Genomic DNA, 57,671 nt, shown 5'->3' with positions numbered 1-57,671 from the left:
CGACAACGCCTTCGACGAGATAGTTCATGCTTTCGAGTTCGATTGCGTCCTCGGCGAAGCTCTTGTCCGCGGTGATGACGACATTGCCCTTGTTGTCCTTGATCGGACCTTTGAAGACCGAGAATTTTCCCGCCATCATCTCGGCAAGCGTCGCCTCGAATTTCTTGCGGGATTCATCGGACACACCAGGGCCGAGCGGGCTCATCTTGACGAAGCCGTCCTTCAGGCCGCCGCGAACGAAATTGCCGAGCTTTCCGCCGGCCTGTGCCTTCTTGACGAAGTCGGAGTACACATTCCCCCAGGCCCACTCCGCGCCAGTCAGATACTTCGCCGGAGCAAGGGGGCTCTGGTTGGCGTGATAGCCGCAGACGAAGGCGCCGCGGCCGGCGGCGGTTTCGACGACGACTTTCGGGCTGTCGACATGGCAGGTGATGACATCCGCCCCCTGGTCGATCAGCGCGTTGGTGGCCTCGGCCTCCTTGACGGCAAGTGACCATTCGCCCGTGAAGATCACCTGGCAGGTGATGGCCGGATCGACGGAACGCGCACCGAGCAGAAAGGCGTTGATGTTTTGCAGAACCTGCGGGATCGGCTTGGCTGCAACAAAGCCGATCTTCTTGCTCTTCGTGGCGTAGCCGGCCGTTACGCCATTCAGATACTGGCCCTGGAAAATGTAACCGAAATAGGAGCCGGTATTGTCCGGGTTCTTACCGGCCTGCCAGAGGCCGCCGCAATGGCGGAACTGGATGTTGGGATATTTCGCGGCCATGGCCAGCATATGCGGATCGAAATAGCCGAATGACGTCGGGAAGATCAGCGTGGCGCCGTCAAGATTGATCATCGATTCCATCGTTTTTTGAACGTCGACGGTCTCGGGGACGTTTTCCTCTTCGACTACCGTGACGCCAGGGAGCGCCTTGACGACGGCAGCGCCTTCGGCATGGGCCTGGTTGTAGCCGTAATCATCTTTTGGGCCGACATAGATGAAGCCGACGGTGAGGGCGGTCTGGGCGTAGGCGCGAGATGACAGAAGGCCCGGCGCGACACTGGCGAGTGCGCCTGCAGCCGAAGCCCGGAGAAAGTTGCGGCGATTCATGTGAAGGAGTCTGGTCATGGGAATGCTCCTTGGGGCTGGAGCCCGGTTCGTAGAAAGGATCACATCAAAGTGTATGCAATCACCATGCCAGATGTTAAGCTAATGATATTATTGCGCTAAAATCCAGTGGAGATCTTGAGCGCAAAAAGTGTATGCAGATTTTATTGAAATAATGCCTTAAAATGAGCAATGCACTTTTTTTAGTCTTTATTTTGAAAGGCACGCCGCAGCGAGTGATGTGATTGAGGTTTTTCTGTGGAAAAATATCATTGAAAAACAATAGATTAAATTGACGATTGACTTTGGTTCGTTCGTGCATACATCTGTATGCACGAACTGAGGATTCGCCTATTTCTGTGAAGCAGATCAAGCGTAAGGAAGTTGTGAGGCCAGGAACGACCGTCGAACAGATGGTGCGGGCTGTGGCCGATATGATCGTAACGGGAGCGCTCCTGCCCGGCGAGAAGCTTGACGAAATCACACTCGCGGCCCGCTTCGAGGTATCACGAACCCCGGTTCGCGAAGCGTTACGCGAACTTGGCGCGATGGGTCTTGTTGGCCGTGAACCGAACCGTAGCGCTGTTGTGACGAACGTTAGTGGTGCCTATCTGCATTCGATGTTTGAGGCAATGGCGGAGCTCGAAGCCATTTGCGCGCGCTTATCGGCGGAACGAATGACCGTCGATGAACGCCGCACCCTCGAGCGCCAACATCACGCTTCCGCCCGGCTGGTGCATGCCGGCGCCGAGGAAGATTATGCCACATACAATGTCGAATTTCACAACCAGCTCTATCGCGGCGCGCATAACGACCATATTCTCGAGCTGGTGACGCAAACGCGTGCCCGGCTTGCCCCCTTCCGTCGCGCACAATTCCGCCTTCCCGGACGTCTCGCCAAGTCCTTCGATGAGCACGACATCATCGTCACAGCAATCATGCGCGCAGACGCTCAGGCGGCCAGGCAGGCAGCCTATTCGCATGTCGCCATCGTCAGCGATGCCAGCGTTGCTTTTGTCGAACATCGTTAGCGATTTGGGTCTAGGTGGCCGCCAGCCCATAGGGGCCACAGGGCGCGTCATCGTCGATGCGGAAACGCCTCATCCATCATGGCCCAGAAGCGATCGCGAAGCCGGAAGCGATGTCGCCCGGCTTCATGTCCCGACACCATGCCCAACACAGATATCGACGGGCGCAATACAACACGCCCGCCGGCGATTACCGCAAGATGCCGTTCCTCGACTCAGCGGATTGAGCGGCTTCTGCAGCTCGATCTTTCGCACTGACCATCCTGCTTAGTCGTTCGAGGTAGAGGTAAACGACCGGTGTCGTATATAGCGTCATGATCTGGCTGATCACGAGACCGCCTACGATCGAGTATCCCAGCGGTTGACGAAGCTCGGAGCCGGTTCCATGGCCGAGCATCAGGGGAATACCGGCAAGCAAGGCGGCGCTCGTCGTCATAATGATGGGACGGAAGCGCAGAAGACAGGCTTTCCGGATCGCTTCTTCGGGTGATGAGTCGTTGTTTCTTTGGTCTTCCACCGCGAAATCGACGATCATGATGCCGTTCTTCTTGACGATACCGATCAGAAGGATAACCCCGATAAGGGCAATTACGGTAAATCCGAAACCGAAAGTCCACAGCATCAACAATGCACCCAAGCCGGCAGACGGCAACGTCGACAGGATGGTAAGAGGGTGGAAGTAGCTCTCGTACAGGACGCCAAGGATAAGATAGATTACGGCGATCGCTGCAAGCACGAGCAACGGCTCGGAGGCCAGGGACGACTGGAACGCCTGGGCGTTGCCTTGAAACGAGCCAATCAATGTGGCAGGCGTTCCCATTTGCTTCTCTGCAGCTTGGATGGCAGAGACGGCCTGGCTGAGAGCGGTCCCACTCGACAGATTGAACGACAAGGTCACGGATGGAAACTGACTTTGATGGTTGACTGCCAGGACTGCGGTCGGCTCGGTCGTTTGCTTTACAAGGGCATTCAGGGGGACCTGCTCACCAGTCAATGGCGATTTGACATATAGGTCATCAATCGATGATGGCGACCCACCAAGAGCGGGAGCAATCTCCAAGATGACATGATAGCTGTTCAAATCGGTGAAGTACTGGGTGACTTGTCGCTGTCCGAAAGCGTCATAGAGGATGTTGTCGATAAGCTGCGGAGCGATCCCATAGCGGGAGGCCTTATCGCGATCGATCGCGAGGGTAACCGTCGTGCCGGCGTTCTGCTGGTCTGTGGCGACGTCTGTGATTTCGGGTAGCGACCGGAACTTTGCGAGAAGCTTGCCGGCCCACTCATTGAGTTCGGCGGGATCACCGTCCTGCAGCGTGTATTGAAACTGTGTCGCAGAACTTCTGCCGCCAATATTGATGTCCTGCGCGGACTGCAGGAAGAGCTGAGCGCCCTCAAGTTCTTGCAGCCGGGGTCGAAGCCTGTCGATCACCTGCGACGCGGAAGCATCTCGCTGATCGAGAGGTTTCAGGGTGATGAACATCCGGCTCATGTTGACCGTGGAGCCAGAACCTCCACCGACCTGCATGCTGGTGCTCGCGACGGCAGGATCGCTTTGGACGATCTTTCCAGCCTCTACTTGGAGCGCGGACATTTTCGCGAACGAAATGTCCTGTGAGGCTTCAAGCACCCCGGTGATCAGACCCGTATCCTGGATTGGAAAGAACCCCTTTGGTATCTCCACGAAGACATAGCCTGTCGCGGCAAGGGACAGGAGGAAGAAAGCAAACGTCACACGATGATGACGCAATGCCTTGTCGAGCGTGTATTCGTAGCCGGATAGCATACGGTCGAATGCCTTTTCGAAAAGCAGATAGAGGCGTCCATGGCCGTCAGCCTTGTCTGCTTTCAGAAACCGGGAGCTCATCATTGGGGTAATTATCAATGAAACGACTGCCGAGACGGCAATGGTCATTGTTACGGTGATTGCGAATTCACGGAACAGTTCGCCGACGATACCGCCCATCAATAGAAGCGGGATAAACACGGCAACCAGAGAAAGGCTGATGGAAATAATTGTGAAACCAATCTCGGCCGAGCCGTCTAGTGCCGCCTGAAAAGGGTTTTTTCCCATCTCCATGTGTCGGTGAATATTCTCGACCATGACGATTGCGTCGTCGACGACAAAACCGACGGCAATACTCAGTCCCATAAGCGACAGATTGTCGAGACTGAACCCGGCGACGTACATCAGGGCGAGCGTTGCCATCAGCGCGAGGGGAACGGTAACACTGGGTATGACTGTTCCCCAGAAGTTGCGAAGAAAAACAAAGATGACGACAACAACCAGGACAATCGTAATCAGAAGTGTTTTTTCGACATCCAAGACAGACGCGCGAATGGTAACAGTCCGGTCGCTGAGGATCGCCACATTCAGCGCCGCCGGAGCGATCGCCTGCAACTGGGGTAGGATTTCCTTGATATGATCGACAGTGTCGATAACGTTCGCGCCGGGAAGTTTGAAAATCGGCAGGATGATCGCCGGTTTTCCGTTGGCCCATGCCGCAAGCTGATTGTTCTCAGCGCCATCGACCGCTTCGCCGATGTCGCGAACTCGTATCGGTCCGCCATTCTTGTAGGCGATGATCGCGTCATTCCAGGGCGCTGCGTCCAATAACTGGTCGTTGTCGTAGATGGTGTAAGTCCGGTCCGCACCTTGGATGCTACCTTTCGGAGCGTCGGTTGTGATAGTGCTCACCGCGCTTCGGACATCTTCCATGGAGATCCCCAAAGAAGCGATCTTTCCTGGGTCGACCTGTATTCGCACCGCCGGCTTCTGCTGACCGAAGACAAGGACTTGCGAGACCCCATTTAGTTGGCTGATGTGCTGGGCAAGCACGTTCTCGGCGAAATCGTCGACCTCGGTGAGCGGAAGCGTGTCTGAGGTAATGGCCAGAATCATGATCGGCGGATCAGCCGGGTTTACCTTGCGGTAGGTCGGCGGGGAGGGGAGTCCGGATGGGAGTTGTCCCGATGCGGCATTGATCGCTGTCTGAACATCCTGGGCGGCGCTATCGATGTTTCTCGATAGGTCGAACTGAAGCGTTATCGCGCTGCTGCCCAGCGTGCTGCTGGACGTCATCTGGGCGACACCAGGTATCTGCCCGAACTGGCGTTCGAGCGGCTGTGTCACGGACGACGCGATGGTTTTGGGGTCGGCTCCCGGAAGCTGGGTCGATACCTGGATCGTCGGGAAGTCGACTTGCGGAAGCGGGGCGATCGGCAGCAATGGATATGCCACGACCCCCAGGGTGAACAGGCCAACCATCAGCAATGAGGTTGCAATCGGTTTCTTTATGAACCAGGAAGAAATCGACATCGATCAGTTCCCCTTGCCGACGTTGTTTGATAGCTGCGTTGTCACGGCTGCCGAGACAAGAGAGCCGTCCTTCACCCTGTACTGGCCGTCGCTGATGACCCGCTCGGTGCCTGCGAGGCCAGAGACGATGACCGCGCGCCCACCGTTGATGGGCCCCGGTTGCACCTTGCGTTCCTCAGCCTTGTTATCCGCGCCGACAGCGTAAACGTAAAAGCCATCAGGGCCGCGTTGCAGCGCAGATGATGGGATGGTAGTTGCGTTCTTGAGGGTATTCTGAAGAACGCGCAGGATGACAAACTGGCCGGGCCACAGCGTTCCGTTGATGTTGGGGAACGTCGACTTGAGCTTCACCGTGCCGTTGTCAGCATCAATCTGATTGTCGATGAGGGATAGCACTCCGTTATCGAGCACCGTCGAGCTGTCGCTCGGGAGTGCGGATACCTGAACGGCGCGCTGGCTCATTGCCGTCAGAACTCCAGGCAAGTCCTGCTCTCGGAGCGTCGAGACAACGGAAATGGGCTGGGTCTGGGTTACCGTGACAATCCCAGTCGCGTCCGAGGCGTGAACCTGATTGCCTGCGTCGATGAGCCGGATCCCCGTTCTCCCCGTGATGGGCGAGCGAATTTCCGTGTAGGAAAGGGAGACGTCAGCAGCCTCCTTTGCCGCCTTGTCCTGGGCGAGCTGCGCAAGAAGCTGGTTTACTTGGCTTTGTTGGGTCTCGACCGTTTCGTCGGTTGATACGCCTTGCTTGATGAGCTTTTGGTCTTTGGCGAGCAGATACTGAGCGTTCTCGATATCAGCTTCATCCTGTTGGATTTTTGCGGCGGCTTGGTCCACGGCCGCTTGGAAAGGTCTGGGATCGATCAGAGCGAGCAGATCGCCCTCTTTGACGGTCTGGCCTTCCGTGAAAAAGACCTTCTGCAATTGGCCGTCGATGCGGGTCTTCACCGCGACGGTGTTGAAGGGCTGGACCGTTCCCAGCCCGCTGAGATAAACGGGAAAGTCTTCGATCGTGACCTTCGCAAGTTCGACCGGGACCGCTGAGGTGGAAGACGACGGTTGGTCCGCGGCGTCCGAGATACTGGTGAAAAGCGTGTCCGCGAGAAATGCCCCGGCGACGATGAATGCTGCCAACGCCGCCCCGGCTCTTGTTTGCCGGACCAACCCTGTGAATGCGCCGCGCTGGTCGTGTCTTTCGTTTTCCATATTCCTCGTTCTCCGGCTTGATGAGACGCAGCCGTGGGTCTCCCGACATTGGTGCCGGAAGGCCGATCGGCGTTGGTCGACAATCGAAGGCTCAGCTAGTTCATTCGGCCTGGATCGATGCGTCAGCTGGTTCCATATTTGCTCCGGTCCACTGAAACGGGAGCGATGCGACTTGGTAGGCAAACGGTAATGTGAAAGATGTCGTCACGCATCTATACAGTTTGGTAGGTTGGTGTTGATTGCCGCTAAGAACGCATGAGCGCGCAAGGACGGGCTCGCGACAGGAATCAGACTTACCCTGAGCTGAATCCGCAAATGTGCCGGCTTAGGCAGGGATTAGAAGGTTACGTCGCCGCCCCGCGCATGATGCAAAATGCGAACCGGGTTCAAGATGGGTGACGCCGAGCTCAGTCGAAGTCCTTTCGACCGCTATCAATAACGAGGCGCCGACAGGTATTTCAGCGTAAACGCGCAGTTCCAGCGGATTGCCCCAAGCGCGCGGTTCATCACGGAACAGCTTGGATCAAGGTTTTGGCTGACAATCGCGGGAAGGCTCGCATAAGCGAACCTGGCCGCTTTGTCGTCTGGTTCTGTTGCTGTGCTGAAAAATTATTCCCAGACTGCGCTCTCTGTCGGTAAAATCTGCTTTGTCTACTGCTTTCATGGACAATAGCTTCGGGCCAAATCAACTGGGGACATCCATGAGAAAGTATATTGCAGGAATCGTCGCGCTCGCGGCATTGACTTTGGCGGGCAGCGTCAGCGCCGAAACGATCAAGGTGGGCGTCGTCCCAGGGGTTTATGCCGACTCCATCGAGGCACTGGTTCCCGAAGCGAAGGCGAAGGGGCTCGACATCCAGGTCGTCGAATTCACCGACTGGACCACACCGAACATCGCCCTGCAGTCGGGTGACATCGACGTGAACTATTTCCAGCATCAGCCATTCCTGAACAATGCCATCAAGGAACGAGGATATGATTTCAAGAGCGCCGGCATCGGCGTGCTTGCAAATATCGGCCTCTATTCCCTCAAGCATAAGAGCTTCGACGAGATTCCGGACAAAGGCACCGTCGCGGTCGCCAACGATCCCGTGAACCAGGGACGTGGCCTTCTTCTCCTGCAGAAGGCGGGCCTCCTGAAGCTCAAGGATGGCGTTGGATTCAAGGGGACGCTTGACGACATCACCGACAATCCGAAGCACCTCACGTTCAAAGAGGTCGAAGGGCCGCAGCTCTCCCGCGTGACCGCAGACGTCGATCTCGCGCAGGGCTATCCGCACTTCATCGTCGCGTCGAAGGCGTTCAATCCGAGCTCGGGATTGCTCTATTCCGGCGTTGACGACAAGCAGTTCGCAATCGTCTTCGCAGTGCAGTCGGCGAAGGTCGACGATGCCGGCATCAAGGAACTGGTTGATCTCTATCAGAAATCGGACGCCGTGAAGGGCGCCATCGACAAGGCGTTCGCCTCGGACCCCAAGCTCTATACGCTGCCATGGGTACATTGAACGCAACGGCACGACGCTTGTCAGAGGCGGAAGGCGACAAGCCGGAGGCTCCGGCAATCGCACCAGTCCCGGTGGAGCGAGCTCTTCCGGGACAAAATGTCGGCACCGTCTCGTTTGCTGATGTCGAGAAGCGCTACAAGTCGTCGGCAGGCGAGGTGCACGCGCTTCGCGGCATTTCCATCGACGTGCCTGCCGGATCTATCTACGGCATCATCGGTCGGAGCGGCGCAGGCAAATCGAGCCTTCTTCGCACGATCAACCGTCTGGAACGGCCGACCGGCGGACGCGTGACGGTGGATGGCGTCGATGTCTCGTCGCTCGACGAAAACGGGCTTGTTGGGCTTCGCCGCAGGATCGGAATGATCTTCCAGCACTTCAATCTCTTGTCGTCGAAGTCCGTCTGGGGCAATGTCGCGTTCCCGCTGGTCGTTGCGGGCGTTCCGAAACGCCAAATCGAGGAGAGGGTCGCGGAGGTTCTGTCGCTCGTCGGGCTTGAGGGCAAGGAAAAGACCTACCCGTCACGGCTGTCTGGCGGACAGAAGCAGCGCGTTGGCATCGCGAGGGCACTGGTTCACCGACCGGAGATCCTGCTCTGCGACGAGGCCACGTCCGCACTTGATCCGGAAACGACTCTTTCGATACTTGCGCTTCTCAAGGACATCAACCGCCGGCTCGATCTGACGATCATTCTCATCACGCATGAGATGAGCGTCATCCGTGAGATCTGTGACCAGGTTCTGGTTCTCGACGAGGGAAGCGTTGCCGAAGCCGGCCCTGTCTGGCAAGTCTTCGGAAATCCGACCCATCCGGCAACGCGGGCATTGCTTCAACCATTGAACCGCGACATCCCCGAAGATGTCCAAAGTCGACTCCGCGCTCAGCCGGATCGGGAGGCGCGGCGGACGATCATGGAACTGTCTTATACTGGACAGGGCGGCTTGGAGCCAGATGTCGCAGCGATCGCCGATGCTCTTGGTGCGTCGACGCGGGTCCTGCAGAGTGCGCTCGACCGCATTCAGGGACATGTGAATGGTCGCTTGCTCATTTCCGTCAAGGGGGCGACAACGACGGTGCCGAAGGGTCTGGAAAATCTCGCTCATCAAGTCAGGATATTAGGTTATGTCGGCGATGATGTATGAACGCCTGTGGCAGGCGTTGCTCGACACGATTGTGATGGTCGGTGTCTCCTCGCTGATCGCCTTTGCGGCAGGCATTCCGCTTGCCGTATTTCTGGTGCTTGCCCAGCCCGGCGGGCTGATCGAGGCTCCGAAAACGCAGCGCGTGCTGGCAGCGATCATCAACGGCTTTCGCGCCACGCCGTTCATCGTGCTGCTCGTCGCGCTGCTGCCGCTCACCCGGCTGATCACGGGGACGACCATCGGGGTCTGGGCGGCTGCGGTGCCCTTGTCCATCAGTGCCACCCCATTCTTCGCCAGAATTGCCGAGGTCAGTCTTCGCGAAGTCGATCCCGGCCTCATCGAAGCGGCGCAGGCGATCGGGTGTCGGCGGTGGCACATCGTCCGGCATGTGCTGATTCCCGAAGCGCTGCCCAGCATCATCGGCGGTTTTACGATCACGCTCGTCAGCGTCATTGGCGCCTCTGCCATGGCGGGCGCGGTCGGTGCGGGTGGTTTGGGGGACATGGCCATCCGCTATGGCTACCAACGCTTCGATACGACCGTCATGGCGGCCGTGATCGTCGTGCTGATCGCGTTGGTCTGCCTGGTGCAATTTGCCGGTGACAGCGCTGTCCGCTATCTGCGCGCCCGATGATGTGGAAGTTCGATACGATATGACTGACCAGCGTTCGCATGCTCCCGACATGGTCGGACGTCGTCCATCGCCGCCCGCGCGGCCGCATCTCATCAGGGACGATCAGGAGGCCTTGGACGTCGCCGCGCGTTTGGCGGAGCGCTTCGTGGTCGGCGCCTCCGAGCGTGATGCCAAGAGGCTTCTGCCTTGGGCCGAGATCGGCGAGTACACGGCGAGCGGCTTGGGTGGGATCACCATCCCGAAGGCGTTCGGCGGGGCAGACGTGTCGAACGTCACACTGGCGAAGGTGTTCGAGATCCTCTGTAGCGCTGATCCTGCCCTCGGCCAGATCCCGCAGAACCAGTTTGGCGTGCTCGCACTGCTGAAGGACGTGGGCTCCGACGCACAGAAGGCTCGTATCTTTGGCGACGTCCTCAATAAAGGATTCCGCATAGGAAACGCGGGGCCGGAGAAGAAGACGAAGTCGGTCGCCGTCAGCACGACATTGTTGCGGTCGACGCCAGACGGCCTTCGACTGACCGGCCGTCGCTTTTATTCGACAGGGGCGATCTTCGCTCACTGGATACCCACCAGGGCGGTCGATGAAGAAGGACGAGCCGTCCAGGTTTGGGCCGCCTACGATGCGCCAGGAGTGACCGTCATCGACGACTGGTCGTCGTTCGGGCAGCGCACGACGGCCAGCGGCTCCGTCGAATTCGCCGACGTCCCGATCGACCCGGAACTCGTCTTCCCCGTCTGGTCCTATGCCGATTGTCCTGGGCTTGCCGGACCGATCTCGCAGCTCGTGCAGGCTTCCATCGATTCGGGAATCGCAGCGGCGGCCATCGGCGATGCCATTGCCTTCGTGCGTGATCGCGCAAGACCATGGGTCGACTCCGGCGTCTCCTCGGCGATCGACGATCCGACCATCATTCACTCAGTCGGCAGTCTCTACACGGATCTCCACGCGGCGCAGGCGGTGCTTTACGAGGCTGCTGAGACGATCGACCGTATTGCAAGAGACAAAGTCACGGACGCCTCGAGCGCTATGGCGTCCGTCGCGGTCGCCGAGGCGAAGATACTCACAACAGAGATCGCGCTCGCCGCGACCGAGCAGGTTTTCGACCTCGCGGGTTCGTCCGCGACGCGGGAGGCGCATAATCTTGGTCGTCACTGGCGAAACGCGCGTGTCCATACGCTCCACGATCCCGTCCGATGGAAATACCACCTTATCGGCAAGTACGAACTGACCGGCGCTTACCCCGCCAGACACCAGTGGAATTGAGGCGCCGATGACGAACGCAGCATCTGTATCTTCCGTAGCGCCCAGCCCACGACGCCCTGCGTCCATTGCCGGCGATGAAGAGGCGATCGAAGTGGCAACCCTGCTTGCTGACGAGTTCGCGGTCGGCGCGTCGGATCGCGACCGCGACCGGTTGCTGCCATGGAACGAGCTGGAGGCGTTCACCGCCAGCGGCCTCTGGGGTATCACCGTGCCCCGGGCTTATGGCGGGCCGGGTGTCAGCAACCGAACCCTCGCACAGGTCATCGCCATCATCGGCGCGGCCGACGGTTCGCTCTCGCAGATCCCGCAGAATCATTACTACGCGCTCGAGGTGCTTCGGGTCGGCGGCAGCGAGGAGCAGAAGCGCTTCTTCTATGACCGTGTTCTTGAAGGAGACCGGTTCGGCAACGCTCTTGCGGAAGTCGGACAGCGTGACTTCACGCGCCGTACAAGGCTGGTAGGTGACGGCAGCGGCGCCTTCGTCGAGGGACGCAAGTTCTACTGCACAGGTGCGCTCTATGCGCACTGGATTCCGACTCTGGCCGTTGCGGATGAAGACGGAAAGCGGACGAGTTATCTGGTCTTCATTCCTCGGAACGCCCCCGGCGTCACCATCACCGACGACTGGGACGGCTTCGGCCAGCGCGTCACCGGCAGCGGTTCGGTGGAATTCGAGCATGTGCAGGTCGAACCTGAGTGGATCGTCCCGTTCCAGGCGTCGTTCGACCGACCGACGACGATCGGTCCGCAGGCACAGCTCATGCATGCCGCGATCGATCTCGGGATCGGGCAAGGCGCCTATCGCGAGATGCTCCGGTTCATCAAGGAGCGGTCGCGCCCGTGGATCGACGCCAAGGTCGAGCGGGCCGTCGACGACCCTCTGACGCTCTACGGCGTCGGCGAAGTCAAGTTGCGGCTTCGTGCTGCTGAGGCCCTGCTCGGGCGGGCTGCGGCACTCGTCGACGCCGCACAACGCGATATGACGGAAGAGACTGTCGCAGCAGCATCGATCGCGGTCGCGGAGGCGAAGATCCTGTCGACGAAGGCGGGACTGCTGGCCGGGACCAAGCTGTTCGAACTCTCGGGAACGTCATCTACCCTCTCGGAAGACAACCTCGATCGCTACTGGCGCAACGTGCGAACCCACACCCTGCACGACCCGGTTCGCTGGAAGTATCAGGCGATCGGAAGCTACTATCTGGGCGGAAAGCTACCGCCGCGCCACGGCGCAATCTGAAAACAGACTGAGGCGGAGAGACACCTTGCCTGGAAAAAAGCAGATCCTGCTGAATGCATTCAACATGAACTCCGTCGGCCACATCAATCACGGCCTGTGGGCTCATCCACGCGATCAGTCGCACCGCTACAAGACGCTCGACTACTGGACGTCGCTTGCCCAGACACTGGAACGCGGCCTGTTCGACGGCGTTTTTCTCGCCGATATCATCGGCGTCTACGACATATACCAGGATTCGACCGATCTGACGGTAAGGGAGTCGATCCAGCTACCGGTGAACGATCCTCTCTTGCTGGTCTCGGCCATGGCCGCCGCGACGAAGGACTTGGGCTTTGGCGTCACCGTAAACGTCAACTCCGACGCGCCCTATCTCTTCGCCAGGCGCATGTCGACGCTCGACCACCTGACGGACGGCAGGGTTGGATGGAACATCGTGACCGGCTATCTCGACAGTGCGGCAAGAGCGCTCGGCCAAGACGCACAGGCCGAGCACGACAGTCGCTACGACAGAGCCGACGAGTATCTGGAGGTGCTCTACAAGCTTTGGGAGGGCAGCTGGGACGACAATGCGGTGTTACTCGACAAAGACAACCGCATATTCGCGGATCCCGGCAAGATCCGGCCGATAACGCATGACGGCGCATTTTATCGATCGCATGGCTACCACCTGAGTGAGCCGTCTCGGCAGAGGACGCCGGTTCTCTACCAGGCAGGCACATCGGGCAGGGGACGCCAGTTCGCAGCCCGACACGCCGAGTGCGTCTTCATCACGGCAACGGACAAGGCTGCCGCCCGAACCGCCGCCAGGGCACTTCGTCAAGAAGCCGTCGACGTCGGGCGACGCCCCGACGATATCAAGATCTTCGTCGGGGCGACTGTCGTTACGGGTGCGACACAGAGGGAAGCCGAAGACAGGCACGCCGAATATCTTCGGTATGCGAATCCGGAGGCTGGCCTTGCCCATTTCTCGGCGAGCACAGGGATCGACTTTTCCAAATACGATCTCGACGAGCAGATCGTCTACGGGACGTCCAACGCCATTCAGTCGGCGACCCAGCTTGCCAAGCAGCGCGGCTGGACGAAACGTCAGCTTCTCGCCGAACTCGCCATCGGTGGCCGCTATCCGGCGATCGTCGGCGACGGCTCGAAAATCGCTGACGAGCTGGGAGCATGGATCGAGGAAGGGGAGATCGATGGGTTCAATCTGACCCGGACAGTCGTTCCTGAGAGTTATGAAGACTTTGTCGAACATGTGGTGCCTGCCTTGCAGGATCGAGGCCTCTATAAGACCCATTATGCTGACGGCTCTTTACGACAAAAAATCTTCGGCGAAGGCGACAGGCTACCAAGCCGCCATCCCGCCAACATCTATCGCGCATAACGGTAGCGACCGATCGGCTTCCTGATGGTGAGACGAAGAAGCCGTCGATCCAGCGAATCGATGGCCGCCGAACGGACTGAGCACGAAAATATCTCGGCTGCGCGGCCGGTCTCTATGCGGAGAACGTTGCCGTCAGCGATTGCGCACGGGCATTGGAAGACCGCAACCTTCACCGGCTCGCTCAGGCTTTCCGGTATAGCTGTTCCACCGGCCAACCAAGGCGTTTGCCGTCAGCGAACGGATGTCGTCAGACGCTCAGTGACAACACGGACGACCTCTGCCGCCGGCTCCATATCATCCGGAGACCCCGAAAATCATCCATGCGGAATCGCCCGGCCGATCAGCCAAGTCATGTTGGGCTCGATGTGGGTTCCGGCTGCTGCCAATGAGGATATGTCACATAGGCGGTTACGGCACCGCTCTCATGCGAGCGAATGGTCACCTTGTCGCCTTTCTGCATTGCAATGATCTCGCCTGGCCCAGCTGTCAGCGATCGATGCGTGTCTGACACAGTTATACTTCCTTTCAGGACAATCATCGTGTCGTGTACGGCCATGGTTTCTTCGAGAACTTGATTTGGCCCGTAGCGCCCGAACCCGATGGTGACTGGCCCGCCGTGGCGCTGGTCGAGCAGGTTGCCGGTGAAAATGTCACCTTCCTGTCCCGGCGAGCGTTCAAACACCGCATCGGCAATGGCGAATTTGTAAATGGTCATGGATTGTCTCCTGAAGATTGGAACCGGGCGCGAGATGGGTCGATAGAGATTCTTCGAGCTTTGCACATAGGCGTCAAAACGAACTCAGCCGTTATTTGTTCGCTATCGCGCGGTCGCGAAGGGCGCGGGGGGTGATGCCGTGAACAGCGCGCTCCGCTTGCCGCGACACAGCGTGTCAGACTGCTGAACAAGCAAGACTCGTCGCCGACGCCTCGTCATCGACAAACTGCGCTCATACGGAGCGGCAAGGCGGGACTTGATGCCTACCGTCGAACATCGATCACACATGGGCCCGAACAATCGTGCGGAAAATCCCCATCTGCCGCCGAGAAAACGAGAGCGGGTGATGCAGGGATTCCGATCGGTCGGCAGCCTGCAACGTTGCATCTCTGTTTTTCCGCTATCCGAAATCTCTTGGTCCGGAGCTTACCGATCCGATCATCCTTTTGGAGTAGTGCCGGAAGCGGAAGGCGTATATGCGGGAGGGTGCCGCGTTTCATCTACCTCTTTATGATGAGTTTCGAAGCCGCAGATCATACGATGGTAGCATTCAGCGAAATAAATGATCGCATAACTTGCGAGTGGCCGGTTTCGCCGAGGTCCGAGAAGCCGAAGATGCACAAATAATGCCACATATTTCACGTGTATGCGACGGGCTTCGATTCTTGCCGCAGTAGGTATAACGGCTGCTATTATAGTGGGATGGAGGCAGAGGCTGATCCCAATTCGGAGATGGCTCCTTCGGATTGCTGGTCAATTATTGGGCACCTGCGGACCACCCGTAGCACAATCTTAGCGATATTGCGACGCACAAAAAACCGTGCAACGATCCATGCATTCTTTCGGGAGGAAGAATATAGCGCATTCATCAAAGGATCTATGGCTATGTTTTCCTTTCGAAAAAGCAAAGATGGCGGAAATAATGATACATCGGTAAGATTGGCTTCTTACGCTGTACTTGGTGTCATGGGGACAGTATTTGCCTCATCCGCATTCCCTCCACTCTTCACGTCGACTTCTACTCGCGCTGTGATCAACGCACCGCTCGTGCCGCTGACAACGCCGATCAGTGGCAAGGTGACCTCGCTCGGCGCGGCCGGCGAAATAACGGTCGAGAACGATCGCGTCGACAATTCGACCTTGATCGGCCTGAAGGTTCAGCTGGCAGCGCTGCGCAACGAAATGGAACAGAAGAATTCGATCGTCGGCGACTATGCCCAGCGTATCGGCGATCTTGAAAGCGACCTTTCAGGCCAGCAGGCGGCACTCCTCGTCAGGATTACTGCGGATCTCAAGGCCGCCGAGGCGGCTCTGGAGATGGTGACCTACTCTTCCCGCATCGCGAAAGCCGAGGCGGCGCGCAAGCTCAGGCTCATGGCTCGGGGGATTGCCGCCGGCAGCGAAGCCGAGGTCGCCGATATGGTTCGTCTGGAGGACACCAAGCTCGAAGCCGCCAAGCTCGCCGTCGCCAAGCTTGCCTCGGAACTCGATTTTGCCCGCCAGGGTGTCTATGTCGGCGCCGACCTGCAGTCGCTGCAAAATCTGCAGCAGGAAATCCGCACGCGCAAGGCCGACCTCCTGCAGCTCAAGTTGCAGATTGCGACGATGCGCACGAAGGAGACCGAGCTCGGCTCGCTGGTGGCGACGGAGGCGTTGCGGGTCGACAGACTGGCGCGGGCCGATTTGCACGTTCCCTCGACGAGCCAGCTTTACAAGCCGGTGGCTGCTTCCGGACGCGAGGTCACGGCCGGCGACACGCTCGCGGAAACGCTCGATTGCCGCGACGCCTTTGTCGTCGCAATCTTTTCCGAGCGGCAGGCGCAAGCCCTCGCCGTGGGATCGAGGGTTGATGTCAATGCCGAAGGCTGGGCGCAAGCGGCAAGCGGCGTCGTAGAGCGGCTGGTTCCTCGCACGACCGACAGGGTGGATCTCGATTATGCCGTTCCTTTCCCGCCGACGGAGCGTCGCGAACTCTATGCATACATCCGGCTGACAGAGACCGGCACGGCAGACTTGCGAGATGGCCGGTTCTGCTCCGTGGGCACGTGGGTCGACGTGACGATGCCCCAGGAATGGCTTCAGAAAACGCAGCATTATATACGCGAGGCATCGACCTCGCTCATCGGCATAGCCCAGGCATCCGCCGCGCAATGGCCCTCCGCCGCCGAAACGGAACTGACCGGGCTCGTCCGGCGATCGGCCGAACGCTTCGGTGCGCTGAATCCGGAGGGGCGCGTTACAAAGGGGCCTCGGGACGTGCGCGTCAGCTGGGGAATCCTCTATCCCCAGCCCCGGCGCGCCGATGTGCATGCCGTCGAGCTCCTCAATGAGCGAATGAGAGCTGCGCCGGTGAAAAGCTGACGCAAGCCGCCGCAGTGCCCGGTAGCCCGTGACGGATCGCATCCAGGCTGAGGTCAGGGAGAAACGGATCGTGTTCTTTAGTTCCGACGACGATTTATTCAGCGTTCTGATCTTCGATCTCGTCATCGCCGCTTGCGCGATGCTGTTCGCAATGCTCGCGAACCCGAAGAGGCCGTTCGAGCGGGCGGCATTCAGTCTGCTCATGCTCTTGTCGCTCGGGCTCTACCTTTCGTGGCGCGCCCTGGACACGCTTCCGCCTTTCGAGCTTTCTGCCGAAGTGCTCTGGAACTATGTTTACTTCCTCTTCGAGGCGGTGTCGGTGCTTTACGCCATCGGTTCGATCCTGATCCTTCTGAGAACGACCGACTGGACGAAGGAGGCCGATCGCGGTGAAAAGGAACTGGCGGTCATGGCGGACATCCCTTCCGTCGACGTGTTCATCTGCACCTATAACGAGCCGCTGAATGTCCTGGAAAAATCGGTCATATCCGCCCAGGCGATGAGCTACCGCAGGCTTCGGGTTTTCGTCTGCGACGACACCCGTCGCCCGGAAGTGCGCGACTATTGCGCACGCGTCGGTGTGAATTACCTGACGCGCCCGGATAACAAGCATGCCAAGGCCGGCAATCTGAACAATGCCTTGAACCATACGAACGCACTCGCCGAGATTTCCGATTTCATCATGGTTCTCGATGCGGATTTCGCCCCTCAGGCAAATTTCCTGAATCGCGTCATCGGTCTTTTCAGGGACGGGAAGGTCGCCGTTGTGCAGACGCCGCAATTTTATTTCAACAGCGATCCGATCCAGCACAATCTCGGCATCCGGCGCTCCTTCGTCGATGACCAGCGCGTCTTCTTCGACACGTTCCAGCCGGCCAAGGATGCCGTGGGATGCGCGTTCTGCGTCGGCACCAGCTTCGTAGTGCGCCGTGCCGCCGTCAACGAGATCGGCGGCTTTCCGCATGATGCGCTGTCCGAGGACATGCTGCTCACCTACCGGCTGATGGAGCGGGGCTATGTGACGCGCTGGCTGAACGAGAAGTTGAGCGTCGGCCTGTCGGCCGAAGGCATTCCCGAATATATTACGCAAAGGACCCGCTGGTGCCTCGGCACAATCCAGATCGGCCTGCTGCGCAACGGGCCGCTCTGGCGCGGCAATTTCACGCTCGTGCAGCGTCTGCATTATGTGCACGGGCTGTTCTGCTGGCTGTCGAAGCCTTTCATCCTCTGCCTTTTGCTGGCGCCGTCCGTCTATTGGCTGACGGGAGTTTCTGCGCTGCAAGCCGATGAACTGCTTTTCATGAAATACGGCCTCAGCTCGCTCTTCCTGTTCTGGACCTATTCGACGTGGATCTCCGAAAGGCGCACGCTGCCGCTCTTCACCGAGGTCACCCATGCCCTGACGGCCGTGCCGATCACGATCACCTTGTTCCAGGCGATCCGCAAACCGTTTGGCCGCCCTTTCAAAGTGACGGAGAAGGGAGGGGACAGGTCCACGATCCGCGTCCACCGCCCGACGGCGCTGTTTTTCGGCTTCGTAGCGGCCATGTCGGCGCTGTCTGTCGTCAGGGTCGTCTATGGTTGGGATGCGCCCGCCGAATTTTCCGCACGCGAGTGCCTCAATCTCGTCTGGTCGTCAGTGGCGATGATCATTGCGTTCACGAGCCTGCTTTGCTGCATCGAGCTGCCGCGTTTCGGCCAGGAGGAGCCGATCGAAGTCAGGATTGGCGGGAGGCACCGGGCCAACGGACAGATCGGTGACGTGACGATAATGGCCCTGTCCACAGAAGGCGCGACGCTGGCTGAGCATGGCCCGGCTGGTGCAAAGGACGAGGCGGTGTTCATCCCGGAAATCGGCTGGATTCCCTCCGCAGCCAGAGCGACGCCATCGTCGACGGCCTTCTGCCTTATGCCGACGCCGGAGCAGCACAATGCCATCCTGCGACTGCTTTTCAGGAGCGCGCCTGACAACGTCGCGGAACGGGGCGACTTGCGCAAATCGATGCAGATGCTCTTGTCGCGCGCCTTCTCTTGAGGGTGCGCACGGCAATTCGAGGGACCCGGGGTGATATATGCGAAGCTCTATCAGGGCCTTTCTGACCGCCGCCGTCCTCGCATACTGGATACACGCGGCCTGGGCCGGCAAGGAACGGCATGTTCAACTCGCCGCCAGGCTTTGCGCCGGTCTCGTTGCGCATATGAGCGGCGAGCCGGCGCAACCTTTCGTCTTCCGCAGCTACGAACCGCCGGACAATGCTTCGCCGCTCCATCCTGCGCTTGAAAATGCCGGCTTCACCTATGACAACGCACTGGCGGTGATGGCGCTATATGCCTGCGGCCGAAAACCGGAAGCGGGCCGCGTCGCCGATGCCCTGGTGCTCGCTCTGAAGGCGGATCGATTTTATCACGACGGACGGCTGCGAAACGCCTATCGCGCCGGCCCGGTTCAAGATAACGGCAGCATGCTGCTTCCGGGCTATTGGAGCTCCGTCAGCAAGTCCTGGATTGAAGACGATTACCAGGTCGGCAGCGCGACGGGCAGCACGGCCTGGGGCGCGCTGGCACTGCTGACCGCCTACGAGCAGACCGGCCGAGCGCCCTATCTGGATGCCGCCCGAACGATCATGAACTGGATCCATCGCAGCACCGCAGATCCGCAGGCGCCTGGCTATTTCGGGGGCTTCTTCGGCCAGGAGCCCTCAGAACGCATAGGCTGGAAATCCACGGAACATAATCTCGATGTCTATGCGGCGGATCGCTGGCTTGCCGCGCTCGATCCCATGGGCGGCTGGACGCATCACGCCGAGAAAGCGCACGCGTTTCTGGAGGCCATGTGGGATTTCGACGACGGCCGCTTTTTCGTCGGCAGTCTGCCCGACAGCGACGCGCCGAATACGTCAATGTCGGGTCTCGACGCAGAACTGTGGCCGCTCATCGCCGTGCCGGCCTATGCGTTCAGGCGCGCGCGGGTCCTGGAATGGACGAAACGCAATCATGGCGTTGATGGTGGTTTCGACTTCAACAATGACCGCGATGGCATCTGGCTTGAGGGCACTGCCCAGGCCGCCCTCGTGTTTCGTCTGAGCGGCAGGGCGGAAGAGGCCGAACCTTTGTTCGAAACGATTTCCAGGCAAATTGCCCCCGACGGGCTGCTCTATGCCACTGTCAACGCTGAGCTGTCGACCGGCTTGAAGGTTGGGCCGGACTCCGCGTCCGTTGATTTCAAGTATTTCCGCCTTCCCCATGTCGGAGCGACGGCATGGGCCGTGCTTGCCGCGCTGAAGCGCAATCCTTTCATAAGTGCGGCCGGTCAGTCGGCAAGCCCTTAGAGTTTCCCGGAAACACAGCCAGCAAATTGATTGCCGATGGCGCAAACCGCGCCGCCGTCGACATGTTGATAGCGGCTAGCCTTCGAGGAAACCGCCGGCAACAGCTTTGGTGCTGCTCACGCCGACTGCGAGATTGACATTCTTCACGATCACTGCGCCGCCGGCGCGGAGATCGTCTGCTTCCTTGAGCGCGCCAGAGACAGGTGTCTGCAACGGGGTAATCGTTCCCGCATCGATGTCAGCCACCCATAAACCCTTTTCGTCTGGAAGTCCGATAACAACAATTCGCGCCATAAGTCTGTCTTCCTTTTTGCTTTGGTGTTTCAAAATCCTGCCTTGCGTAGCCCTTCGCGGTACAGGTCTTTCTGCCACTGTTCCTTCAGCACGATCATGGACAGCCATTTGTCCACATCGAAATCGGGAATGGTCGCTCTTACATTGCGAACGAAGGATCGTGCTTTTTTCATATCGCCGAGCATTGCCCAGCAGGCGGCCGACAGCCGATCGGCCAGGCCGCTGTCATGCATCATGGCGATATAGGACAATGCCGTCTCGAATTGGTAGAGACAATAGTTGGCGCCGGCGGCCGTCCAGAGATAGGTATCGGGAGCCAATGGATTGAGATCAATTGCATTGGCGATCTTTTTCAGCGCATCGGCCGGCCGTGAGGCATGCACCAGCGTATCGGCGTAATCCGCGATGATGTCAGCGTAATGAGGGCTAAGGGTTTCGGCAAGATTCAGCGCGTTGACACTCTCGTCGATATCGCCCTGCGCCAGCTTTACGATTCCCAGTTCGCGGTACCCGCCCGCAAGATCCTCACCAGCGGAAATCGCCTTGGTGGAAAACTCCGCAGCCGAGGCCAACAGCTGCTCGTCACCTCGCATCGTCAGCAGCCATTCCTTGGTATAGGTGCGCGCTAGGCCGCTGAGCGCCGGCGCGAAGTGTGGGTTCTTCTGTAACGCGGCGCGGAATTCCCGCCGCGCCCTGCGCAAATTGGGCAGGGTCAGTTCCTTCAGATGGCGCTGTCCCACGAGATAGCTGTGATAGGCATCGGGGCTTGCTTCGTAATAGGCGCGCGACAGACTATCGCGCTCGATGTGAGAGGCAACGATCACCGCAATTCGCTTCGAGAGTTCGCGCCTATGTAGCGTAAGATTCGACGAATCGAGGCTGAAGCGTTCGGCCCAGATGATCTCGTCATTGGCAAAGAAGATCAGCTGCGCGAAGAGCGATACCTCCTGGCCGTAGCTGATACGGGTATCCAGTATGTAGGAGATACCATGCCGCTCGAAGACCGCCGCCTTGTTTGGATCGCGGGAAAACTGTCCGGCGGTGTGCGGGGCAACCACCCGAACGCTCTTCAGGCTGCAAAAGCCGATGGTGATATCCTCGATCAATGAAGCGGCGACAAGCGTTGCGACGATACTCTCGCTGTCGTTCTGCGGCGGCAGCAATGCCAACCGCGGCGCATCCAGTTTTCGCTCGCCATAGGGCGGGACGACGGGCAGAGGACGTGCCAGAAGCGAATCGCGGGCTTGCGCAAACTGCTTGTTGAACATGCGACTGGCGAGTTGCAGGGAGAGCGGTTCCGTCTCGGTATCCGAACGGACAGCACGTGCGTTGGCGGCAAAGGGCAGAGCCGATCCATCCTGTGGGCCATCGTGAACACCCGACTCGAGAAGAAACGCCTGCACCTCCTCGTCGTGCGGATGCAGCCGGAAGACCTGAAGGGCCAGCTTGCGGATCGTCATGTCCGCCTCCGCCGCGGATATCGTCGCCAATGCCCGCTTGAAGACGCGCAAAAACTGATGGGAAATGGCTTCGCGCTTCTGTTCCACCCAGACATCGAGCAGCGTATTGACCGGCTCGAAACCTTCTAAAAAGTCGCCCTTCACGGCCTCGGCCAAGCGATACAGTGTCTGCACGGGCTCATTGTTCTCCGCGATGTCGAACAATGACAGATCTGAGGTCAGGGTTTCGACCTCAACGCGGACGGTTGTTGGCGTAAAGGTCAGAAAGTCGACGCCAAGTTCGCGCTGACGGCTTTTGATGCGGGCGATGGTTTGGCGCATATTGGCCAGCAGTCCGGCGCGGTCTTCACCGCTCCATAGCAAGGTCGCAATATCGGTTCGGCTGGCCTCGAACTGTTTGGTATCGAGCAGATAGCATATCGCCAACAAGCCTTTGTCTGGAAACGACAGATCGCCAAGATCGTTCGTGAGGTGAAGGCGACCAAATGTGTGAAGATTGAACAAGGGTTCCCGTTCCGCCTGTGCATGATGAAAAATGACCCAGGGTCCCACATTGCAACCTGCGCGATCCCAAGTCTGCACAGATTGATATCATGGATGAATCTCATCAAGAGCAAATCGTTCGCTGCCGTCGCAGAAAATTCGTCCATTCACCGGGATGATGAGCGGCCAGGGGATGATTTGCTCGAAACGATCAGCGGTCAGGAAACACGGCTTGCAGATAGCCCGCCGAGATCATCGCCCACATCGTGCGGCTCTGTTTCCGTTCTTCTTTGAGCCTGCGGAAATCGAAGACTTGCTGGCGGTCTTTCAGCTGCCGAGCGCGTGTTGATCGGTCATGTACCTTGCCCGCTTCGCCATGCCAGCCCGTAATCGCTCCGTGGTTTTATGACGATCGGCGGCGCGACCGAACAAATACCCTTGTGCAAATGAACATCCCAAACGCGCGAGATTGCGTGCTTGTTTGGTAGTCTCCACACCTTCCGCCACTATCCGTACGCCGAGCCCGGTCGCCATATCAAGCAGAGCCTTGATTATGGTTTCGCCACGGTCATCCGATATTCGGTCTACAAAACTTTTATCGATCTTGATCACATCCACGGGGAACTCGAGGAGGTGGGTCAGAGACGCGTAGCCCGTTCCGAAGTCATCCAAAGCTGCCAGTAATCCTGCAGTGCGCAGTTCCTCGATTGCCTGAGCGACGTAGCGGTTCCTTTCATCCATGTAGACCGATTCAGTAACCTCGATCACGATGGATTTAAGCGGGACGTTGTGAGGAGAAAATATGCCTTTGACGCGCGCGCATAGATTTCTTTGGTCGAAATCCGCCATGGAGACATTCACGCTGACAAATTGAGGCAGAATTGCCTCATCGAGCCAATATCTCACGTCACTGGCAACCTGCTCCAGCATCCGCTCCGTCAACAGATATCCCATGGAAATATCCTGCAGCGCGTCCATGAACATACCACCCGAGATAATGTCTCCCTCTCTTGTGCGAACGCGGCAAAGAGCTTCCAGGCCTACGATTTCTCGCGTATCCAGTCTGACGATCGGCTGATAGTGCGCCTCAATCCGATCTTCAGCCAATGCGCTTCTCACGGATTGCAGGGTCCGAAACCGCTGCATAAGGGCCGCGGCGAGGTCCTCTGTGTAAAGGCTGAAGCTTCCGCGCGCCGTCTGCTTGGCATGTTGCAGCGCCAGATTTGCCTGCTGCAGAAAAGTTGGCACATCAGGCAGCCGGGACGCGTCCGATACCGCACCACCACAGCTCACGGAAATTGGAGTGTCATGCTCCCCGGCCCAGTCTGATCGCTGCTCCATCGAGCGCAAAATCTCCCCGGAAATCCTCGAGAGCTCTGCATCCGGGTTTTCTTTAATGACGATCGCGAACTCATCCGCATCCACTCTGAAGACGGCCTCGGGCCCACAGATCGCTGCGATCATACGGGCGACTTGAATGATCAACTTATCTCCAGCCGCATGGCCAAAGGCGTCGTTCAGCCGACCGAGATGATCGATGTCCACCAACAGGATTGCCATGGGTCCGGCGGCACGATCCGCTACAGTCTCAAGCGTTCTCAGGAAGTTGGCGCGATTGCCAAGTCCGGTGAGCGGATCGAAATAGGCCAGACGTTGATTTTCGGCCTTTATATGCTCGCGCTCCAATACCAGCGAACAAAGATCGACGCATTCAGCGACAATCATTTGTTCCTCCTGGCTGGGCCCTCGATTCTGCTTGTAGTAAAATCCAAAGGCTCCGAGCACGCGGCCATCGCTTTGGAGGATGGGGCTTGACCAACAAGCTTTGACGCCGTGCTCGCTTGCAAGAATATCGGCAAGCGCTCGATAGGGAGCCCAAAGCGGATCGGAAAAGATATCCTTGACTGCAATCGGACGGCGCACAAAAGCAGCCGTACCGCACGAGCCGACGCCTGGTCCGATTTTTATTCCATCGAGAGCGTCGCAGTAGTTTTTGGATATGCTGTTCCCGGCAAGCGGATGCAAAAAGCCGTGGTGGTCAACGGTGACAATCGAACAGAGCACACCGGGAGCGAGTCGTTCAGCATGAGCGCAGATGTAGTTCCCGGCCTCCACGACCGAGGCTCCACGCGCCAACATATCCAAAATCTCCCTCTGAAGCTTTTCCGGCATCGTGGTTCCCGTCGATTTATCACTCTTTCCAAAAATCAGCTTTGTGAATGAAATTCAAATAGATCGATGCCTTTGGGATCTCTTTCGAGAACTACGGTTTACCAATGCTTCCCAAAGCAGACCGCTCTGCAGGCCGATTCTGTGCTATGCCATTGTGGTGTGACAGGGCACGCTTCCGCGCGACTTTTGTTGGATTCATGAGCCGGTCGGGGTTGTCCCATAAACGTGGCGTCAGTGAATTGGAGATCCGTCAGCGCGTCGCGCTCGCCTACAGTCGTTTCGTCATGATCGGCGATGCCTCGGTTTCCAGCTCGTGCCCTGGACGCCGTCCATCTTTCGGCTGACGCTTCAGCTTGTCGGCAACAGCACTCAGAATCATCGGTACGCTCCAGAACATCGGGAGCGGCAATTTCCTCGCTGACGGTCAACAGCTCGTTCACCAGGGAATTTGCGACAGGCCAGCAAATACATATCCCGTCTTAATTTGCCATGATTCCTCAATCGGCGACATGGTGTTGGTTGGCGCCTCAACGGACCGTGTGAGTTAACCCGTGTCCATTCCGCCTCAGCGTTATCGAGCGGAACGGCACTATGCCGGTCAGGCTCTCTACTCGTATTAGTTGCTGCGGCAGTAAAGTAACATTCTGGCAACGATACGTTGCAGTATTTTACAAAAATCGCAATATTTTGATAGATACAGAAACATTCTAAAATACAATCCTGCCGTTTTCTGCAATCTTCATAGAGCTCGATTCGTCGAGAAAAGCATTATTTACCAATAATTTATGTGGGGCACGGCGTGACAATTCGAACAGGCGGCGATGTTTCTGATCATTATAAGCTGTATCGCGGGAAACGGGATCCTTTAACACGCGCCGATAACACCGCATTGACCATCCATCCCGCTCGAATCCCCGCATCCGAGGGCCGCCGAAATGGCGGAAGCCGAGCCCTTTTTGACGGTACTCGCACCTTTGGGAGCGGCGAGAAGCACCGGTCCCATGCACTGTTGGCTGGCGTCAGCGTGGGTGCGATGGTTATGTGCGGCTGGCCGGCCCCGGCCGGCGCGCAGGTCTGGAAGGGCACGACGAGTGCCGATTGGACTGTTGGCAGCAACTGGTCGACGGGCACGGCTCCGAGCGGCACCGGCACGGTCACGATCAACACGAACTCGCCCAATCCTGCGGTGCTGGGTGTGTCCGGTGCGGCGAGTTCGACGATCGGCAACCTCCAGATGGGCACGACGACAGGCACGAGCGCGCTCACGATTCAGAACGGGAGCACGCTGTCGTCCAGTGTGACGACCGGCACGAACTACATTGGCCAGTTCGGAAATGGAACAGTGACGGTCACAGGCGCGGGATCGTCCTGGTCTACGGCGACAAGCGTCATCCTCGGTGGAGCCACTGGCAGTTCGGGCACACTGAACATTGCCAATGGGGCCACCGTCAGCACAGGGGGGGCGAACCTGAGTCTTGGCCAAGGTGGCGTCTCGGGTACGGGAGTGATTAACCTTACGGGTGGCAGTACGCTCACCTCTGGAGTCTCAACGCTATATGCAATTAGCGGCGCAAGCAGCATCGCCAACATTTCCGGCGCCGGATCCAAGTGGAATGTAAATGGAGTCCTGACTGTCGGCAGAGGTCAGGGCGGCAGCGGCGGCGGCAGTGGCACGCTGAATGTGACAAACGGGGCTGTGGTGACAGCGACCGGCCAGATCTCGATTGGGGGACCCACCCTCAGCGCCACCGGAACTGGAATAGCCACCATCACCGGCGCGGGCTCCCAGTTGAACACCAGCGCGGCACTCAACATCGGTGCCTTTGGCCAGGGTACGCTGACGGTTGCCAACGGAGCGGCGGCGACCGCCAATACGGTAACGATGACTGCCGTCGCAGCCTCAACGGCCGCGCTCAACCTATCTGGCGGCAGCACCCTTTCCACAGGGGCGCTGACAGCCGGACCAGGAACGGCACAGGCCAACTTCGACGGTGCCACGCTGCGCGCCACCGCCAGCAACACGGCCTTTATTAGCGGGTTTACCGGCACCAGGCTCAACATCGGCGCAGGTGGGCTCACGCTCGATACCGGCGCCTTCAATGTCACCGCTACGTCGCCGTTCAGCGGCACGGGCGCGCTCACCAAGATCGGCACCGGCACGGCGGTGTTTACCGGCAACAACACCTACACGGGCGGCACGACGATTTCGGCCGGCACACTGCAATTTGGCAATGGCGGCGCGTCGGGTTCGATCAGCGGCGATGTGACGAACAACGGCACGCTCGCCTTCGACCGATCCGACACCTACACTTTCGCGGGATTGATTTCGGGCAGCGGCGCGGTCAGCCAGATCGGCTCCGGCACGACTGTGCTGACGGCCAACAACGGCTATACCGGCGGCACGACGATCTCGGCCGGCACGCTACAACTTGGCAATGGCGGCACGTCGGGTTCGATCAGCGGCGATGTGACGAACAACGGCACGCTCGCCTTTGACCGATCCGACACCTACACTTTCGCGGGATTGATTTCGGGCAGCGGCGCTGTCGGCCAGATCGGCTCCGGCACGACCATCCTGACGGCCGACGACGGTTATACCGGTGGCACGACGATCTCGGCCGGTACGTTGCAGCTCGGCAATGGCGGCACCTCGGGTTCGATCAGCGGCGATGTGACGAACAACGGCACGCTCGCCTTCGACCGCTCGGACACCTACACTTTCGCCGGACTGATCTCTGGCAGCGGCGCGGTCGGCCAGATCGGCTCCGGCACGACCATCCTGACGGCCAATAACAGCTATACCGGTGGCACGACGATCTCGGCGGGCACCCTGCAGCTCGGCAATGGCGGTACCTCGGGGTCGATCAGCGGCGATGTGACGAACAACGGCATACTCGTATTTGACCGATCGGATGCCTATTCTTTTGCCGGGGCGATCTCTGGCACGGGTGGGGTGAACAATCTCGGCAGCGGCATCACGACGCTCACCGGCACCAACAGCTACACTGGCGCGACCAATGTCAGTGCGGGCACCCTGCTGGTCAGCGGCGATCAGTCGGCTGCAACGGGGCTTACCACGGTTTCGAGCGGTGCGACCCTCGGCGGGACAGGAACCATCGGCGGTGACGTCACGGTGACCAATGGCGGCACGCTTGCTCCAGGGGCCGCCGGGAATGCGCCAGGTACACTGACCATCAACGGCGCGCTGACGCTCAACAATACCTCGAACGTCAACGTCGACTTCGGTCAGGCCAACGTCTCCGGCGGTTCGCTCAACGACCTGATCAGCGTCGGCGGCAATCTGACGCTCGACGGTACGCTCAACGTGACGCAGACGGCAGGCGGCACCTTCGGCCCCGGCGTCTATCGCATCTTCAACTATGGCGGAACGCTGACCAACAACGGCCTTGATGTCATGGATCCGAACTATTTCGTGCAGACGGCGGTTGCAAACCAGGTGAACCTCGTCAACTCGGCCGGTCTGACGCTCAGCTATTGGGACGGCGATGCCGGGCCGCATTCCAACAGCATCATCGATGGCGGCAACGGGACCTGGCGGGCAGCGGGCGATCAGAACTGGACGGATAGTACCGGCCTCTTCGCCGCCCCCTTCGCCAATGGCAGTTTCGCCATCTTCCAGGGGGCGGCCGGCACGGTTGCGGTCGACAACGGCAATGGCCAAGTGCAGGCGGGCGGCATGCAGTTCGCTACCGGCGGTTATACGGTCCAGGGTGGCGATATCGAGCTGGTCGGACCGCAGTCGCTCATCCGCGTCGGCGACGGCTCGGCCGCCGGCGCTTCTTTTGTCGCGACCATCGCCTCCGATCTCACAGGCAGCAGCGAACTCGTGAAGAGCGATCTCGGTACATTGGTGCTGTCGGGAAGCAACAGCTACACCGGCGGCACCGCGATCAACGGCGGCACGCTGCAAATATCAGCCGATGCCAACCTCGGCAACGCGGCCGGTGGACTGAGCTTTGCCGGCGGCATCCTGCGCAACACAGCGGCAATTACCACGGCACGCAGCGTAACGCTGGACGTTGCCGGCGGTACATTTAACACAGACGCAGACCTCACCCTCAATGGCGCGATCGGCGGGGCAGGTACGCTGACCAAGACAGGTAGCGGCACGCTGGTTCTGAACGGTGCCAATACCTACCAGGGTGGGACCGTCATCAATGGCGGCACAGTCCAGGTCGCGTCGGACGCCAATCTCGGCGATACGACCGGAACGCTTGCTCTCAACGGCGCCGCCCTACAAACGACTGCATCGTTCACCTCAGCGCGCACGGCGACGCTCAATGCCGGCGGCGGCATCTTCGATACCGACAATCTGACAACGCTGACGCTCAACGGCGCCATTGGCGGGACGGGGGCCTTGACCAAGGGCGGCGCTGGCACGCTCGCGCTTGCTGCCGACAACAGCTATGCCGGCGGCACGACGATCGCGGGCGGCACTTTGCAGCTTGGCAATGGCGGCGCCGTCGGCTCGATCACCGGCAATATCGTCGATAACGGCACGCTCGCCTTCAACCGGAACAATAGTTACAATTTCGGTGGGCTGATCTCCGGCACCGGCGGCCTCGACCAGAGCGGAAGCGGCGTCACGATCCTGACAGCGAACAACAGCTACGCAGGCACCACGACGGTGCAGGCGGGCACGCTCATCGTCGATGGCGATCAATCGGCCGCGACCGGTGCGACGGTTGTCGAGGCCGGCGGCGCGCTCGGCGGCACAGGTACGATCGGCGGCAATGTGAATGTGCTCGATAACGGCGCGCTCAATCCGGGCAATGTCGGTTCCACGCCCGGCACCTTGACGATCAACGGCAATTTGACCCTCGCTGCCAACGCGACACTGAACTACAATTTAGGGCAGGCAGGCGTCGTTGGCGGCCCCTACAACGACCTGACCGTCGTGCACGGCAATCTGACCCTCGCAGGCCTCTTGAACGTATCTGAGACGCCAGGAGGCAATTTCGGGCCGGGCATCTACCGCATCATCAGCTATGACGGGACGCTGACCGATCTCGGGTTGGCCGACACGTCACCCGACTATATCGTGCAGACCTCGGTCGCAAACCAGGTCAATCTGGTCAACATCGCCGGCCAGACGCTCAATTACTGGGACGGCGGTGCCGGTCCCAAGTTCAACGATCTTGTCAACGGTGGCAGCGGCACATGGCGGGCGAGTGGCGACGATAACTGGACCGATACCACGGGGCACCTCAATGCACGGTTCTCCAATGGCAGCTTTGCGATCTTCGGCGGCACGGCCGGCACAGTTCAGGTCGACGATAGTAACGGTCAGGTGCAAGCCGCCGGCATGCAGTTCGCAACCGATGGCTACACTGTACAGGGCGACAGCGTCACCCTTGTCGGCCCGCAGTCGATTATCCGTGTCGGCGACGGGACATCGGCAGGAGGTGCCTATACCGCGACCATCGCATCGGCGCTGCAGGGCAATTCGCAGCTCGTCAAGGCCGATCTCGGCACACTGGTGCTCACCGGGAACAATACCTATACCGGCGGCACGCGGATCAACCAGGGAACGCTGCAGTTTACGACCGATGCCAATCTCGGCAGTGCGTCCGGCAACCTGACGCTCGACGGCGGCTCACTGCGCAATACGAATGCCATTGTTCTGGCGCGGGGCGTCACGTTGGGGGCCGGCAGCGGCACCTTCGATACACTTGGCGATCTGACCGTCAATGGTGTGGTCGATGGCGCCGGCGGCTTCACCAAGACGGGGGCCGCGGCGCTGACGCTGACCGGCACCAACAGCTATGCCGGCAGTTCGATCGTGTCAGCGGGCAGCCTCTACATCGACGGCAATCAGAGCGGAGCGACAGGCCTGACTTCGGTGTCGAACGGCGCGACACTCGGCGGGGCCGGCACGATCGGCGGCAATGTCACAATTGCGAACGGCGCGACGCTGTCTCCAGGTTCGGCAAATGGCGCGCCGGGCACTTTGACGATCGCGGGGAACCTGACACTCTCGGGCGGTTCGACGTTGAACTACAGCTTAGGGCAGGCGAACGTTCCGGCGGGAGTACTCAACGACCTGACCATCGTCGGCGGCAATCTCGTGCTCGACGGAACGCTGAATGTGGCGGTCCCGCCTACCGGAACGTTCAGTCCCGGTGTCTACCGTCTGTTCAACTATGCCGGCGCGCTGACCGATAACGGCCTGGCGCTCGGCACGATACCGTCTTCGGATTATTTCCTGCAGACCGCCATCTCCCATCAGGTGAACCTCGTCAACACGGACGGATTGACCCTGAATTATTGGGACGGCGGCTCCGGTACGCGGTTCGATGGCGTCATCAATGGCGGTGACGGGGTGTGGCAGAGTTCGGCCGGCAATGGCGATTGGGCTAACAGCACGGGTTCGATCAATGCGTCCTATAGCGATGCTGGCTTTGCGGTGTTTGCCGGCACGGCCGGCACCGTGACGGTCGACAACAGTCATGGCCAGGTGACGACTTCGGGCATGCAGTTCATGACCAGCGGCTATGTCGTCCGGGGCGACGCCATTGATCTGGTCGGCCCGGTAGCGACGATCCGCGTCGGCGATGGCACCAGCGCCAGTGCGGGTATCACCGCCACCATCGCATCGGAACTTGCCGGCACCAGCCAGCTTGTCAAGACCGACGTCGGTACGCTCGTGCTCACCGGAGCCAACACCTACACCGGCGGAACGGCGATCCAGGCGGGAACCTTGCAGCTTGGAAATGGAGGCATCGCCGGATCGATTGTCGGCGATATCGCCAACAACGGTACTCTCGCTTTTGACCGCGCCGACAAGTACATCTTCAACGGCGTGATATCCGGTTCTGGCACCATTCGCCAGATCGGCTCCGGCCTGACGCGACTTACCGCCGACAGTTCGGCCTTCAGCGGCACGACGTCGATCGAGGCCGGTACCCTTTCGGTCAACGGCAGCCTTTGCGGCGATGTCAATGTGCTCTCCGGCGGCCGCCTGCAAGGCATAGGGACTGTCTGTGACACCGACAATTTTGCCGGCGGCACGGTGGCGCCAGGCAATTCGATCGGAACATTGACCGTCGCGGGCAACTATACGGGTGACGGCGGCAGGCTGGAAATCGAGTCCCAGCTTGGCGGCGATGCCTCGCCGACCGACAGGCTTGTCGTCACCGGCAATACGTCCGGAACAACCAACGTCAAGGTCATCAATGTCGGCGGCGCCGGCGCCCAGACAGTCGAAGGGATCAGGATCGTAGAGGTCGGCGGCGCTTCGAATGGCATCTTCAGCCTTGCCGGTGATTACACGTTCCAGGGCCAGCAGGCCGTGGTCGGCGGCGCCTATGCTTACCGCCTTTACAAGGGGGGCGTCTCGACGCCATCCGACGGCGACTGGTATTTGCGCTCGACCTATACCCTTCCGGACGATCCGAGTGGCGCCGTGCCGGATCCGCAGCCGCTTTACGCGCCAGGCGTGCCGCTCTACGAGGCCTATGCCGGCGTCCTGCAGAGCTTCAACGAACTCGGCACCCTGCAGCAACGCATCGGCAATCGAACATGGGGCAATGGTGAGGCCACACCGCAAGGCACTGACATGTTCGACCAGGCGCCCGCAGGCGGCAAAGCCATCTGGGCGCGCATCGAGGCGGCGCATGCAAAATTCGATCCCGAGCGATCGGCGACCGGCGCCGATTACACCGCCACGACGTGGAAGTTCGAGGCTGGTCTTGATGGCTTGTTCTACGACGGCGAGGCTGGCGCCCTGATCGGCGGGGTCACCGTCCACTACGGAACGGTCTCCTCGAACGTTTCGTCGATCTTCGGCACAGGCTCTATCGATGCCAACGGCTATGGTCTCGGCGGTTCGCTTACCTGGTACGGCAACAGCGGCTTCTACGCCGATGCCCAGGCGCAGGCAACCTGGTACGACACCGATCTCACCTCGGCCACGCTCGGAAGAAAGCTCACAGAGGGCAATAACGGCTTCGGCTACGCTCTCAGCATCGAGAGCGGCCAGAAGATTCCGCTCCACGACAACTGGTCGATCACGCCCCAGGTCCAGCTCAGCTATTCCTCTGTCAGGTTCAACGACTTTACCGATCCCTACGGCGCCCGCGTGTCGCTCGACGATGGTCAATCGCTCACAGGCAGGATCGGTCTTTCGGCGGATTATGAGAATGGATGGAAGAATGCCGCCGGACAGATCAACCGATCGCATGTCTATGGGATCGCCAACCTCTATTACGATTTCCTCGACGGTTCGAACGTCCACGTATCCGATGCCAGCCTGGTCAGCAAGAACCAGCCTCTGTGGGGCGGCGTCGGACTTGGCGGGTCATTGAACCTCGGCGACAGGACCACGGTTTACGGCGAAGCCTTCGCCCGAACCAGCCTGAAGGACTTTGGCGACAGCAACTCCGCCGGCGCCAAGGTCGGCTTCAAGCTCAGCTGGTAGGGCAACATTCGCGACCCTCCAAATCTGAACGCAAAAGTAAAGGTTTTGGGGCCTTTGGGCCGATTTTCGATCAAGCCATTCATTCCAGCCGGGCAAGGCTTATGGCTCGCCGGATGCCAGATGCTGACGTGCCCCTGGTCGCGCAGTGTTCGACTTCTAAATCACGATGACTTTTGCGTACATTTGAACACGCTCGAAGAGTTCGATGATGTCCTCGTTGACGAGACGAATGCAGCCTGAGGAGGCTTCTGTTCCGATCGTCCACGGCTCCGAAGTCCCGTGAATGCGGTAGAGCGTGTCGCGCCCGCCTGCAAAAAGATAGAGTGCCCGCGCTCCGAGAGGATTGGACGGACCGGGTTCAATCCGGCGTGGTAACCCGGATGTTTGAGCGTGCATGTCGTCCGTAGGGTACCAAGCCGGCCATTTCGCCATTCGCCCGACGTGTGCGATACCTCGCCAACGGTGCTCCGAAGCGCCGACGGCTACCCCGTAGCGCATGACCGTATAGGCGTCTTCGATCAGAAAGAGTTGTCGAGCCTCTGTATCCACGACGATCGTACCTGGCTCTTCACCAGTCGTCTTCGCAATACGCTGGGGCCGAAATTCAGGAGCATATCTGCTTCGATCGACTGGACGAACCGCAAATGGTTCTGCAGCATATTGATCAGCTCTGGTCACACCTTCCGTCAAATCCGATGGCACGGTTGTATCGCAACCGGCAAGTATGGAGGCTGTTCCAAAAAGAAAAAGACGCCTGTGGATATGACATCCGCTGACGAAACCGGGCTCCCGCGAAAGGAGCCCGGTTGAAGGAAAAGATCTTTTAGTTCTTACCACTTGACGCGCAATCCAGCCTTGCCATTGAGCGAATAGCTATCCCCGAAGTTTTGGAGACTGGTGCTTGCGGATAATTCTCCGTAGAGGGAATATTTGTCATCGTTCCAGTTATAGGAACCACCGAAACCGATTTCGCCCCAGAGCGGATCGTTTTCCGACGTGAATCGGATTTGCGAAACATTGACCCTGGTCCCCTCCAGGAACTCGTAGTGCAGATTGCTGATGCCGTAGAGTGCAGCCCGATCAATCTGGCCCCCTTCGCTCTTCCAACTATTCTGATATTCGAAGGCAAGCCCGAGCCGGCCGCGAAGGCTATCGGCATGGTCGAGCGAGACATCTGCGCCTGATGGATCGGTGAAGGCGTCGAAGCGCACATTAGAGTAAACCAGTTGCGCCTGCGGGATAATGGTCCAGTTCTCTCCCAATCCGACACGCTGGCCGCCCTCGAGCGAGAGGGCGTAACCAAAGCCATCGCTGCCGTTTGCCAGGTTACCGATCCAGTCGGACGACAGGTTACTATTGTACCAGCTTAACTGTCCCTGAGCATCGAGATAGAAGCCATTCGACCCATACCATGTAGCGGTCGCACCGAGGCCATAACCATCGGTCGAGATGCTTCCGGGACCGAAGAACGAAGCGACATCGGCGGAAGCGTGACCATAATGGACCGTGAAACCTGCAATCAGCTTCCCCCTGTCGGATTCCGAAATCAGACCGTCAATGCCAGCGCGCATCTTCCATGTCGTCAGATCGTAGTTAGTCCCGCTGGTGGTCACATGAGGTTGCAGCTCGGCATACGATCCTTCGATCACACCCCAGACGCCGTTTTCTTCGATCGTCGGACGCGGCTTGCCATCGGCGTAGAATTCGGCCTGCTCTGCCGTTACCGGGCACCGGAAATTCTGAGTGGGGTCCTTGCAGAAGACGGTCTGCGAAGGAGCCGGCCGCTCGATCCAATACCGGTTACCAACCCGCTGCTGCAGCGTCGGAAGACCATTCAGCCCAAGCAGCACCTGCGGATAGGCTTCGTAAAGAGGTACACCTGGCTGGTAGATAGGACCACCGGGATCTGCTGGGTTTACAGGGTCTACTGGGTTTGCGGGATTTGCAGGGTCAACTGGACCAATCACAGGATTCGCCAACTGAGAACGCAGATACCAATTCCCATCGGCCGGATTGGCGACCCCGTTATGCCAAAGGGTATAAGCGTAAGCTCCACCGATGACCGCCTGCTGACCCTTGATCACGTAGTCGCCCAGAAGAGAAAACTGGCCATTAGAAGAACCGTCGACCTGCACCACCTTGATACCGTCACTGGTGGTTTGAGCACCTGGACCGCCGGCATTGACGATGCGCAGCTTGTTTGTGCCCGTTGTATCGCCCTCGACGTGGATCAAGTCGGAAGGGGAGTTGTCAGTGCCAAGATAGGTGTTCAGCACGAAGGTGCCGTTTTCTCCGACAAGGTTTTCGTTGACGAGCAATGTCTTGAACGAGCCTGCAATCGGGCTCGCGAAGGCGATCGTGCTTCCATTGTTCAGAAGATTAGTGACATTCGAGTCCGCGTCCATTGTCCACAGAGTGGAGCCCGTCAGAGTAACATCCGACGTGCTCCCTGGCTGGGTGAGGACACGGCCCGTCAGCGTGGAAGCGTTTGCTTCGAATGTTGCATCCGCATTCGAAGTTGCTTCGAACAGGCCGTCCGATCCAGCAACAGTGGCTCCATCGAGGTCAAAGCTGTCGGCGCCGCCAGAGGCACGGGTAGCCCAGCCATTGACAGCGATCTGCGCCCCATCGATCCGGACATTGCCACCGTCCTGTGCAAGGATACCTGTGCTGTTGGCTCCGGCAAGCGTTATGTCACCAGCTGTATCGAGCGTCCCGGAATTGCGCGCTATGAAAGCGGTCACACCGGCCTGGTTCGAGCCGATATCCGCCGCGTTGGTGATCAGTGTCGTCGGGTCGGGTGCGCCGACGAGGGCTCCGAAGAGATCGTGTTTCTGGCCGTCGACGATCCCGGCAACTGTGTTGGGGCCATTGAGGTTGATATTGGTGACCGGCAGGATCGTGGCTGTCGCACCGCCTTCGATGACGACCGCAGTTGCACCGTCTCCGGTCAGGTTGAACGTACCATCCTGGGTATGAACATCGGTGGTTGCGCCAGTGCCAACAATACCGACGGCATCAGTGCCGCTGACCGTGATGGTGGTGCCCGACGCGTCGTAGTCGGCGCCATCGGCGACGCGGAAGAGCGTCGAGCGCGCGGTTGCTACGTCCATCGCAGTAGCGGCGGTGTTTACGACGGCATCCGGCCCGTAGATGAAGAAGCCGATCTGGTCCGAGCCGCTGATGAAGTTCGGAACGGCGGTCGCGGCGACATTGACCTCGCTCATGCCGCGGGCATGTACGCCAATGCCGCCGACGCCGGTCAGATTGATCTGTCCGTCAATGTTGGCAGTCGAGGTCTTGCCACTATCGCCTTCAGCCCAGACGCCGAAATTCCGCGTGCCGGTTGCCGGGTCGACGCCGCCGCCAACATTGATCACGCCGGTGCTGGCAACGGACGTGTTCAACGAGCCACTCAGGAGGTGGATGCCGACGGCATTGACGCCATTCAGATTGATAGTGCCGCTGTTGCTGTTGGTGCCACCGGCATTGCGGAGCTCCATGCCGATATTCTGCAACGGCGTAGTGGTCACCGCGCCGTTGATGGTGATCGTACCCGTGTTCGCGGCGACACTGGCCGCATCGCCATTGGCCATCCGCATCGCGCTCGCGCCGCCGGTCAGGCTGCCGATGGTGATAAGGCCATTATTGACCATCTGGGAGCCACCGCCGCCACCGATGCCGTAAATATGCGCGAGGTTGTTGGAAACGTCGGTAGTCGGGTCCGTCAACGAGTACTGACCAGTGCGGCCAATATGGATCTCGCCGTCGTTCGTGAAGGTCGAGCGGCCTTCCAAGCCGACGCCATAGACTGATGTATCCGACAGATTGCCGTTCACGGCGACATTGATGACCCCGTTATTGGTCGCAGTCGGCGCACCGTTCTTCAGATAAATGCCAGCCTGGAACCCGTTGTTCTGGCTGTTGCCGCCGCCGGCGACATTGACAATGCCATCATTCTGAAAGCTGGTGCCATTGCCATAGAGCATGATCGCGACGGAATTGTTGACGCCGGTCAAACCCGCCGTGCTGTTGGGCTGATAGGTTCCGGGATCGTAGTTAGAGATCGAGCCGGTGGCGTGGTTGAAGACTTTCGAACCGGAATCGGCCAGGATCAGGCCATCTCCGGCGAATCCGTTGGAACCGCCATTCGTTCCGGCCGACAGCTTGCCCTCATTGTTCACCGTCGCACCACCAGTGGCGTAAGCGATGTGATGGGAGCTGATTAAGGTGCCGTCCTTGACCTTACTGTCGACACCGAAATTGACGACAGAGTTCGCCCCATCAACGGCGACAAGGGCACGCTGCCCCAGCGACGCCCATAGCGTGGGTGCCGTGACCTGATCTGGCGCAGCCTGATAGGTCGCGGTGAACGTCGTCGTGCGGTAGGCGCTTTGGAGCTGCGTCGCGTAATTGTTGATGTTCAGCGCACCTGCCTGCAACCGACCGATGAGATAGTTGTTGTAGTTCTTGAACGTCGCGAGATCGGTGACGGTTCCCCCTGGAATCGTTTCCGTCGCACCGGTGGCGGGATTGATCCACGTCGAGGCGGGAAAGGTCACACCGCGATCGAATTTGGTTTCGGAGAAAGTTCCTGTCGCCTGCCCGGTAGTCGGATCGACTTCTGGCCCCGGCTTGTCGCCCTCACTCGTTCCGAGATCGAACCACGTATTGCTGTTGTAGTTGATAGTCCCGCCGGCCGCACCTTCGGCTCTGTAAACGCTTGTCTGTTTGGAAAACATCGTCAGCGTATTGCCGGGAACGGCTTTCGGCTCCGCCGTCGGATCACCGACAACGACGTTCAATGTTGAGCCGTTCGTAACCGTAGCGATACGGCCGTCGAGGTAGTAGCCCTGGTCGCCACCAAGCGTCCATGTCTTGGCGCTTGTCGAGTTGCCGCGAACGGAGAAATCGGTCGCGTCGAAATTATTGGAGTTGAAGACGGAGACATTCTGCGCCGCACCGGTAATCGGATCGCGATAGCTGGTGTTCAGCACGCGCCCGCCTGTGGCTAGAACCACTTTTCCGACAACACTGCCGCCTGCCGTTCCGTCGACCGCGAGCAATCGCCCCTGGTTTTCCAGTTCGATCAGGGCTGGATAATCCCAGTCAGAGGCGCTGCCCGTGATCGTCTGATAGCCGCCACCGATCATGTGAGTTGCGCCGTCGCCGAAATTCTGCGCGCCGACCTGGTTGCTGTTGCCTGTTGGTGTGTAATTGCCAACCGTCTGCGCCAGAGATGTGTCGAGGCCCAGACACGTCAACGCGATACTGGAAAGCAAAGCCAATCTGGTCGCTCTGACGCAACGCTTTTCTACGTGATCTATCTTAAACCTGTAGCCCGCTCGCGCTGGGTTTGTCACTAAACCAACCATCACCACCCCTCTGCAACATCACAAGCGGTCCTGGAGGGTCATTGCCTTCCACCGCCTGACTTGAAGCTCAAAAGGGCGCGTGCCGTACCTTAGCGAACAGGCCAGCCGCGAACGGGCGGGCTCTGAACGAAGTAGAAGTCCGGTAGTTTCGAGAACCTTAGCGCCCCACTTGAACAATTTTCGTGTAGCAGCGCAATTTCTGGTATAGAATACCTCAATTGAGGTATGGAGATGTATTAACGGTTGAAATTTGTATTTGTAAGTTGAGATTCAGAATTCTATCTTCTTATAGATATTACGATCGGGGAAACTTCAAATTGGCTACGATCAAGGCAAGCTCAATTTGACGCGATACTCCTGTTTTGAAGAATATCGACTTTAATTGCGTGCGCAGGGTCTGGTATGAGCGTTCCGTTTTTTCGGCGATTTCACGCAACGACATTCCGTCGCTCAAGCGAATCGCGATATCAGCCTCCTGCGACGTAAGCCGAAAGCGCTGCTGCAGCGCCTGCTTGTGCCTTTGCAGGTTGGCATTGCTCCGCTCTGGCACCTCCAGTAGGACAACTCCTTCTGCGTAGGAGAAGATGTCCGGCATACTTCCCCCGAGACGCTGGATGCGCAGCAGAAGTGGGGGAGCATCATGCCGCGCGATCGAAATCGGCTCGCTGCCGATATCTGGCCGCAGCCAATCCGACGATGCCACTGCCCTCATGCGTGTGCGGATCGCATCGGTTTCGAAGCTGCCTGCGGCACGGAGCTCCCCACGAAAGACCTGAAGTTCAGCGCCAAGCAGCTTCTCCGCAGCGGCATTGACATGGGTGACGCGACCAAGTCGGTTGAAGAAAATTGCAGGCGTGCCAGCCAGCTCCAACCCGACCGAAATTCCCCGGGCTTTGCTTTCGGCCATGCTGTTCATGATCTTGCCTGCAACCAGGAAACGCTGCCTGACGGCAGACAGAAGGAGAACGCTCGCCTCATCGAAGCCGTCTTCGCCATTCTTTTTGTGGAATGCCATGCCCAGCCGATCGTCCGGATTGAGGTGCCATTCCATTATGCAGGAATGACCAAGCTTGTGCTCGGCGCAGAAGCGGAAGAACGGGTGGCGACGGAACACCTCGGAAGGGGTATATTCGACATCGCGAGCGATCCCCTTCCGTAGCAGGAAGGGGATCGCATTAAGGTGCCAGTCCGTCAGATGCCACCCCTCATCGAAATAGCGGTGACGCAAAGTTTCCAGTGTATTGGTGGATATCCCATTCATCTTCGAGCGATTTGACATCGGCATGATGTTGATGCTGTACGAATTCGTAGCGTCCGCCAGGTTCGATAGCACCCCGGACCAAAGGCCGGGATCGATCGCTGCCTCGAATACATTGTCCAGAGCCATATTAAGAGCATCGATTTGTATAGGCATCCCCGTCCTTCTGTTTCTTCTTCGTCAATCGCCACTGTCGCGAGAACAAAGTATCGCTCCGAAGCCCGGCAGGTTCCCTGCCGAGGCGCCACCCTTGATGTCGTAATTGCACACGCGTCGGGATTGATATCTGACTGGAACAACACCGGGAACGCTGTCATCTCGTTACGTGACGAATTCACTTGCTACTTCGTTTGATAAGGTGATTCCCAGGTACCCGCTCCGTTTATTGGGAGCAGACATGACGCCGCGAGTTTCGATCGACGCCAAGAATATCCGCCTGGATTTTCCAAGTTAAACCACCCGAGGTGGTACTGCTTTCCTACCTGTGCGCTAGGATGCTTCGGGATGTCGTGCGCCGTCGCAAGATGGAAGTAGAAGTCGACGATCACCAGATGAAATATGTATTCGGCTCCCCGGAAGCAACACCAATCGCGCACAAAAAGTGCTCCGCTGCCTTTCGACAGCGGAGCTTGAGATTCGACGTTGAGATGTCAATTCTTGACGGTGTCTTCCAGGAAGAAGCGGCCGAGCGGATTCTGATGGAAGTTATCGATGTTCTTGCGCGCGACGTTGATATAGGGGCTGTAGTAGAGATCGATCCAGTTGACGTCGTCCTTCGCCATCTTCTGCAAGTCGATATACATCTGCTCGCGCTTCTTCGGGTCCAGCTCCTGCCGTGCTTTGGCAACGAGATCCTTTACCGCATCATTCTTATAGTTGGTCATATAGTTGTTGTTGGAATCGTGACCGAGGACGAAGGTCGTCTTCTGGTCTGGATCGAGGATATCGTTGGTCCAGTAGTTGACCGAGATGTCATAGTCGCCAGCAACGGTCATGTCCCATTCCTGGCTGGGATCCACCTTCTGCAACTTGGCTGTAATGCCGGCCCTGGCGAGCTGCTGCTGCACCAGGACCGCCGTCTGCTCATCCACTTCATCACCAGCGCGGATGAGGTAATTCAGCGTCAGGTTGGAAACGCCGGCTGCCGAAAGCATCTGCTTGGCCTTTTCCGGATCGTAGGAGCGTTGCGGATTATCCGCATAGTAATACAAGGCGCCCTTTGGAATGTAGGAATTGGCGACCGTACCCTGATGGAAGGTAACGGCATCGACGATCGCCTTCTTGTCGATTGCCATGTCGAGGGCCTGGCGGACTTCCTTCTTGCCGAGGTCGCCATGGGCATGGTTGATCAGCAGATGATCCTCACGCGTGGAAGGATCGATCAGCACGCTGAGGTTCGGATCCTTTTTCAGCTCTTCGACGCGCGAGAACGGCACGAAAATGGCGGCATCCAGCTGACCGGCCTGCACGTTCAGCATGCGGGTATTGTCGTCCGGTACCGAGATCCATTCGACGCCGTCGAGCTTGACGCGGTCGGCCTGCCAGAAATTCGGGTTCTTCTTCAGGATGATGCGATCGCCGCGGCGCCACTCCTCCACGGAGAAGGCGCCCGAGCCGATCGGCTTTTCCGCATAGGCATCCGGCCCTATCGATTCCATCCCGGCCTTCGAGATGACTGATGCGTTCGGCAACGCCAGTGTCGACAGGAAAGGCGCCGATGCATGCTTGAGCTTGATCGTCAGCGTGTGCGGATCAGTCGCGACGGCGGTATCGATCACCTTGTATGAGTCGCTCCAGAGCGATGCCTTGTCGTCGCGGATACGCAGCAGGCTGAAAGCTGCGTCATCAGCCGTCAGCGGCGAGCCGTCGGAAAATTTCGCGTCGCGAATCTTGAAGACATAGGTCAAGCCGTCATCGGAGGTCGTCCAGCTTTCTGCAAGACCCGGCTCCAGCTTCGTGCCCGTCTTGTCGACGCGCACCAGCACGTCGTAAACGTTGGAGAACACCCAGTTGTCGATATTCTGCGCCGTCTTGATCGGATCGAACGTCGTCGAATCCTCACGGCGGCCGATGGTCAGCACGCCGGCGGCTTCCGCATAGCTCGCACTCAGCGTCAGGCCGGCGAGGATGGCGGCAAGCCCGATTGTCTTCCATTTGTTGATCATGAATTCGTTCCCTTCGTTGTTATCGCATGCGTTTGGCTGATTGGGTCTGCCCTGCGGGTGTCGCATCGCGCTCGCCGTGCAAGGGCTTGTCCGGATCGATATCGGGAATGGCTGCAATGAGCGCTGCGGTATAGGCATGCTTCGGGCGAGAGAAGATCTCCTGCGAGCGGCCTTCCTCGACGATCTCGCCGCGATACATCACGATGGTCCGCTCACAGAGATCGCGCACGATGGCGAGGTCATGAGCGATGAAGATCAAGGTCAGGTTCATCCGGCGCGTCAGTTCACGGAAGAGATCGATGATCTGCGCCTGGATGGTGACATCGAGCGCTGCCACGCATTCGTCGGCGATTATGAGCTTCGGATTGACTGCAAGCGCCCTTGCAATGCCGGCGCGCTGGCATTGGCCACCGCTCATGCTGCGCGGCTTTCGATCGGCGAATTCGCGTTCCAGCCCGACGAGATCGAGCAACTCTCCGATGCGAGCGGGAATGTCTGCCTTCGCGACCTTGCCATGGACTTTCAGCACTTCGGCAAGCGTCTGGCCGATCGTCAGGCGCGGGTTCAGCGCGTTGAACGGGTCCTGGAAGACCATGGCGGTTTCGCGCCGGAGCTTTGCGAGGCCGGCACTCTTCTGCTGGGTGAGGTCGACACCGTCGAACGTGACGTGGCCGGAGGAAATCGGGGTGAGGCCGAGAACGGCACGCGCAAGCGTGCTCTTGCCGCTGCCGGACTCGCCGACAATGCCGATGGTTTCGCCCGGCATGATCTGCAGGCTGACGCCGGAAACGGCGCCGATCGTCTTTGCGCCGCTGCCCCTATAGAAACCGCCGCCGACCCTGAAGTCGACACGCAGGTCATCGATTTCAAGCAGCGGCTTGGCTGACGTTTTCGCCCTGGTTGGCCCCGATTGCGTTACAGCTTCGTCGGGCAGGGAAGGATGGCTGTTGATCAGATCAATCGTATAGGGATTTTCAGGCCGGCTGAGGATCGTCCTTTTGGGACCCTGTTCGAGCACCCGGCCGCTGCGCATGACGGCGATCCTGTCGCAGGTCTGGGCGACGATGCCGAGATCATGGGTAATGAGGATGATCGAAAGCCCGCGCTTGTCGCGAATGTCGATCAGGAGCCGCAGGATCTGCGCCTGGATGGTGACGTCGAGGGCCGTCGTCGGCTCGTCGGCGATCAGGATCTTAGGGCTGCAGGAGAGTGCGACACCGATCATGGCGCGCTGGCGCATCCCGCCGGAAAACTCGTGCGGATAGCTGTCATATTGTCTTTTGGGATCAGGAAAGCCGACCTGCTCAAGGATCTCGATCGCCGCTGCACGGGCTTCGCGCGCCTTGAGACCTTGATGGTAGTGGATGCCTTCGGCGATCTGGTCGCCGATGCGCATGACGGGGTCGAGATGGCTCGTCGGATTCTGGAAGATCATGCCGATCTCGCCGCCACGCACCTCAAGCATCTCGGCATCGCTGATTTCCGTGAGTTCCCGTCCTTCGAGACGGATGGAACCGCTGTCGATCTTCAGAAGCGATGAGGGCAGCAGCCGCACCAGCGAACGGCACAGGAGGCTCTTGCCCGAGCCGCTCTCGCCGACGAGGCCAAGTATCTCGCCCCTGCCGAGATCGAGCGAGACGCCGTCGATCAGCCTGCGGGCGCCGTTGTCGAGACGGGCCTGGACCACGAGGTCGCGGACGGAGAGGACGGGCTCGCTCATTCATGAACTCCAAGCAATTCGCCGAGCGCATCGCCCAGCATGCTGAAGCCGAAGGCGAGGCACACGATGGAAAGGCCGGGAAACAGCGTGATCCACCAGGCCGTGGTGATGAAGCTCTGGCCTTCCGCCACCATGACGCCCCATTCGGCAAGCGGCGGCTGAACCCCGAGGCCGAGATAGCTGACGGCCGCGCCGCTCAGCAGCACCAGAACGGCATCCGACATGGAAAAGACGATCGAGCCGGCAATGGCATTCGGCAGCAGGTGGCGGAACATGATCCTGGGCCGGCTGAAGCCGAGGCTGACGGCGGCAACGGCATAATCGCTGCCCTTCAGCACCAGCATCTGCGCGCGGATCAGGCGCGCGTAGGAGACCCAGCCGACCAGGGCCATAGCGATATAGAAGCTGCTCAGCCCCGGCCCCAGAATGGCGATGATCGACAGCATCAGCACCAGGAACGGGAAGGCGAGGATGATATCGACGATGCGCATGAAGAGCGCGTCGACAATGCCGCCGAAGAAGCCGGCGATGGTGCCGACCGTAGTGCCGATCAGAAACGGGAAGAGCACGCCGATGACGGCGATCTGCAGATCGATGCGCGTACCCCAGATGACGCGCGAAAGAATGTCTCGTCCGAAATTATCCGTGCCGAACGGATGCAGGAACGACGGCGCCTGCAGGCGCATGTCGGCATTCTGGAAGATCGGGTCATAGGGCGCGATAAGTGGCGCCAAGATTGCCAGAAGAAGGAAAAACAGAAGGATGCCGCCGCCGAGCGTCAGCGTCAGGTGCTTCCCCAAAAACCTGTTCCAGCCAGGGGAGGCCGTCGCTGTCGTGTCGATGCTCATAGCTTCACCCGCGGATCGACGGCGACCGTGACGATATCGGCGAGGAAGTTGACCAGCACCGTGGCGCAGGCAAATACCATCGCAACACCCTGGACGACCATGTAATCGCGCGAGAAGATGGCGCGCACCAGCAATTGGCCCATGCCGGGCAAGGCAAAGACGCTCTCGACGACGACCGTGCCGCCGATCAGCCAGCCGATGTTGACGGCGAGCAGATTGATCGTCGGCACCAGCGAGTTCGGCACGACATGCCGCCAGAAGACGATGCCTTCCGGCATGCCGCGGGCTCGGGCCGCCGTCGCCACATCCGATTTCAGCGCTTCGATCATCGCTGCCCGCAGGCTGCGGGTCAGCACGGTCGAAAGCGACAGCGCAACCGTCAGGGCCGGCAGGATGAGATGGGCGATCTTCTCGCCGATGGTGGAGCCATAGCCCGAGACCGGCAGCATCCCGAGTTGGACGCTGAACAGGATGATCAGCATCAGCCCCAGCCAGAAGGGCGGAAAGCCGATGCCGAAAGTCGAGACGACGCGCACGATGTGATCCGGTGCGCGGCCGACATTGCGCGCGGCAATCGCCGACATCGGCACGGCAATCAGGACCGACAGGATGACGCTGGAGACGACCAGCGCGACGGTCGGCTCGATCCGGGTCGAAATCAGCGGTAGCACGTCGATCTTGTAGAGGATCGATTTGCCCATCTCGCCATTGCCGAGATTCTTGATGAAATAGAAATATTGCAGCCACATCGGCTGATCGAGGCCGTATTGCGCGCGAATGCTGGCAAGTGCGGCCGGGGTGGCGCGCGTGCCGAGGATATTGCGCGCGGGATCGCCGGGAATGAGGCGGACCAGAACGAAGGTGATGACGCTGATGCCGAAGAGGACAGGCAGGAACTGCAGCGGTCGCGTCAGTACGAATCTATAGCGATGCATAGCGGCGATCGCCCCCTTGTCGTCGGTGGGATTGGATCACCTTAGCTCGCATCAGCTTGCCCTATGCCGCGACAGGAAGTCGAGGAGCGCCGGATAGTAATCCCACGGGTTCTCATAGAAAGGCATGTGGCTGGCATTGGCAAAGACCTTGAGTTCGGCATCCTTCAAGGCAAGCTTCATCCTGAGCGCACAGGCCGGCGTCAACTCGTCATGTTCGCCTGCCGTGATCAGCACTGGCATGGCAAGCTGCGGAAGGTCCGGAATGCGGTTCCAGTCCTTGAGATTGCCGATATAGAGAAATTCGTTCGGCCCTTGCATGGTCTCATAGGGACCCATGTTCCAATCGTCGAGCGAGCGGCGGACAGGTGCCGGCCATTCCGGCAGGCGGCAGACATGGCGGTAGTTGAGGATGGTGACGGCGGCGAGATATTCGGGGTGATCATAGGTGCCCTGTGCCTCGTGCTTCTGCATCATGGCGACCGTTTCCGGCCCGAGTGCCGCGCGCAGCCGCTCCAGCTCCGAAATCAGGTGCGGCATGTCGGCGACGGTATCTTCGAGGATCAGCGTCTTGAGGTTCTCGGGATAGGTCAGCGCGTAGTCGATCGCCAGCCAGCCGCCCCAGGAGTGACCGAGCATGTGGACTTTACCGAGACCGAGTGCCTTGCGGACGGTCTCGGTCTCCTCGACATAACGGCCGATGGTCCATAAACCCTTGTCGGTCGGGCGGTCTGAGGCGCCCGTGCCGAGCTGGTCGAAGGCGACGACCCTGTATCCCTTGTCGACCAGGCAGGAGTGTGCCTCGCGCAGATAGTCGCAGGGCAACCCGGGGCCGCCGTTCAGGCAGAAGACCGTTTCAGAGCCGCTGCCGAAGCTGTAGGCGACCACCTTGTAGCCATCGACCTCGACGACATGCCGCGCCTCGGGCTCAATTTCACGCCACATTGACAACTCCGGCGAAAGATTCTGCTTGCTCAATATTTGAGCACGGCTAAATTTTTACCTTAAACCGCGCTCGGCACCAGCTATAAGAAGTGATAGGTTGGGAGGTCGCAGGCACAGACGGGAACCGCTGCATGTTCGATCAAATCGGAACCATCAGGCGCCAGTTCACGGCGCATCAGACGCTGGACGGCCGCATCGATCATATCTTCGAGAGCATGAAGGCAATCGGGTTCGAGGCCTTGATCTACGACTATTCGCCGGTGCCCTACGACCTCGACGGCAAGATCATGATCCCGTCGCTTCTGAAGCTCAGGAACATCTCCGACGACATGTATGAATACTGGTTCGATCGCGGCTATTTCCGCATCGATCCGGTGCAGCAGGTGGCGCTAAGAACCTCGGCGCCGTTCTTCTGGAATTACGATCCCGATGCCGATACGCTGATCAAGCGCTTCATGAGCGAGGACACGGTTCCCGTTGCGCGCTACCTGAGCGAGCGCGACATGTCGACGGGTGTTACGGTGCCGGTTCACATGCCGCGCGGCGACTATGCGACGGTCACCGGAATTCGCTTCGGTGCCAATAAGGAGTTCGAGCGCGATGCCCTGCGCTACATTGCCGATTTCAACCTGCTGGCGCATGTCTTTCACGAGACCGCCTATTCGCTCTTCGACACCGCAGCGCTGAGCGTCGGCAAGATCCGGCTGACGGAGCGCGAGAGGGAATGCTTGCGCTATTCCGCCAAGGGCTATTCCGCCAAGGAGATTTCCCGCATCATCGATCGCTCGGTGCCGACCGTCGTCATGCATTTGAATGCCGCGGCAAAGAAGCTCGGCGCCAAGAACCGCACCCAGGCAGTCGTCCGCGCCACGCATTATCGGCTGCTGGACGCACAGCCATCCTATAACTTCTGATAGCTGCCGCACCCGTTTCGGCCGCGTTATGGTCTGGTCCATCGAAGCCTGGAGATGGAGAGACACGTGGCCGCAATCCCGACGCAGGAAGCCTTTTTGCCCTTTCGCGAATACCGGACATGGTACCGCATCACCGGCTCGCTCGATTCCGGCAGGTTGCCGCTCGTCGTCGCCCATGGCGGGCCGGGCTGCACTCATGATTATGTCGATAGTTTCAAGGGTATCGCCGAAATCGATGGCCGCGCCGTCATCCACTACGATCAACTCGGCAACGGCAAGTCCACGCGCCTGCCTGACAAGGGTCCCGATTTCTGGACACCGACGCTTTTCCTGGATGAGCTGGATGCGCTGCTGAAGCATCTCGGCATTCAGGATCGCTACGCCTTTCTCGGTCAGTCCTGGGGCGGCATGCTGGGCGCCGAACATGCGGTGCGTCGACCGAAGGGGCTGAAGGCGCTGGTGATCGCCAATTCGCCGGCCAACATGCACACCTGGGTCGCGGAAGCGAACCGTCTTCGCGAGGAGCTGCCGCAGGAGGTGCAGGACACGCTGCTAAGGCACGAACGGGCCGGCACGATCACCGATCCGGAATATATCGCCGCCTCCCGTGTCTTTTATGATCGCCATGTCTGCCGCGTCGTGCCCTGGCCGGAGGAGGTTGCCCGCACATTCGCCACCATGGATGAGGACAATACCGTTTACCGCAACATGAACGGCCCGACGGAGTTTCACGTCATCGGCACCATGAAGGACTGGACGATCGAAGACAGGCTTGCCTTCATCGAGGCGCCGACCTTGCTGATCTCGGGCAAATATGACGAGGCGACGCCGCTGGTGGTCAAGCCCTATGTCGATGGCGTAAGGAGTTGCGAGTGGGTGCTCTTTGAAAATTCAAGCCATATGCCGCATGTCGAAGAGAAGGATCTTTGCCTGAAGACGGTTTCTAGTTTCCTGGAGCGGCATGATTGACGATCCAATCTTCACGGCACCCCGGACGAATAAGGGGTGCCCATCCCCTGCAACTATCGCGCCAAGCGTTTAGGCCGCAGACAACGTAACAACGCCCGGTGAGGGCCTAAACCTCGCTATGGATTTTGTCATTCAAATGCATTACCTTTTTGTTGAATGTGGAGATAACCATGGCTGCAAACGCACTTGTCCAAACACGCATCGATGCCTGACGTTCGGGATCGAGCCTCCGCCGTCCTTGAGAGCATGGGACTAACGGTATCGGACGCGGTGCGCATCCTACTCACCCGGACGGCTAATGAAGGTGCATTGCCACTTGAACTCTTTTCGGGCAGCGAAGCTCACGACAGTTGGTTTCGCACGAAGGTGCTGGAAGCGCTGAACGACACTCGTCGCGACATTTCGGATGATGAGGTCGAGGCACATTTCGCTGAGCGCCGATCGACCGCGCGTCTCAAAGTGGACGTCCGCAAATCGTGAAGCTGACGTGGTCTGCGTTCGCTCTATCGGATCGCGACGCCATATTCACATATATATTGTGCGCCAGAGTTCGCATCAACACTTGGTAGTCCCTGAGTGACGCCAGTTCGCTGGAGTAACGCTGCGTCTTGAACCTGCCACAGCAACGTTGGGCATCCAGGGGACGAGCCTGTACTAAACTCGACAGGACGAAAGGTCGGTGCATTTCGGATGGAACAATGCCTGACGTCGCAGGTTCGGGGGAACCGCAACGGGGAGGACGATCCAGAATGAACGGCTTGGAGAATCCGAAATCGGTGCCCCTTCGCATATGGCGCGGCGCCGCCTTTTACCTGTTGGGTTTCAGCCTTTCCTCATGTTCGGTCGCAGTGTTGAACCCGGCAGGCCCCGTTGGCGCCGGCGATGCCGCGATATTGATCAATGCGACCGTCATCATGCTTGCCATCGTCGTGCCGACCCTCCTGCTGGCGTTCTGGATGGCATGGCGCTACCGCGCCTCTAATCCCCGAGCGGAATATCTTCCCTATTGGTCCTACTCCGGCCGCATCGAGGCGGTCGTCTGGTCGATTCCGATCCTGACGATCATGTTCATCGGCGGTCTGATCTGGATCGGCTCGTACCGGCTCGATCCATTCAGGCCGTTGTCATCGAGCAAGCCGCCTCTCGAAGTTCAGGTGGTATCGCTCGACTGGAAATGGCTTTTCATCTATCCGCAAAACGGGATTGCTACCGTCAATCAAGTCGTCATCCCGACTAGCACACCGGTGCACTTTTCGATCACCTCCGCAAGCGTTTTCAACGCATTCTTCGTGCCTCGGCTTGGATCGATGATCTACGCCATGCCTGGCATGATCTCACAACTGCATCTCCAGTCGGATGAATCCGCTCGCTTGCGAGGCATATCCGCGCAATTTTCCGGCGACGGTTTCTCAGACATGCAGTTCGAGGTCAAAAGCATCCCGGATGCCGAGTTTGAAACCTGGATGAAGAGTGCTCAGGCGACCAACCTTCCCCTTGATCGGGGTGCCTATGGCAAGCTTTTGCAGCAAAGCGAGCGCGTCCAGCCCGCGACCTACCGATTGGCGGATCCTGGGCTTTTCAATGCCATCGTTCAACAGACGATTCCGCCAGGTCCTGGGCCAGAGGTCGAGTCTCCCCAACATGCGGGTCGCGAGACTTCTACCGGCGGAAAGGATTGACCATGTTGGGAAAACTCGGTCTTTCGGCGATTCCCCTGTCTGAGCCGATCCCCCTGATCACATCCATCGCCGTTATCTTCATCGCGGTGGCGGTCTTGATACTGGTCACCGTGAGAGGATGGTGGCCTTATTTGTGGCGAGAGTGGATCACGAGCGTCGATCACAAGCGCATCGGCATCATGTATTGCTTGCTCGGTGTCGTGATGCTCATTCGCGGCTTTGCCGATGCCATCATGATGCGCACCCAGCAGGCCGTCGCGATCGATGCCCCCGGTTATCTGCCGCCCGAGCACTATAACCAGATCTTCACCGTGCACGGAACGATCATGATCCTGTTCGGCGCCATGCCGCTCGTGCTGGGATTCATGAATTTCCTCGTGCCGCTGCAACTCGGTGTACGCGACGTTGCCTTCCCGACATTCAACTCGGTTGGGTTCTGGCTGACGGCCAGCGGTGCGCTCCTCGTCAATGTGTCGCTTTTCATCGGCGAGTTCGCCCGCACCGGGTGGCTTCCCTATCCGCCCCTCAGCGAGACGAGCTATACGCCAGGCGTGGGCGTCGACTATTATCTTTGGGCGGTGCAGATTTCCGGGATCGGTACCCTGATAACAGGCATCAATATCGTCACAACCATATTGAAAATGCGCTGCCAGGGCATGAGTTATCTCAGAATGCCGGTCTTTTGCTGGACGGCGCTCGCTTCCTGTCTGCTGATCGTGGCAGCCTTCCCGATTCTGACGGCGACCCTCGCCATGCTGACGCTCGATCGTTATGTCGGATGGCATTATTTCACAAATACGGCGGGCGGAAATCCAATGATGTTTGTGAACCTGATATGGGCGTGGGGGCATCCGGAAGTCTACATCCTCGTCTTGCCCGCCTTCGGCATCTTTTCAGAAGTCTTTTCGACCTTTTCCGGCAAGCCGCTATTTGGATATCGCTCCATGGTCGCGGCGACGATGTTCATTTGCATCGTTTCGATGCTGGTGTGGCTGCACCACTTCTTCACGATGGGAGCTGGCGCCGCGGTCAACACCTTCTTCGGTATCTCTTCCAGCATCATAGCCGTCGGCACCGGCGTCAAAATCTACAACTGGATCTTTACGATGTATGGCGGAAGGGTTCGTTTCGAAGTGCCGATGCTATGGTCGATGGGCTTTATCTTCACGTTCACCATAGGCGGATTGACAGGCGTCCTGCTCGCCATACCGCCAGCGGACTTCCTGACGCATAATTCCATGTTTCTCGTGGCGCATTTCCACAATGTCATTATTGGCGGTGTCGTGTTCGGCGTCTTCGCGGGCATGGAATTCTGGTTTCCGAAAGCGTTCGGTTTCCGGCTTCACGCAGGTTGGGGCAAAGCAGCCTTCTGGCTGGCTTTCGTTGGGTTCTGGGTGACCTTCACGCCTCTTTACGTTCTCGGACTTGATGGGATGACACGACGGCTGCAACACATCGACGTTCCCGAATGGGCGCCCTGGCTTTATGTCTCCGTCGCCGGTGTCGGCATCCTAATCCTGGGTGTCGTCGCGCAAGTCATTCAATTGGTGGTCAGCATCCGCGAACGGGAAAAGCTGCGGGATATCACCGGAGATCCGTGGGATGGTCGTTCTCTTGAATGGGCCACCCCATCGCCGCCGCCGTTTTTCAATTTTGCCGTCATGCCGAATGTCGAGGGTGAGGAGGCCTATTGGGGTATCAAACTGCGCGCCGTTGAATCTCAGCATCTGTCGCCGGAACCGGATTATGAGCCGATCGAGATGCCTGTGAACAGTCCGGTTGGCGTCTATACGGCCTTTTTCGCCACGGTCTTCGGTTTCGCGATGATCTGGTACATCTGGTGGCTTGCCATCGTGGCGCTTGTGGCCGCTTTCATCGGCTTCGTGGTCTTCGCGTGGCGCGACGTTCATGAATTCGAGGTTTCGGCCGACGAGGTCGCGCGCGTCGACCGCGCCCGGCGCTCCGCTCGCGAGGCGATGCTTGCGCGAATGTCCGAACAGGGAGTATTGCCATGACCGATACCGGCCTGCCGGCGAGCGTCGAAGCCATACGGCGCGTTCGCGAAGATCCGCATCGTCTGGGCCACCGTGCTCACGGCTCCGGAGAGCCCGTGGCGGGAACTGGCCAGGGCGCTACCGGTCCCGCCAATAAGCGGATTCTTGTCGGCTATGGCTTCTGGATCTATCTGCTGAGCGACATCATCATTTTCTCCTGCTTCTTTGCCGCATTCGCCGTGCAAAGGGGAGCGACGGCAGGTGGGCCGACGATTGCTGATATGGTCGATGTGCAGCGCGTGGGATTCGAGACGGCGGCGCTGCTGTTGTCGAGTTACACCTGCATGCTGTCGTTTGCGGCGACAAATGTACGCAATAAGCTGTGGACGCTTATATTCCTGCTTCTGACAGGCCTGCTGGGACTGATATTCGTTCTTCTTGAGCTGTTGGAATTCATTGAACTATCCGACCGCGGCTTCACGCCGCAACGCAGCGCAATGCTCACTTCCTTCTATGGGCTAGTCGGACTGCATGGACTGCACGTCACGCTCGGCGGCGTATGGCTGGCCACGATGATGGCCCAAGTCTTTATAAAAGGATTTCGCCGCGAGATCATTCATCGATTGATCTGCTTCAATCTCTTCTGGCATGCACTTGATATCGTCTGGATCGGCATTTTCACGATCGTCTATCTGATGGGAGTTCGCTAATGAGTACCTCCGACACCGACACGGACATATATGATAACAGGCGGAACTTGCGGGACGACCATGCGCCCGGTGACGAGCCACCGGAAGAAAGCGGCCATTGGGTGTTGAACGCAAACTTGGGTCTCGGATTTTCGATCATCCTGACGGTTGCTTCCTTTCTGCTAGCCACTTCCAACATCGTTTATGGGCCGGCAATCCCGGTAGCGCTGGTCGTACTCGCAATCGCGCAAATGGGCGTCCACCTGGTTTTCTTTCTGCATATCACCACCGGCCCAGACAACACAAACAATGTGCTCGCGCTGGCGTTCGGCATATTGGTCGTGGTGCTTATTGTCTTAGGTTCCATCTGGATCATGGATCATCTGAAGCAAAACATGATGCCGATGGATCAAATGGTGAATATGCAGCCATAGATAAGCATATCGATCGAGCGGATGGAGTGGAAAATGTCGGATATATGGCGGCCTACTTGGTAGGACTATTCGATCTTATTTCCACGTTTGGCTGTGATTGAAGAATTCTACCGAAGCTCCGAAATTTCTGAACGGAACATTAATGTCCATCTGGAGTTCGAGATTTTATCTGTAACGGTGATATCAGTATCATAGCATGCCTGCGACCCAACGAAAATCGAGTGAAGGAGCTTCAATATGTCGTCGAGGTGCTTCGCTGTTCTGTTTGCGGTCTGTATTTCGCTCACGACGGGATACATGATCAGTTTCGTATGGCTTTCTGTTGCGGTGGCATACTAGCTTCAATTATCGTTAATGCAGGAAACTATCTTATTCATCCACGCGTGATTTGTTTCGATCGTCCTCGGAAATCCATACACCCTGTTGCCAATCGGCCTGGAGGCGGATTTATACAAACCGGCCGCTTGACGACGATTCAGTAACGGCTCGGTGATATCCCAAACATCGAGAGTTGCTTGATACGCGATAGCGTTTGCGGTCGGCTCTCTAGCGTCCGCGACCGGATCCGCGACGGGTAAACGCTTGGCGGTGAAGTCCATTAACTCGAAAACAGCCGGAACATTCTTCAGGGCGCTCGGTTAGTTGCGATCAATGAGGAGGATGTCGCATGTATCACCATGTCAAGAAGCTTATGTATACGGTGCGGGTCGATGAACCCGATCCGAAGTTCGGGAACATGCTGCTAGAGCAATTCGGCGGTGCGAACGGCGAGCTTGCGGCGGCCATGCAATATTCCATTCAAGGACTGAATTGCGAGGATCCTGGACGTAAGGACCTCCTCATGGATATCGGAACTGAAGAGCTCAGTCACCTTGAGATCGTTGGCACACTGGCCCGAATGCATTTGAAACCTCTGAAGTCGGTTAGAGAAGAGGCCGAGGCCGACCCGCTCATCGCAATTGCCGGCGGCGGCGGGGTAAATCTCTTCAATTCGATGGGGAACCCTTGGACCGCGGACTATCTCAAGATCACCGGAGAATTGGACGTTGATCTGCGTAGCAATATTGCAGCAGAGGCGCGAGCGAAGATAGTCTACGAGCGGCTGATCGATTTTTGCCGCGACCCGGGAACGAAGGATGCGCTGCAATTTCTGATGACGAGGGAAATCACCCACATGCGTGCGTTCTCTCTCGCCCTTGAAAGCATGGGAAAGCCGCCGTTGAGCGTCGGAAAAATTGCGCCAACCGCTGGTCTCGTCGATCAGTTTTTCAATGACTCAACTGGAGAAGGCGATCTCGGGGAGGTCGATACGCGCGGCCCCTGGAACGAGGGCGTAGATTGGGAATTCGTCGAGGCTCCCGCTTTCCAGAGCATCAGGAATACTGAAAGCGGCGGACCGGCGATTAAAGCTCGCAGTGCCCTTTCGGAAGGGTCGGAAGCGATTCAGGACGTGCTCGTCGATGAGTTGCGTGACCTGCTGCATGCGGAAAAGCAACTTTTGAAAGCTTTGCCCAAGATGCAGAAAGCTGCTCGCAGTTCGCAACTGCAAACGCTTTTCGAGCGTCACCTCGCGGAAACGGAGACGCAGGTCGATCGCCTGAACGAATGTCTCCGTTTTCTCGGTTCGACCTCACGCGCCAAACCCTGTAAAGGAATGGCCGGTCTGGTCGAGGAAGGCGAGGAGGTGATGGCAGAGGGAAAAAAGAAAGAAGACGCCCCTGCGGATTTGGCGCTGATCGGTGCGGCGTTGCGCGTCGAACACTACGAAATCGCAGCCTATACGACTGCACGGAATCTCGCCCTGCAACTTGGCCAGTCCGCAGTTGCTCAGTTACTCACATTGTCTCTTGGCGAAGAGCAGAATGCCGGCCAATTGTTGGACCAGGTCGCTCAGCCGCTGATGTCCGCCGCGAGAATGCCGCGCAGTGTCACTTGAGAGTGTCGAGAATGTGCCTGACCACAATGCCAATGCGCATTACACCAGGGCTCTGGCACGATATAGACCCACAGGTTCCACTTTCGTGCCAAATGACCCGGCTGTACCGCCGGGTCGACATCTGGGGTTGGTGTTCCGGCGTTTTTCCGCTCGGCTCCGATCTTCACACAACCGGCCGATGGGGACGTCACAGCATCACGCCTCATACCAGGCCGAAGGGCAGCCGTCTGGCGGCCGCGTCATGCTTGCGCGTAAGGGTTCCGTGAGCTTTCAGCATGCCGTGCCATGTCAAACGCTTGTTTGATCCATCTCGCGGCGAACTCATTCGCCTTGTTGGCAAGCGATGTTGGAAAGCGGTTGAACCCGTGCGGTGCCTCTGGGACGATGATGCAACTGCAGTTTCCATTCCGCCGCAGCCATTTTGCGCTCATCTCGATGCTGTCGTCGACGATCGGATCGAGCGCGCCGGCGATGAAAAGTGCCGGCGGCAGGCCCGTAAGATCGCAGTGAAGCGGACCTCGTTGTCGGTCATCTGGAAGGGAAGGGACCAATCTGCGTAGATTTGCGATAGTCGCTGGACCGTCAATGAGAAGGCTGCGATGTGATGCTTCGCGCAGGCTTCCTGATGCACCCAGATTAAATCCACCACATACCGAATAAAATCCGGCAATGTGACTGATCTTGCTGATCCGTTGCAGATGAAGGAGGGCTTCGCATGCGAGGTGAGCCCCTGAGGACTCGCCGCCGATGACGACGCGATCCACATTGAAATCGATCAGGTTATCGATCAGCCACTCGGTCGCGGAAATGCATTGCTGCAGTGTGCGCTCGAGACGATCGTCACGGGCATTTCGAAAGTCGACCGCGGCAACCAGGATTCCGTGCCGCTGCGCCATCCGCTTTGCCAGGCCATCCTCCAGACGTGCATTTCCCATGACCCAGGCGCCACCATGAAAATGGATGTAGAGGCCGGCAGGCGTAAAGGGTGGCGCCGTGAAGCGAATGGCGACCGGGCCGGCTTTCGTTTTTATGGTGCGGATATAGACCTGCCTATGAAAGATCACGTCGAGGATGCAGAGCTGACACGCCTCGATTAGCCCTTGCAATAGCCTAGCGTTCCAGCGGCGGTCCGGCCGATATCGGGGAAGATGATTGAGCATCCAGTTAAGCCGGCGCGCGCCGATCAAATCCTCCGCAGCCCAAAAGCGTTCTTCATCCCGCATCATTTGGAGGTCAGCGCCTGGACCCTTGTCAGATGCATGCGCAGATCCGGCAGGAGCTTTTCCGCGCTTCTTTTAAGTCGGCCATCGGGACCCTTCTTGGAATAGGCGTCGAACAGTTCCACCGCCTGCTGATGTGCGGTGACCTGGGTCGACAGATATGCCTGATCCAGGTTGGGCGGATCGCTCTGCTCCAGGGCGGCCAGCTTCTGTCTGTGCTCGTCATCGAGGGCGCCAGGCAACGCAATGCCATCCTGCTTGGCGGCGTCGCGCAACATCGTGTCCGCCTCGCCATGGTCCTTCACCATATCCTCCGCAAGCTGCTTGGCGTCATGTGCACGGCCTTTTGCAATCTCGATCCGGCCGGCTTCGACCTCAAACATGTTCGAGATCGCTGCTTTCGTCGCGAAATCGGTTGCGTGTTGCATTACGCCATTGTCCGCCGCGGTTGCGGGGAGGGCGGTCATGCAGAGAGCGAAAACGGTGGTCGCGATCTTCATGGAAATTCCTTGCGAGGCGTGACATGGACTAATCTATCCCACGGCTAACCAACAATCACGATCAATGTTCCAGGTGCGGCAGGCAATTGCTGTTCTAATGGTTTCAGCAGCCGAGGATGCACCGACGGATATTTGAAACTGGAGCCAGCCCCACCTTCGCAAGTCGCCTCTTCAATGCCCAGTTTCCGTCTAATCATGTTTCCTGCTTCGGAATTTCTTCAAGCAGCAGCCGAAGCTCGACGATTGGCCTCCGCTCATGGTCGAATACTTCCACCGCCAGCATATTAAGTGGTTCTTCGGGAAGGCCATCGCGCGCAATCTCGGCGAGGGCAGTTCGAGCTTGGCGCTTCGCGTCCTCCACTGTGGCCAAGTTGTATTCCAATTCGACGGGCAGCGGGCCCTTTTGCCCGAGAAGTTGAAAAAGGAATTTTGACATCGAAATCTCCGTTGGAAAGAGAATGCCTAGACCTGCTGTCGGTTCTCTGGCGGGCTGCTCACCAATCTCTTTCTCGAAAACCCGGGTCAGAGTATTATACGACAGGCTCTCACCCGACTTGGTCCATTGTCAGCGTGCTGGCGGGTTCGGTCGGGCAGGCCGTTGAACTGTTGAAGAGCCAACGTCCGGATGCTGCTGTTCTGGATGTCACTCTCAATGGCGAGAAGATCACGCCTGTCGCCGTGCTTCTCAAGACGTGGGGTGTTCCGTTCGTCCTCGCCAGTGCGAGCGATCCGGCGGAACTCGCCAGGCATGATGTTTTGGCTAACGTGCCCAATCTCGGGAAGCCCACCGACATGAAACGTCTTGTGGAGGTCGTTCGATCGCTTTGAAGCCGTGCCGAGAGATTGACGATCACCGCCGAGTTCATTTTCCGCCAAGCCGCTCAGCCTGGATTCTACGGATGCCGACCCTTAAATTCCCGCATCTCCAAGATCAGCCGACATAAGCAAGAGGCGTGCACCGCCGTTCAGTCCCGAAAATGAACGGTGGTGGCGATACTAAGCTCGAAGAGCTTTTTCTCATCGTGGATGCCCT

At 58.7% G+C, this 57,671-nt stretch carries 38 protein-coding genes and 5 pseudogenes (2 of these 43 cut by a window edge); 24 read left to right on the top strand and 19 right to left on the bottom strand.

Features of this window, described 5'->3' with window-relative positions:
- Positions 1-1,114, bottom strand: partial view of a BMP family ABC transporter substrate-binding protein gene (locus DQ393_RS12025; protein ID WP_112342014.1) — the 5' portion only. The gene continues 14 nt to the left of window position 1, outside the view; 1,114 of the gene's 1,128 nt are visible here — the first part of the coding sequence; the start codon lies at positions 1,112-1,114; its stop codon lies beyond the left edge, outside the window.
- 338 nt (positions 1,115-1,452) lie between these two features.
- On the opposite strand from DQ393_RS12025, the gene DQ393_RS12020 reads away from it, so the two are divergent.
- Complete coding sequence (locus tag DQ393_RS12020; protein ID WP_112342013.1) at positions 1,453-2,124, top strand: GntR family transcriptional regulator; 672 nt, start codon at positions 1,453-1,455, stop codon at positions 2,122-2,124.
- A gap of 187 nt (positions 2,125-2,311) precedes the next feature.
- Here the strand turns inward: DQ393_RS12020 and DQ393_RS12015 are convergent, their stop codons facing one another.
- A complete protein-coding gene (locus DQ393_RS12015; RefSeq protein ID WP_112342012.1) occupies positions 2,312-5,440 on the bottom strand; it encodes an efflux RND transporter permease subunit in 3,129 nt (1,042 codons plus the stop codon).
- Positions 5,441-5,443: 3 nt separating this feature from the next.
- A complete protein-coding gene (locus DQ393_RS12010; protein ID WP_112342011.1) occupies positions 5,444-6,646 on the bottom strand; it encodes an efflux RND transporter periplasmic adaptor subunit in 1,203 nt (400 codons plus the stop codon).
- A 701-nt stretch (positions 6,647-7,347) separates the two neighbouring features.
- Between DQ393_RS12010 and DQ393_RS12005 the strand changes: the two genes are divergently transcribed.
- From DQ393_RS12005 to DQ393_RS11975, 7 genes and pseudogenes are all read left to right on the top strand, one after another.
- The gene (locus DQ393_RS12005; protein ID WP_112342010.1) at positions 7,348-8,151 is read left to right on the top strand and encodes a MetQ/NlpA family ABC transporter substrate-binding protein; all 804 of its coding nucleotides are present in this window, start codon (positions 7,348-7,350) and stop codon (positions 8,149-8,151) included.
- A complete protein-coding gene (locus DQ393_RS12000) occupies positions 8,139-9,290 on the top strand; it encodes a methionine ABC transporter ATP-binding protein (protein ID WP_112342009.1) in 1,152 nt (383 codons plus the stop codon). Before DQ393_RS12005 ends, DQ393_RS12000 begins: the two co-directional genes overlap by 13 nt.
- Positions 9,271-9,924, top strand: a complete 654-nt coding sequence (locus DQ393_RS11995; protein ID WP_112342008.1) for a methionine ABC transporter permease — start codon at positions 9,271-9,273, stop codon at positions 9,922-9,924. The genes DQ393_RS12000 and DQ393_RS11995 overlap by 20 nt, the downstream gene beginning before the upstream one ends.
- 19 nt (positions 9,925-9,943) lie before the next feature.
- Positions 9,944-11,188 (top strand): SfnB family sulfur acquisition oxidoreductase, encoded by a 1,245-nt coding sequence (locus DQ393_RS11990; RefSeq protein ID WP_112342007.1) that lies wholly within the window; start codon positions 9,944-9,946, stop codon positions 11,186-11,188.
- Between the two features lie 7 nt (positions 11,189-11,195).
- Entirely contained in the window at positions 11,196-12,425 is a 1,230-nt protein-coding gene (locus DQ393_RS11985) for an SfnB family sulfur acquisition oxidoreductase (protein ID WP_112342006.1), read from the top strand.
- 25 nt (positions 12,426-12,450) lie between these two features.
- Positions 12,451-13,806 (top strand): LLM class flavin-dependent oxidoreductase, encoded by a 1,356-nt coding sequence (locus DQ393_RS11980; protein ID WP_281023998.1) that lies wholly within the window; start codon positions 12,451-12,453, stop codon positions 13,804-13,806.
- A gap of 73 nt (positions 13,807-13,879) precedes the next feature.
- Positions 13,880-14,005, top strand: a pseudogene (locus DQ393_RS11975) (IS630 family transposase); the annotation flags it as partial.
- A gap of 150 nt (positions 14,006-14,155) precedes the next feature.
- Here DQ393_RS11975 and DQ393_RS11970 read toward each other — a convergent pair.
- Positions 14,156-14,521 (bottom strand): ethanolamine utilization protein, encoded by a 366-nt coding sequence (locus DQ393_RS11970; protein WP_112342005.1) that lies wholly within the window; start codon positions 14,519-14,521, stop codon positions 14,156-14,158.
- Between the two features lie 174 nt (positions 14,522-14,695).
- On the opposite strand from DQ393_RS11970, the pseudogene DQ393_RS11965 reads away from it, so the two are divergent.
- The 4 genes and pseudogenes from DQ393_RS11965 to DQ393_RS11950 form a co-directional block, all read left to right on the top strand.
- A pseudogene (locus DQ393_RS11965) lies at positions 14,696-14,941 on the top strand (DDE-type integrase/transposase/recombinase); the annotation flags it as partial.
- Positions 14,942-15,550: 609 nt separating this feature from the next.
- Positions 15,551-16,882 carry an HlyD family efflux transporter periplasmic adaptor subunit gene (locus DQ393_RS11960; RefSeq protein WP_112342004.1) on the top strand — a complete coding sequence of 444 codons (1,332 nt, stop codon included), beginning with the start codon at positions 15,551-15,553 and terminating at the stop codon, positions 16,880-16,882.
- Positions 16,883-16,952: 70 nt separating this feature from the next.
- Positions 16,953-18,917, top strand: a complete 1,965-nt coding sequence (locus DQ393_RS11955) for a glycosyltransferase family 2 protein (RefSeq protein ID WP_112342113.1) — start codon at positions 16,953-16,955, stop codon at positions 18,915-18,917.
- Between the two features lie 37 nt (positions 18,918-18,954).
- On the top strand, positions 18,955-20,211 hold the full coding sequence (locus tag DQ393_RS11950; protein ID WP_112342003.1) for a hypothetical protein: 1,257 nt from the start codon (positions 18,955-18,957) through the stop codon (positions 20,209-20,211).
- A gap of 75 nt (positions 20,212-20,286) precedes the next feature.
- On the opposite strand, the gene DQ393_RS11945 is transcribed toward DQ393_RS11950, so the two are convergent.
- The 3 genes from DQ393_RS11945 to DQ393_RS11930 form a co-directional block, all read right to left on the bottom strand.
- A complete protein-coding gene (locus DQ393_RS11945) occupies positions 20,287-20,457 on the bottom strand; it encodes a hypothetical protein (protein WP_432422000.1) in 171 nt (56 codons plus the stop codon).
- Positions 20,458-20,534: 77 nt separating this feature from the next.
- Positions 20,535-22,469, bottom strand: a complete 1,935-nt coding sequence (locus DQ393_RS11940) for a tetratricopeptide repeat protein (protein ID WP_112342001.1) — start codon at positions 22,467-22,469, stop codon at positions 20,535-20,537.
- 306 nt (positions 22,470-22,775) lie between these two features.
- A complete protein-coding gene (locus DQ393_RS11930; protein ID WP_112341999.1) occupies positions 22,776-24,620 on the bottom strand; it encodes a bifunctional diguanylate cyclase/phosphodiesterase in 1,845 nt (614 codons plus the stop codon).
- Positions 24,621-25,653: 1,033 nt separating this feature from the next.
- Between DQ393_RS11930 and DQ393_RS34300 the strand changes: the two are divergent.
- The 3 genes and pseudogenes from DQ393_RS34300 to DQ393_RS34290 form a co-directional block, all read left to right on the top strand.
- Positions 25,654-28,806, top strand: a pseudogene (locus DQ393_RS34300) (beta strand repeat-containing protein); the annotation flags it as partial.
- Positions 28,807-28,998: 192 nt separating this feature from the next.
- A pseudogene (locus DQ393_RS34295) lies at positions 28,999-30,918 on the top strand (autotransporter-associated beta strand repeat-containing protein); the annotation flags it as partial.
- A 195-nt stretch (positions 30,919-31,113) separates the two neighbouring features.
- On the top strand, positions 31,114-33,060 hold the full coding sequence (locus tag DQ393_RS34290; RefSeq protein WP_432422001.1) for an autotransporter outer membrane beta-barrel domain-containing protein: 1,947 nt from the start codon (positions 31,114-31,116) through the stop codon (positions 33,058-33,060).
- Positions 33,061-33,216: 156 nt separating this feature from the next.
- Here DQ393_RS34290 and DQ393_RS11920 read toward each other — a convergent pair whose 3' ends face one another.
- The 8 genes from DQ393_RS11920 to DQ393_RS11885 form a co-directional block, all read right to left on the bottom strand.
- Positions 33,217-33,738 carry a L,D-transpeptidase gene (locus tag DQ393_RS11920; RefSeq protein ID WP_245430323.1) on the bottom strand — a complete coding sequence of 174 codons (522 nt, stop codon included), beginning with the start codon at positions 33,736-33,738 and terminating at the stop codon, positions 33,217-33,219.
- A gap of 152 nt (positions 33,739-33,890) precedes the next feature.
- Positions 33,891-38,348: an autotransporter outer membrane beta-barrel domain-containing protein gene (locus tag DQ393_RS11915; RefSeq protein WP_181592328.1), complete on the bottom strand. Its 4,458-nt coding sequence runs from the start codon at positions 38,346-38,348 to the stop codon at positions 33,891-33,893.
- A gap of 382 nt (positions 38,349-38,730) precedes the next feature.
- Positions 38,731-39,351, bottom strand: coding sequence for a helix-turn-helix transcriptional regulator (locus tag DQ393_RS33675; RefSeq protein WP_210209414.1), 621 nt, complete (start codon positions 39,349-39,351; stop codon positions 38,731-38,733).
- A gap of 992 nt (positions 39,352-40,343) precedes the next feature.
- The gene (locus DQ393_RS11905) at positions 40,344-41,858 is read right to left on the bottom strand and encodes an ABC transporter substrate-binding protein (RefSeq protein ID WP_112341995.1); all 1,515 of its coding nucleotides are present in this window, start codon (positions 41,856-41,858) and stop codon (positions 40,344-40,346) included.
- A gap of 19 nt (positions 41,859-41,877) precedes the next feature.
- On the bottom strand, positions 41,878-43,578 hold the full coding sequence (locus DQ393_RS11900) for a dipeptide ABC transporter ATP-binding protein (RefSeq protein ID WP_112341994.1): 1,701 nt from the start codon (positions 43,576-43,578) through the stop codon (positions 41,878-41,880).
- Complete coding sequence (locus DQ393_RS11895) at positions 43,575-44,426, bottom strand: ABC transporter permease (protein ID WP_112341993.1); 852 nt, start codon at positions 44,424-44,426, stop codon at positions 43,575-43,577. The genes DQ393_RS11900 and DQ393_RS11895 overlap by 4 nt, the downstream gene beginning before the upstream one ends.
- The gene (locus tag DQ393_RS11890; RefSeq protein WP_112341992.1) at positions 44,423-45,361 is read right to left on the bottom strand and encodes an ABC transporter permease; all 939 of its coding nucleotides are present in this window, start codon (positions 45,359-45,361) and stop codon (positions 44,423-44,425) included. Before DQ393_RS11890 ends, DQ393_RS11895 begins: the two co-directional genes overlap by 4 nt.
- 51 nt (positions 45,362-45,412) lie before the next feature.
- Positions 45,413-46,303 carry a proline iminopeptidase-family hydrolase gene (locus DQ393_RS11885; RefSeq protein WP_112341991.1) on the bottom strand — a complete coding sequence of 297 codons (891 nt, stop codon included), beginning with the start codon at positions 46,301-46,303 and terminating at the stop codon, positions 45,413-45,415.
- Between the two features lie 131 nt (positions 46,304-46,434).
- Between DQ393_RS11885 and DQ393_RS11880 the strand changes: the two genes are divergently transcribed.
- The 8 genes and pseudogenes from DQ393_RS11880 (at position 46,435) to DQ393_RS11835 (ending at position 54,918) form a co-directional block, all read left to right on the top strand.
- A complete protein-coding gene (locus tag DQ393_RS11880) occupies positions 46,435-47,217 on the top strand; it encodes a LuxR family transcriptional regulator (protein ID WP_112341990.1) in 783 nt (260 codons plus the stop codon).
- A 54-nt stretch (positions 47,218-47,271) separates the two neighbouring features.
- A complete protein-coding gene (locus DQ393_RS11875) occupies positions 47,272-48,186 on the top strand; it encodes a proline iminopeptidase-family hydrolase (RefSeq protein WP_181592326.1) in 915 nt (304 codons plus the stop codon).
- A gap of 170 nt (positions 48,187-48,356) precedes the next feature.
- Positions 48,357-48,666, top strand: a pseudogene (locus DQ393_RS11870) (type II toxin-antitoxin system RelB/DinJ family antitoxin).
- Positions 48,667-48,935: 269 nt separating this feature from the next.
- A complete protein-coding gene (gene cyoA, locus DQ393_RS11865) occupies positions 48,936-49,865 on the top strand; it encodes a ubiquinol oxidase subunit II (RefSeq protein WP_112341988.1) in 930 nt (309 codons plus the stop codon).
- A gap of 2 nt (positions 49,866-49,867) precedes the next feature.
- Positions 49,868-51,880 (top strand): cbb3-type cytochrome c oxidase subunit I, encoded by a 2,013-nt coding sequence (locus tag DQ393_RS11860; protein WP_112341987.1) that lies wholly within the window; start codon positions 49,868-49,870, stop codon positions 51,878-51,880.
- Positions 51,877-52,569, top strand: a complete 693-nt coding sequence (locus DQ393_RS11855) for a cytochrome c oxidase subunit 3 (RefSeq protein ID WP_112341986.1) — start codon at positions 51,877-51,879, stop codon at positions 52,567-52,569. The genes DQ393_RS11860 and DQ393_RS11855 overlap by 4 nt, the downstream gene beginning before the upstream one ends.
- Complete coding sequence (cyoD, locus tag DQ393_RS11850) at positions 52,569-52,982, top strand: cytochrome o ubiquinol oxidase subunit IV (RefSeq protein ID WP_112341985.1); 414 nt, start codon at positions 52,569-52,571, stop codon at positions 52,980-52,982. Before DQ393_RS11855 ends, cyoD begins: the two co-directional genes overlap by 1 nt.
- Positions 52,983-53,649: 667 nt before the next feature.
- Complete coding sequence (locus tag DQ393_RS11835) at positions 53,650-54,918, top strand: DUF892 family protein (protein WP_112341982.1); 1,269 nt, start codon at positions 53,650-53,652, stop codon at positions 54,916-54,918.
- A gap of 239 nt (positions 54,919-55,157) precedes the next feature.
- Here DQ393_RS11835 and DQ393_RS11830 read toward each other — a convergent pair whose 3' ends face one another.
- The 3 genes from DQ393_RS11830 to DQ393_RS11820 form a co-directional block, all read right to left on the bottom strand.
- Positions 55,158-56,105, bottom strand: a complete 948-nt coding sequence (locus DQ393_RS11830; RefSeq protein ID WP_245430322.1) for an alpha/beta hydrolase — start codon at positions 56,103-56,105, stop codon at positions 55,158-55,160.
- Between the two features lie 35 nt (positions 56,106-56,140).
- Positions 56,141-56,638, bottom strand: a complete 498-nt coding sequence (locus tag DQ393_RS11825) for a DUF4142 domain-containing protein (protein ID WP_112341980.1) — start codon at positions 56,636-56,638, stop codon at positions 56,141-56,143.
- 193 nt (positions 56,639-56,831) lie between these two features.
- Positions 56,832-57,074, bottom strand: a complete 243-nt coding sequence (locus tag DQ393_RS11820; RefSeq protein ID WP_112341979.1) for a DUF6894 family protein — start codon at positions 57,072-57,074, stop codon at positions 56,832-56,834.
- A 134-nt stretch (positions 57,075-57,208) separates the two neighbouring features.
- Here DQ393_RS11820 and DQ393_RS11815 point away from each other — a divergent pair, with 134 nt between their 5' ends.
- Positions 57,209-57,466, top strand: coding sequence for a hypothetical protein (locus DQ393_RS11815; RefSeq protein ID WP_245430321.1), 258 nt, complete (start codon positions 57,209-57,211; stop codon positions 57,464-57,466).
- Positions 57,467-57,603: 137 nt separating this feature from the next.
- On the opposite strand, the gene DQ393_RS11810 is transcribed toward DQ393_RS11815, so the two are convergent.
- Positions 57,604-57,671, bottom strand: partial view of a hypothetical protein gene (locus tag DQ393_RS11810; protein ID WP_112341977.1) — the 3' end only. 160 nt of this gene lie beyond the right edge of the window; only the last 68 of its 228 coding nucleotides appear in the window; its start codon lies beyond the right edge, outside the window; the stop codon is at positions 57,604-57,606.

The sequence above is a fragment of the Martinezella tropici genome (assembly GCF_003287875.1).
GTDB classification, from domain to species: Bacteria; Pseudomonadota; Alphaproteobacteria; order Rhizobiales; family Rhizobiaceae; genus Rhizobium; species Rhizobium tropici_C.
This window is presented reverse-complemented; position numbering and strand designations above follow the sequence as displayed.

Bases quoted from the DNA above. Each gene is read 5' to 3' on its own strand.
- DQ393_RS12015 (WP_112342012.1), bottom strand. From the start codon at position 5,440: ATGTCGATTTCTTCCTGGTTCATAAAGAAACCGATTGCAACCTCATTG.
- DQ393_RS12010 (WP_112342011.1), bottom strand. From the start codon at position 6,646: ATGGAAAACGAAAGACACGACCAGCGCGGCGCATTCACAGGGTTGGTC.
- DQ393_RS12005 (WP_112342010.1), top strand. From the start codon at position 7,348: ATGAGAAAGTATATTGCAGGAATCGTCGCGCTCGCGGCATTGACTTTG.
- DQ393_RS12000 (WP_112342009.1), top strand. From the start codon at position 8,139: ATGGGTACATTGAACGCAACGGCACGACGCTTGTCAGAGGCGGAAGGC.
- DQ393_RS11995 (WP_112342008.1), top strand. From the start codon at position 9,271: ATGTCGGCGATGATGTATGAACGCCTGTGGCAGGCGTTGCTCGACACG.
- DQ393_RS11990 (WP_112342007.1), top strand. From the start codon at position 9,944: ATGACTGACCAGCGTTCGCATGCTCCCGACATGGTCGGACGTCGTCCA.
- DQ393_RS11985 (WP_112342006.1), top strand. From the start codon at position 11,196: ATGACGAACGCAGCATCTGTATCTTCCGTAGCGCCCAGCCCACGACGC.
- DQ393_RS11970 (WP_112342005.1), bottom strand. From the start codon at position 14,521: ATGACCATTTACAAATTCGCCATTGCCGATGCGGTGTTTGAACGCTCG.
- DQ393_RS11950 (WP_112342003.1), top strand. From the start codon at position 18,955: ATGCGAAGCTCTATCAGGGCCTTTCTGACCGCCGCCGTCCTCGCATAC.
- DQ393_RS11930 (WP_112341999.1), bottom strand. From the start codon at position 24,620: ATGCCGGAAAAGCTTCAGAGGGAGATTTTGGATATGTTGGCGCGTGGA.
- DQ393_RS34290 (WP_432422001.1), top strand. From the start codon at position 31,114: ATGCAGTTCATGACCAGCGGCTATGTCGTCCGGGGCGACGCCATTGAT.
- DQ393_RS33675 (WP_210209414.1), bottom strand. From the start codon at position 39,351: ATGAACAGCATGGCCGAAAGCAAAGCCCGGGGAATTTCGGTCGGGTTG.
- DQ393_RS11905 (WP_112341995.1), bottom strand. From the start codon at position 41,858: ATGATCAACAAATGGAAGACAATCGGGCTTGCCGCCATCCTCGCCGGC.
- DQ393_RS11900 (WP_112341994.1), bottom strand. From the start codon at position 43,578: ATGAGCGAGCCCGTCCTCTCCGTCCGCGACCTCGTGGTCCAGGCCCGT.
- DQ393_RS11895 (WP_112341993.1), bottom strand. From the start codon at position 44,426: ATGAGCATCGACACGACAGCGACGGCCTCCCCTGGCTGGAACAGGTTT.
- DQ393_RS11890 (WP_112341992.1), bottom strand. From the start codon at position 45,361: ATGCATCGCTATAGATTCGTACTGACGCGACCGCTGCAGTTCCTGCCT.
- DQ393_RS11885 (WP_112341991.1), bottom strand. From the start codon at position 46,303: ATGTGGCGTGAAATTGAGCCCGAGGCGCGGCATGTCGTCGAGGTCGAT.
- DQ393_RS11880 (WP_112341990.1), top strand. From the start codon at position 46,435: ATGTTCGATCAAATCGGAACCATCAGGCGCCAGTTCACGGCGCATCAG.
- DQ393_RS11875 (WP_181592326.1), top strand. From the start codon at position 47,272: ATGGAGAGACACGTGGCCGCAATCCCGACGCAGGAAGCCTTTTTGCCC.
- cyoA (WP_112341988.1), top strand. From the start codon at position 48,936: ATGAACGGCTTGGAGAATCCGAAATCGGTGCCCCTTCGCATATGGCGC.
- DQ393_RS11860 (WP_112341987.1), top strand. From the start codon at position 49,868: ATGTTGGGAAAACTCGGTCTTTCGGCGATTCCCCTGTCTGAGCCGATC.
- DQ393_RS11855 (WP_112341986.1), top strand. From the start codon at position 51,877: ATGACCGATACCGGCCTGCCGGCGAGCGTCGAAGCCATACGGCGCGTT.
- cyoD (WP_112341985.1), top strand. From the start codon at position 52,569: ATGAGTACCTCCGACACCGACACGGACATATATGATAACAGGCGGAAC.
- DQ393_RS11835 (WP_112341982.1), top strand. From the start codon at position 53,650: ATGTATCACCATGTCAAGAAGCTTATGTATACGGTGCGGGTCGATGAA.
- DQ393_RS11825 (WP_112341980.1), bottom strand. From the start codon at position 56,638: ATGAAGATCGCGACCACCGTTTTCGCTCTCTGCATGACCGCCCTCCCC.
- DQ393_RS11820 (WP_112341979.1), bottom strand. From the start codon at position 57,074: ATGTCAAAATTCCTTTTTCAACTTCTCGGGCAAAAGGGCCCGCTGCCC.